Origin of the sequence: Pseudomonas sp. fls2-241-R2A-110, assembly GCF_030209165.1 — a bacterium.
Classification (GTDB): Bacteria; Pseudomonadota; Gammaproteobacteria; order Pseudomonadales; family Pseudomonadaceae; genus Aquipseudomonas.
In genome coordinates this window covers 114,295-170,907 of record NZ_JARVSN010000017.1, presented here as the reverse complement: position 1 = coordinate 170,907, position 56,613 = coordinate 114,295, and the positions used below count along the sequence as shown (strand labels likewise).

Annotated in this window: 53 protein-coding genes (1 of these 53 only partly in view); 24 read left to right on the top strand and 29 right to left on the bottom strand. The window is 60.3% G+C overall.

Translation table 11 applies throughout. The features are described from left to right. From QRN31_RS13440 to QRN31_RS13425, 4 genes are all read right to left on the bottom strand, one after another. On the bottom strand, window positions 1-639 hold the 5' portion of the coding sequence (locus tag QRN31_RS13440) for an ABC transporter permease (protein WP_208671336.1). It extends 165 nt beyond the left edge of the window; 639 of the gene's 804 nt are visible here — the first part of the coding sequence; it begins with the start codon at window positions 637-639; its stop codon lies beyond the left edge, outside the window. Between the two features lie 9 nt (window positions 640-648). Continuing rightward, window positions 649-1,635: an ABC transporter substrate-binding protein gene (locus QRN31_RS13435; protein WP_222588580.1), complete on the bottom strand. Its 987-nt coding sequence runs from the start codon at window positions 1,633-1,635 to the stop codon at window positions 649-651. Window positions 1,636-2,030: 395 nt separating this feature from the next. After that, window positions 2,031-3,401: an aspartate aminotransferase family protein gene (locus QRN31_RS13430; protein ID WP_285432492.1), complete on the bottom strand. Its 1,371-nt coding sequence runs from the start codon at window positions 3,399-3,401 to the stop codon at window positions 2,031-2,033. Window positions 3,402-3,437: 36 nt separating this feature from the next. Further along, on the bottom strand, window positions 3,438-4,928 hold the full coding sequence (locus tag QRN31_RS13425; protein ID WP_285432578.1) for an aldehyde dehydrogenase: 1,491 nt from the start codon (window positions 4,926-4,928) through the stop codon (window positions 3,438-3,440). A 226-nt stretch (window positions 4,929-5,154) separates the two neighbouring features. Here QRN31_RS13425 and QRN31_RS13420 point away from each other — a divergent pair, with 226 nt between their 5' ends. Continuing rightward, the gene (locus QRN31_RS13420) at window positions 5,155-6,069 is read left to right on the top strand and encodes a LysR substrate-binding domain-containing protein (protein WP_285432491.1); all 915 of its coding nucleotides are present in this window, start codon (window positions 5,155-5,157) and stop codon (window positions 6,067-6,069) included. 145 nt (window positions 6,070-6,214) lie between these two features. On the opposite strand, the gene hrpB is transcribed toward QRN31_RS13420, so the two are convergent. Next, window positions 6,215-8,734, bottom strand: coding sequence for an ATP-dependent helicase HrpB (gene hrpB / locus QRN31_RS13415; protein WP_285432490.1), 2,520 nt, complete (start codon window positions 8,732-8,734; stop codon window positions 6,215-6,217). A gap of 363 nt (window positions 8,735-9,097) precedes the next feature. Between hrpB and pmcY the strand changes: the two genes are divergently transcribed. Beyond that, window positions 9,098-9,517, top strand: coding sequence for a periplasmic Zn2+ metallochaperone PmcY (gene pmcY / locus QRN31_RS13410; RefSeq protein WP_259156072.1), 420 nt, complete (start codon window positions 9,098-9,100; stop codon window positions 9,515-9,517). A 29-nt stretch (window positions 9,518-9,546) separates the two neighbouring features. Continuing rightward, on the top strand, window positions 9,547-10,443 hold the full coding sequence (locus QRN31_RS13405; RefSeq protein ID WP_285432489.1) for a cation diffusion facilitator family transporter: 897 nt from the start codon (window positions 9,547-9,549) through the stop codon (window positions 10,441-10,443). Here QRN31_RS13405 and QRN31_RS13400 read toward each other — a convergent pair. Further along, window positions 10,437-11,492, bottom strand: a complete 1,056-nt coding sequence (locus tag QRN31_RS13400; protein WP_285432488.1) for a DUF6515 family protein — start codon at window positions 11,490-11,492, stop codon at window positions 10,437-10,439. The genes QRN31_RS13405 and QRN31_RS13400 overlap by 7 nt on opposite strands. 436 nt (window positions 11,493-11,928) lie before the next feature. Here QRN31_RS13400 and QRN31_RS13395 point away from each other — a divergent pair, with 436 nt between their 5' ends. Further along, on the top strand, window positions 11,929-12,408 hold the full coding sequence (locus QRN31_RS13395; RefSeq protein WP_007937367.1) for an Lrp/AsnC family transcriptional regulator: 480 nt from the start codon (window positions 11,929-11,931) through the stop codon (window positions 12,406-12,408). A 198-nt stretch (window positions 12,409-12,606) separates the two neighbouring features. Then, a complete protein-coding gene (locus QRN31_RS13390) occupies window positions 12,607-12,816 on the top strand; it encodes a DUF2788 domain-containing protein (RefSeq protein WP_007937369.1) in 210 nt (69 codons plus the stop codon). Here the strand turns inward: QRN31_RS13390 and QRN31_RS13385 are convergent. The 4 genes from QRN31_RS13385 to QRN31_RS13370 all read right to left on the bottom strand — a co-directional run bounded on the left by QRN31_RS13385 (window position 12,811) and on the right by QRN31_RS13370 (window position 19,297). Next, on the bottom strand, window positions 12,811-13,446 hold the full coding sequence (locus QRN31_RS13385; protein ID WP_285432487.1) for a pseudouridine synthase: 636 nt from the start codon (window positions 13,444-13,446) through the stop codon (window positions 12,811-12,813). The two genes, QRN31_RS13390 and QRN31_RS13385, sit on opposite strands and share 6 nt — an antisense overlap. 72 nt (window positions 13,447-13,518) lie before the next feature. Next, the gene (amn, locus tag QRN31_RS13380) at window positions 13,519-15,018 is read right to left on the bottom strand and encodes an AMP nucleosidase (RefSeq protein ID WP_222588585.1); all 1,500 of its coding nucleotides are present in this window, start codon (window positions 15,016-15,018) and stop codon (window positions 13,519-13,521) included. A 174-nt stretch (window positions 15,019-15,192) separates the two neighbouring features. Further along, window positions 15,193-16,839 (bottom strand): acyl-CoA dehydrogenase family protein, encoded by a 1,647-nt coding sequence (locus tag QRN31_RS13375; protein ID WP_285432486.1) that lies wholly within the window; start codon window positions 16,837-16,839, stop codon window positions 15,193-15,195. Window positions 16,840-16,912: 73 nt separating this feature from the next. Further along, complete coding sequence (locus QRN31_RS13370) at window positions 16,913-19,297, bottom strand: hybrid sensor histidine kinase/response regulator (protein WP_285432485.1); 2,385 nt, start codon at window positions 19,295-19,297, stop codon at window positions 16,913-16,915. Between the two features lie 314 nt (window positions 19,298-19,611). Between QRN31_RS13370 and QRN31_RS13365 the strand changes: the two genes are divergently transcribed. The 4 genes from QRN31_RS13365 (at window position 19,612) to QRN31_RS13350 (ending at window position 23,146) form a co-directional block, all read left to right on the top strand. Continuing rightward, window positions 19,612-20,409, top strand: coding sequence for a hydroxymethylpyrimidine/phosphomethylpyrimidine kinase (locus QRN31_RS13365; RefSeq protein ID WP_208671319.1), 798 nt, complete (start codon window positions 19,612-19,614; stop codon window positions 20,407-20,409). A 32-nt stretch (window positions 20,410-20,441) separates the two neighbouring features. Further along, window positions 20,442-21,065 (top strand): thiamine phosphate synthase, encoded by a 624-nt coding sequence (gene thiE / locus QRN31_RS13360; protein WP_285432482.1) that lies wholly within the window; start codon window positions 20,442-20,444, stop codon window positions 21,063-21,065. A gap of 17 nt (window positions 21,066-21,082) precedes the next feature. Further along, window positions 21,083-22,366, top strand: coding sequence for a glutamate-1-semialdehyde 2,1-aminomutase (gene hemL, locus QRN31_RS13355; RefSeq protein ID WP_090179512.1), 1,284 nt, complete (start codon window positions 21,083-21,085; stop codon window positions 22,364-22,366). A gap of 225 nt (window positions 22,367-22,591) precedes the next feature. Continuing rightward, the gene (locus tag QRN31_RS13350; RefSeq protein ID WP_222588591.1) at window positions 22,592-23,146 is read left to right on the top strand and encodes a tetratricopeptide repeat protein; all 555 of its coding nucleotides are present in this window, start codon (window positions 22,592-22,594) and stop codon (window positions 23,144-23,146) included. 128 nt (window positions 23,147-23,274) lie between these two features. On the opposite strand, the gene QRN31_RS13345 is transcribed toward QRN31_RS13350, so the two are convergent. Continuing rightward, window positions 23,275-23,604: a DUF1820 family protein gene (locus QRN31_RS13345; RefSeq protein ID WP_007894425.1), complete on the bottom strand. Its 330-nt coding sequence runs from the start codon at window positions 23,602-23,604 to the stop codon at window positions 23,275-23,277. Window positions 23,605-23,739: 135 nt separating this feature from the next. Here QRN31_RS13345 and miaB point away from each other — a divergent pair, with 135 nt between their 5' ends. The 5 genes from miaB to lnt all read left to right on the top strand — a co-directional run bounded on the left by miaB (window position 23,740) and on the right by lnt (window position 29,154). Beyond that, window positions 23,740-25,068: a tRNA (N6-isopentenyl adenosine(37)-C2)-methylthiotransferase MiaB gene (miaB, locus tag QRN31_RS13340; RefSeq protein ID WP_222588592.1), complete on the top strand. Its 1,329-nt coding sequence runs from the start codon at window positions 23,740-23,742 to the stop codon at window positions 25,066-25,068. A 205-nt stretch (window positions 25,069-25,273) separates the two neighbouring features. Further along, window positions 25,274-26,290: a PhoH family protein gene (locus tag QRN31_RS13335; RefSeq protein ID WP_090179503.1), complete on the top strand. Its 1,017-nt coding sequence runs from the start codon at window positions 25,274-25,276 to the stop codon at window positions 26,288-26,290. Next, a complete protein-coding gene (ybeY, locus tag QRN31_RS13330; protein ID WP_285432478.1) occupies window positions 26,283-26,777 on the top strand; it encodes an rRNA maturation RNase YbeY in 495 nt (164 codons plus the stop codon). The genes QRN31_RS13335 and ybeY overlap by 8 nt, the downstream gene beginning before the upstream one ends. Before the next feature lie 5 nt (window positions 26,778-26,782). Beyond that, window positions 26,783-27,622, top strand: coding sequence for a CorC family transporter (locus QRN31_RS13325; RefSeq protein ID WP_045062079.1), 840 nt, complete (start codon window positions 26,783-26,785; stop codon window positions 27,620-27,622). An 8-nt stretch (window positions 27,623-27,630) separates the two neighbouring features. Beyond that, complete coding sequence (gene lnt / locus QRN31_RS13320) at window positions 27,631-29,154, top strand: apolipoprotein N-acyltransferase (RefSeq protein WP_285432476.1); 1,524 nt, start codon at window positions 27,631-27,633, stop codon at window positions 29,152-29,154. Between the two features lie 39 nt (window positions 29,155-29,193). Here the strand turns inward: lnt and QRN31_RS13315 are convergent, their stop codons facing one another. Continuing rightward, a complete protein-coding gene (locus QRN31_RS13315; RefSeq protein WP_285432475.1) occupies window positions 29,194-29,955 on the bottom strand; it encodes a YdcF family protein in 762 nt (253 codons plus the stop codon). Between the two features lie 105 nt (window positions 29,956-30,060). Continuing rightward, entirely contained in the window at window positions 30,061-30,381 is a 321-nt protein-coding gene (locus QRN31_RS13310; protein ID WP_285432474.1) for a hypothetical protein, read from the bottom strand. Between the two features lie 279 nt (window positions 30,382-30,660). Between QRN31_RS13310 and leuS the strand changes: the two genes are divergently transcribed. From leuS to QRN31_RS13285, 5 genes are all read left to right on the top strand, one after another. Beyond that, a complete protein-coding gene (leuS, locus tag QRN31_RS13305) occupies window positions 30,661-33,267 on the top strand; it encodes a leucine--tRNA ligase (RefSeq protein ID WP_285432473.1) in 2,607 nt (868 codons plus the stop codon). Between the two features lie 88 nt (window positions 33,268-33,355). After that, window positions 33,356-33,961 carry an LPS-assembly lipoprotein LptE gene (locus tag QRN31_RS13300; RefSeq protein ID WP_285432472.1) on the top strand — a complete coding sequence of 202 codons (606 nt, stop codon included), beginning with the start codon at window positions 33,356-33,358 and terminating at the stop codon, window positions 33,959-33,961. 39 nt (window positions 33,962-34,000) lie between these two features. Continuing rightward, window positions 34,001-35,038 (top strand): DNA polymerase III subunit delta, encoded by a 1,038-nt coding sequence (gene holA, locus QRN31_RS13295; protein WP_285432471.1) that lies wholly within the window; start codon window positions 34,001-34,003, stop codon window positions 35,036-35,038. Between the two features lie 126 nt (window positions 35,039-35,164). Then, window positions 35,165-35,329: an alternative ribosome rescue factor ArfA gene (arfA, locus tag QRN31_RS13290; RefSeq protein ID WP_090179482.1), complete on the top strand. Its 165-nt coding sequence runs from the start codon at window positions 35,165-35,167 to the stop codon at window positions 35,327-35,329. Between the two features lie 62 nt (window positions 35,330-35,391). Continuing rightward, window positions 35,392-36,714, top strand: a complete 1,323-nt coding sequence (locus tag QRN31_RS13285; RefSeq protein WP_285432470.1) for a lytic murein transglycosylase — start codon at window positions 35,392-35,394, stop codon at window positions 36,712-36,714. A 129-nt stretch (window positions 36,715-36,843) separates the two neighbouring features. Here QRN31_RS13285 and QRN31_RS13280 read toward each other — a convergent pair whose 3' ends face one another. The 13 genes from QRN31_RS13280 to QRN31_RS13220 form a co-directional block, all read right to left on the bottom strand. Continuing rightward, window positions 36,844-37,794 (bottom strand): S66 peptidase family protein, encoded by a 951-nt coding sequence (locus tag QRN31_RS13280; RefSeq protein WP_285432469.1) that lies wholly within the window; start codon window positions 37,792-37,794, stop codon window positions 36,844-36,846. A gap of 144 nt (window positions 37,795-37,938) precedes the next feature. Further along, window positions 37,939-38,961 carry a lipoyl synthase gene (lipA, locus tag QRN31_RS13275; RefSeq protein ID WP_090179476.1) on the bottom strand — a complete coding sequence of 341 codons (1,023 nt, stop codon included), beginning with the start codon at window positions 38,959-38,961 and terminating at the stop codon, window positions 37,939-37,941. Window position 38,962: 1 nt separating this feature from the next. After that, on the bottom strand, window positions 38,963-39,610 hold the full coding sequence (lipB, locus tag QRN31_RS13270) for a lipoyl(octanoyl) transferase LipB (RefSeq protein WP_285432468.1): 648 nt from the start codon (window positions 39,608-39,610) through the stop codon (window positions 38,963-38,965). Beyond that, window positions 39,610-39,885, bottom strand: a complete 276-nt coding sequence (locus tag QRN31_RS13265; RefSeq protein WP_285432467.1) for a DUF493 domain-containing protein — start codon at window positions 39,883-39,885, stop codon at window positions 39,610-39,612. Before QRN31_RS13265 ends, lipB begins: the two co-directional genes overlap by 1 nt. A gap of 84 nt (window positions 39,886-39,969) precedes the next feature. Continuing rightward, window positions 39,970-41,127 (bottom strand): D-alanyl-D-alanine carboxypeptidase family protein, encoded by a 1,158-nt coding sequence (locus QRN31_RS13260; RefSeq protein WP_090179469.1) that lies wholly within the window; start codon window positions 41,125-41,127, stop codon window positions 39,970-39,972. A gap of 182 nt (window positions 41,128-41,309) precedes the next feature. Continuing rightward, window positions 41,310-42,320: a septal ring lytic transglycosylase RlpA family protein gene (locus QRN31_RS13255; RefSeq protein ID WP_222588605.1), complete on the bottom strand. Its 1,011-nt coding sequence runs from the start codon at window positions 42,318-42,320 to the stop codon at window positions 41,310-41,312. Next, complete coding sequence (mltB, locus tag QRN31_RS13250; protein ID WP_285432465.1) at window positions 42,320-43,330, bottom strand: lytic murein transglycosylase B; 1,011 nt, start codon at window positions 43,328-43,330, stop codon at window positions 42,320-42,322. The genes QRN31_RS13255 and mltB overlap by 1 nt, the downstream gene beginning before the upstream one ends. Window positions 43,331-43,347: 17 nt before the next feature. Next, window positions 43,348-44,451, bottom strand: coding sequence for a rod shape-determining protein RodA (gene rodA, locus QRN31_RS13245; RefSeq protein WP_222590297.1), 1,104 nt, complete (start codon window positions 44,449-44,451; stop codon window positions 43,348-43,350). Window positions 44,452-44,482: 31 nt separating this feature from the next. After that, window positions 44,483-46,378 (bottom strand): penicillin-binding protein 2, encoded by a 1,896-nt coding sequence (mrdA, locus tag QRN31_RS13240; protein WP_208671306.1) that lies wholly within the window; start codon window positions 46,376-46,378, stop codon window positions 44,483-44,485. A 10-nt stretch (window positions 46,379-46,388) separates the two neighbouring features. Continuing rightward, the gene (rlmH, locus tag QRN31_RS13235) at window positions 46,389-46,856 is read right to left on the bottom strand and encodes a 23S rRNA (pseudouridine(1915)-N(3))-methyltransferase RlmH (RefSeq protein ID WP_007937439.1); all 468 of its coding nucleotides are present in this window, start codon (window positions 46,854-46,856) and stop codon (window positions 46,389-46,391) included. 9 nt (window positions 46,857-46,865) lie between these two features. Beyond that, the gene (gene rsfS, locus QRN31_RS13230; RefSeq protein ID WP_090179458.1) at window positions 46,866-47,360 is read right to left on the bottom strand and encodes a ribosome silencing factor; all 495 of its coding nucleotides are present in this window, start codon (window positions 47,358-47,360) and stop codon (window positions 46,866-46,868) included. 72 nt (window positions 47,361-47,432) lie between these two features. Then, window positions 47,433-48,122 carry a nicotinate-nucleotide adenylyltransferase gene (nadD, locus tag QRN31_RS13225; protein ID WP_285432461.1) on the bottom strand — a complete coding sequence of 230 codons (690 nt, stop codon included), beginning with the start codon at window positions 48,120-48,122 and terminating at the stop codon, window positions 47,433-47,435. Between the two features lies 1 nt (window position 48,123). After that, a complete protein-coding gene (locus tag QRN31_RS13220; protein ID WP_285432459.1) occupies window positions 48,124-49,395 on the bottom strand; it encodes a glutamate-5-semialdehyde dehydrogenase in 1,272 nt (423 codons plus the stop codon). A gap of 189 nt (window positions 49,396-49,584) precedes the next feature. Here QRN31_RS13220 and QRN31_RS13215 point away from each other — a divergent pair, with 189 nt between their 5' ends. Further along, a complete protein-coding gene (locus QRN31_RS13215) occupies window positions 49,585-50,283 on the top strand; it encodes a DNA-3-methyladenine glycosylase (protein WP_285432458.1) in 699 nt (232 codons plus the stop codon). Between the two features lie 187 nt (window positions 50,284-50,470). Then, a complete protein-coding gene (locus QRN31_RS13210; protein WP_285432457.1) occupies window positions 50,471-51,787 on the top strand; it encodes a bifunctional DedA family/phosphatase PAP2 family protein in 1,317 nt (438 codons plus the stop codon). Here QRN31_RS13210 and QRN31_RS13205 read toward each other — a convergent pair whose 3' ends face one another. The 3 genes from QRN31_RS13205 to QRN31_RS13195 are packed head-to-tail and all read right to left on the bottom strand — an operon-like array spanning window position 51,788 to window position 53,464. Then, window positions 51,788-52,378, bottom strand: coding sequence for an LON peptidase substrate-binding domain-containing protein (locus QRN31_RS13205; RefSeq protein WP_054616727.1), 591 nt, complete (start codon window positions 52,376-52,378; stop codon window positions 51,788-51,790). It lies immediately after the preceding gene. 10 nt (window positions 52,379-52,388) lie between these two features. Further along, window positions 52,389-53,105 carry an LrgB family protein gene (locus QRN31_RS13200; protein WP_285432455.1) on the bottom strand — a complete coding sequence of 239 codons (717 nt, stop codon included), beginning with the start codon at window positions 53,103-53,105 and terminating at the stop codon, window positions 52,389-52,391. Beyond that, window positions 53,102-53,464: a CidA/LrgA family protein gene (locus tag QRN31_RS13195; protein ID WP_285432454.1), complete on the bottom strand. Its 363-nt coding sequence runs from the start codon at window positions 53,462-53,464 to the stop codon at window positions 53,102-53,104. Before QRN31_RS13195 ends, QRN31_RS13200 begins: the two co-directional genes overlap by 4 nt. Before the next feature lie 195 nt (window positions 53,465-53,659). On the opposite strand from QRN31_RS13195, the gene QRN31_RS13190 reads away from it, so the two are divergent. From QRN31_RS13190 to QRN31_RS13180, 3 genes are all read left to right on the top strand, one after another. Continuing rightward, window positions 53,660-54,115: a MaoC family dehydratase gene (locus tag QRN31_RS13190; RefSeq protein WP_208671299.1), complete on the top strand. Its 456-nt coding sequence runs from the start codon at window positions 53,660-53,662 to the stop codon at window positions 54,113-54,115. Window positions 54,116-54,219: 104 nt separating this feature from the next. Continuing rightward, complete coding sequence (locus QRN31_RS13185) at window positions 54,220-55,938, top strand: C13 family peptidase (RefSeq protein WP_285432452.1); 1,719 nt, start codon at window positions 54,220-54,222, stop codon at window positions 55,936-55,938. A 27-nt stretch (window positions 55,939-55,965) separates the two neighbouring features. Then, window positions 55,966-56,607 carry an oxidoreductase gene (locus QRN31_RS13180; RefSeq protein ID WP_208671297.1) on the top strand — a complete coding sequence of 214 codons (642 nt, stop codon included), beginning with the start codon at window positions 55,966-55,968 and terminating at the stop codon, window positions 56,605-56,607. Window positions 56,608-56,613 lie beyond the last annotated feature (6 nt).

The window sequence follows — 56,613 nt, the reverse complement described above, 5'->3', positions numbered from 1 at the left end:
CTCGGCGACCACCAGGTACGTCCAGGCCCAGCCCATGGTCACGCGCAAGGTGTCGAGCACACCCGGCAACGATGCCGGGGCGATCACATGCAGCACCGCGTCGCGACGATTCGAACCCAGGGTGTATGAGGCGTTGATCAAGTCCTTGGAGATGCCCTTGGACACGTCCGCGATCATCACCAGTTGCTGGAAGAACACGCCGAAAATAATCACCGAGACCCGCTGCTCCAGACCGATGCCGATCCACAGGATGAACAGCGGCACGAACGAGGTCACCGGCAGGTAGCGGATGAAATTGACCATCGGTTCGAGGAACGCCTGGACGATCCGAAAGCTGCCCATCAACAGTCCCAGCGGCACCGCCACCAGGGACGAGACGATGAAACCGACCATCACCACTTCGACGCTGGCCCACACGTGCTGGCCGAGCGTTCCGTCTCGGCTCAGGCGCACGGCCGCCTCCACCACCGCACCCGGTGTCGGCAGGAACATGCCCGGCACCACGCCGCCGTAAGACAACCCGGCCCACAGACCGATCAACAACACCCAGGCCAGACCGCTCGCGCTCCAGATCACCTGCACCGGCAAGCCGGTCTTGGGCGTGATGCAGCGGCTCAGCCATGAATTGCGCTTGAACATGCGAACCTCCTACAGCGGGCTGACGAAGCGGTTGTCGATCAGGTCGTCATTGCTGACGTTGTAGGGTTTGCCCTGCAATTCGCTGGCGGTCTCGTTGGCCAGTTTGATCAGCGGTTCGCTGTCGCCCGGTTTGCCTGGCGAGCCCAGGAGTTTCTCGCTCATGGCCTGATCGTAGAAGCGCACGCCATGCGCGGCGGCTTCCAGCTCCTTCGGATCGGCAAGGTAACCGCCAACGCCCTTGGCCATGATTTTGTAGGCTTCCTGCGGATGTTCCTGGGTGTATTTCACGGCTTTGTAGAGGCCGGCAACCAGCGCCTTGACGTCTTCCGGCTGCTTTTCAATAACCGTGCAGTTGAGTGCAACCACGTCGACAATCACACCCGGCGTGCTGCTGCTGTCGATCAGCACCTTGCCTTGCTGTTTGCTGCGCACCATCGACAGGTGCGGCTCCCACGTCACGGCGGCGGGTACGCGACCGGCGATGAACGCGGTGGCGGCATCGTCCGCCGTCATGTTCTGCACGGTGATGTCACTCATGCTCATGCCGTGTTTTTTCAGCAGGTAGGACAACCAGAACTGCGAGGTCGACCCTTCGTTCACCGCGACGGCTTTGCCTTTGAGCTCCTGCAGACTCTTGACGTCCTTGCCCACCAGCACACCGTCGCCACCATGACTGTCATCCAGTGCGGCTACCGCCTTGAAGCAGAATTGCGGACGGTATTTGAGCACCTCGTCGATGGTCGACGCCGAGCCCGACAACTCGCCCGAGGCTTGGGCGGCCATGTACATCGACGCCTCTTCGACGACAGGCAATTCGACGGTCAATCCGTTTTCCTTGAAGTAGCCCAGGTCCTGAGCCAGGTAGAGCGTGCCGTAGCCGACCCACGTGGTATGGCCGATGGACAAGGTGCCGGCCTGGGCGCTGGTGGCGACCGTCGCGGCGATGGCGGTGACCGCCAGTGGATGAGCGAAACGGGTAAACAAGGACTTGATCATGGAGCACTCCCAAAGCTGTTGATTTAGTTTTGTCATGGGCAGTACGGCCAGGAGCCTTGGGTGAGCTGTCACGGGTGGTCTCTGGTGGACCTTCGGGTGGGCAGCGTTCGGCTGACTGGCGAAGTCGATGTTGGACCAAGGCCGGGAATAGGAAAATCAGGAAATATGTCGTTGGGAATGATGAAAAAACTGGGTAGTGCGCACTGCAAATGAGCACGGTTTGCGGGGGTGCACGGGGTGGGTGCAAAACAGACAGAAAGGAAGTTATTTGCGCAAATGATCGTTCCCACGCTCTGCGTGGGAATGCCTCCAGTGACGCTCTGCGTCACATCACAGGGACGCGGAGCGTCCCGGGCTGCATTCCCACGCGGGAGCGTGGGAACGATCAGTGGATATTAGAGACGGCCGTATTCCTGCGCCGTACGATCTACCGCTTTCAGGGTTTTGCCGACCAGTTCATCAACCTCTTCACGACTGGCAATCAGCGCTGGCGCCATGATCATCCGCCCCAGGGTCGAGCGAATGATCACGCCCTCCTCAAAGCCGATCGTGCGGCAGCGCCAGGCAATATCATTCTCGTTGGCAAAGCGCTTGCGACTGCTCTTGTCCTCGGCCAACTGCAACGCCGCGACCATGCCGACACCCTGGATATCGCCCACCAACGGGTGATTGCCGAACACCTCGCGCAAGCACTGTTGCAGGTACGGTCCGATGTCATCCTTGACCCGCGTCACCACGCCTTCATCGCGCAACGCCGTGAGGTTGGCAATCGCCACCGCCGCCGCCACCGGGTGACCGGAGTAGGTCAACCCGTGGGCAAACACCCCGCCCTGCTCCACCAGCACCTGGGCCATTTTCTTCGACAGAATCAGCCCGCCCATGGGGATGTAGCCGGAGGTCAAACCCTTGGCAATCGACAGCGTGTCCGGCTCAAAACCGAAGTGCTCGTGGGCGAACCATTCGCCGGTGCGACCGAAGCCGCCGATCACTTCGTCGGCGCACAACAGCACGTCGTACTTGCGGCAGATCCGCTGGATTTCCGGCCAGTAACTCTCGGGCGGAAAGATCATCCCGCCCGCGCCCTGGAACGGTTCGGCGATAAACCCGGCGACTTTGTCCGCGCCCAGTTCGAGAATCTTCGCTTCCAGTTGCTGCGCCGCCCGCAGACCGAATTCGGCAGGGGTCAGGTTGCCCTCGTGAGCGAAGAAGTACGGCTCGTCGATGTGTTCGATGTCGGGCAGCATGCCGCCCATTTCGTGCATGAACTTCATGCCCCCAAGCGCCGTCGCCGCCAGCGTCGAGCCGTGGTAACCGTTCCAGCGACCGATCATGACTTTCTTCTCGGGCTTGCCGAGAATCGTCCAGTAACGGCGTACCGTGCGGATCAGTACCTCGTTGGCTTCGGAGCCGGAGTTGGTGTAGATCGCGTGGCTGTAGTGCCCCGGCAACAGGCTGAACAGCAGCTCCGAGAGCTCGATGACCTGCGGGTGGGTGGTGTGGAAAAACATGTTGTAGTACGGCAATTGTTCAAGCTGTTTGGTCGCAGCGGCAGCCAGGTCCTTGCGTCCATAACCGAGGTTGGTGCACCACAGCCCGGACATGCCGTCGAGGTAACGCCGCCCATCGTTGTCCCACAGGTGCAGGCGCTCACCCCGGACCATCACCCGTGGCCCTTCGTCGTTGAGCGCTTTTTGATCGACGAATGCGTGGATGTGGTGCGCAGCGTCGGCGGCCTGGTAGTCGCGGGTTTCACGTGGTGTGGTCATCGCCAGTTCTCCGTTTCTTGTTGTTAGCGGCTGTTGTTAGCGCAATTGAAACCAGGTGGTCTTCAACTGGGTGTATTTATCGAATGAGTGCAGCGACAGGTCACGGCCGAAACCGGACTGCTTGCCGCCACCGAACGGCACGGTCACGTCCAGCGCATCGACGCTGTTGACCGACACGGTGCCCGCGCGCAATTGCCGCGCAACGCGGTGGGCGCGATTGAGGTCGTCGGTCCACAGCGAGGCAGCCAGACCGTAAACGCTGTCATTGGCCAGTTGCAAGGCGTGTGCCTCGTCCTCGAACGCCGTGACGGCCAGCACCGGGCCGAACACTTCATCGCGAAACAGCGGCATGTCCGGGGTTACGTGGGTGAAAATCGTTGGCTGAATGAAGTTGTCGGAGCCATTGAATATCGACTGCCGACCGCCACACACCCTGGTCGCGCCTTGGCGCTCTGCCTGCTCGATGAACGTCATGATGCGCGCGGTCTGGCGGCTATCGACAATCGCCCCGGCGCTGCTCGACGGGTCCAGCGGATCACCCGGCTGCCAGCGTTGGGCCTGTGCCTTGAGGCGCTCGACAAACTCATCATGAATCGAACGCTGCACCAGCAACCGCGAGTTGGCCGAGCAGACTTCACCCTGATTGAAGAAAATCCCGAACGCGGCTTTCTCGGCGGCAAGGTCCAGGTCCTGGCAATCGGCGAACACCAGATTGGCGCTCTTGCCGCCGCACTCCAGCCACACCTGTTTGAGGTTCGACTGCGCGGAATACTGCATGAAATATTTGCCGACTTCGGTGGACCCGGTGAACACCAGGCAATCGATGTCCGGGTGCAAACCAAGCGCTTTGCCGGTTTGCTCGCCCAGGCCCGGCAACACGTTCAGCACACCCGCTGGCAGGCCGGCTTCCAGCGCCAGCTCAGCCAGACGCAGGGCGGAAAACGGTGATTGCTCGGCGGGTTTGAGGATCACCGAATTGCCCGCCGCCAGCGCTGGCGCGAGTTTCCACGCCGCCATGTCCAGGGGGAAATTCCATGGCACCACGGCAGCGACCACGCCCAGCGCTTCACGCGTGATGGTCGCCAGTACGTTCTGCGCGCTCGGGGCGATCTGGTCGTAGAGTTTGTCGAGGCTTTCGGCGTACCAGCGAAACACCCCGGCCGCACCCGGCACGTCGATGTTGTAGGCATCCATCACCGGTTTGCCCATGTTCAGCGAATCGAGCAGCGCCAGTTCCTCACGGTGAGCCATGATCAGATCAGCCAGACGCAGCAGCACTTGCTTGCGCTCAGCCGGCGAGCGCGCCGACCAGGTGCCAGCCTCGAACACCTGCCGCGCATTGCGCACCGCCACATCCACGTCTTCTTCACCGCACGCGGTGACGTTGGCCAGGCACTGGCCGGTGGCGGGATTGATTACCGCGAAAGTCTGCCCCGACAGCGCCGAACGGGATTTACCGTCGATCACAGCCAGGTCGGGAAACCGCAGTGCAGCGGCCTTGTTTTGCCAGTATGCAAGCTCGAACACGTTCAGATGCTCCATGGGCTTTTCTTGTGAATTGGATGGTCGCTCAGGCCCCTGTCCAGGAAAAATAGTAAAAATGTCTTCGCAGACCATGAAAAAACTGGGCAGCCAATCTCCCCCGTCGCGCGGGATGTGGTTATTGTTCAGGCACAACAACACCGTCGAACGAACGGATGCGGGCGGCTCGCAATTTGCTTGGATGTCGAGATCATCCACCCCGAGGTTTGCCGTGGCTGCCTACAACCTGCGTCAACTGAAATACTTCATCACCACCGTCGAATGCGGCAGCGTCGCCGAGGCGTCGCGCAAGCTGTACATCGCGCAACCGGCCATCTCCACGGCAATCAAAGGCCTGGAAGACAGCTTTGGCGTGCAACTGCTGATCCGCCATCATGCGCAAGGCGTGTCCCTGACACCCAGTGGCGCACGCTTCTACCGCAAGGCCCAGGAACTGCTGCGCATGGCCAAGGAGTTCGAACAGAACGCCCTGGCCGACAACGATGTGGTGTCCGGGCAAATCGATATCGGCTGTTTCGAAACGGTTGCGCCGCTGTACCTGCCGCAATTGATTGCCGGGTTCTCGGCGTTATATCCGGGCGTGAAAATCCGCATCCGTGACGGCGAGCAGCAAGAGTTGGTGCAAGGCCTGACCTCGGGCACCTTCGATATGGCGATCCTCTATGAGCATGACCTCGACGCCACCATCCAGACCGAACCTTTGATGCCGGCGCAGCGACCGTACGCGTTGCTGCCGGCGGACCATCGCTTCGCCCAACTTAAGCAAGTATCGCTGCGAGACCTGTGCCTGGAACCGATGATTCTGCTGGACGTGCAACCGAGCCGGACCTACTTCGTCAGCCTGTTCGAAGAATTGGGCTTGTCGCCGAACATTGCCTTCAGCTCGCCGTCGATTGAAATGGTCCGGGGCATGGTCGGGCAAGGTTTCGGCTTTTCGATCCTGGTCACCCGTCCGCATTCGGAATGCACCTATGACGGCCAGAAAGTGGTGTGCGTGGACATCGTCGAAGACGTCACCGGCTCGGGGCTGGTGGCGGCGTGGCTCAAGCGCGGGCAACTGACCAAGCCGGCGCAGTTGTTTGCCGACTATTGTCGGGAGCAGCTCACCGCGAAGGCTGCCTCTTGAATCGATCGTTCCCACGCTCCGCGTGGGAATGCATCCTGTGACGCTCCGCGTCACTTCGGTGCCAGGCCCGACACCAGTGATGCTGCCGGAACGCGGAGCGTCCCTTGAGGCATTCCCACGCGGAGCGTGGGAACGATCAGTATCCTCAGCTTTTGCGGGGTTTGATCCGTGCCGTTGCCTCGGCCACCAGCGGATCATCCGGCCAATAATGTTTTGGGTAGCGCCCCTTCAAGTCCTTCTTCACCTCGGCGTACGTGCTGCGCCAGAAGTTCGCCAGATCCTGGGTCACCTGCACCGGCCGTCGCGCCGGAGACAACAGATGCAGTTTCACCACCTGCCGACCCCCGGCAATGCGCGGGGTTTCGGCCAGGCCGAACAACTCCTGCAAGCGCACCGCCAGAATCGGTGGTTGCTCGCTGTAGTCCAGACGAATCGAGGAGCCTGACGGCACGCTCAGATGATGCGGCGCCAGCTCATCGAGCCGTTGCGGCAATGGCCAGGGCAGCAGGTTGTGGACGATGCTCGACAGGTCCAGGTTAGCGAAGTGACTCAACCGCGAGACTTTCCCCAGATACGGCATCAACCAATGCTCGAGGTTTTTGAGTAACGCGGCGTCGCTGACATCCGGCCACTCACTGTCGCTCTTGCTGCCAAGGTCCAACTGCCGTAACAAGGCCACTCTCGCCTGCCACTGGCGCAGTTCCGGGGTCCACGGCAGCAGCTCCAGGCCCTTGCGCCGCACCAGGTTCACCAGCGCTTGGCTGCGAGCATTTTCATCAAGACCGGTCAGCGGTTCACGGCTGAGGATCAGTTCGCCGACCTTGCGCTGACGCTCGGCGCGCAACACGCCTTCGCGCTCATCCCAATCCAGTTGATCGACCACGCGCACTTGCTCGGCCAGCACGGAATCGAACAGCGCCGGATCAAAATCCGCCGCCAAATAAATCCGTTCCTCTCGCTGGCCCTGACGACTGCCGAGGTCGGCGATCACCAGCCAGGGTTGTTTCATCAAACTGTCGGCTTCAGCGAACAACGCCGCGCGGCCGTTGGCCAAGCGATATTCCGCGCCACCGGCACGCCGTTGTTGAGCCACGCGGTCGGGATACGCCAACGCCAGCAGCGCGCCGAGCCAGCGCGGATGATCCGGGTCGCCGACCGGCTCCAATGCTTTGCCGCGCAGATAACCGCGATATTGCCGCGCCAGTTGCCGGGCACGCTGAACGCCGCCCTGGGCTCCGCGCGCGGCCCGCTCTTCACCGGACAACAGCGTCAATCGGCTGTGCAGATCGGCGCCCGCACCGCGCAAGATGTCCCGCTCGCCGAGCAAGGCCGCGACATCGCACGCCATGTCTGCCAGGCCGAGCGCCTGCCCGCGCAACAGCAAATGGGCGATGCGCGGATGCGCCGGCAGTTCGGCCATGGCCTGACCGTGACGGGTCAGCGCTTCGCCGTCCAACGCACCCAGGCGCTCAAGCAGATCCTGAGCCTGTGCATAAGCGGCGGCGGGCGGCACGTCAAGCCACACCAGTTGAGTCGGTGTCACGCCCCACCGCCCCAGTTGCAACGCCAGTCCGGCAAGGTCTGCCGAGAGAATCTCGGCACTGGCATACGCCGCCAGTTGCTCGTGCTGATCTTGCGACCACAAGCGATAACACACGCCCGGCTCCAGACGCCCGGCCCGACCCGCGCGCTGTGTGGCGCTGGCTTTGGAAATTCGCTGGGTGTCGAGGCGGGTCATGCCGCTCCCTGGATCGAATCGCGGTACCCGCGCAAGCCCCGCGTCGATCACCACGCGCACGCCGTCGATGGTCAGACTGGTCTCGGCGATGTTGGTTGCCAGCACCACTTTGCGTTTGCCGGCAGGCGCCGGATCGATCGCGGCACGCTGTGCGGCGAGGTCCAGCTCACCGTGCAACGGGCAGAGCAGAACCTGTGGGTTGTCGCCCAGCGCATCGGCCAATTGTTGATGAACACGACGGATTTCCGCCTGCCCCGGCAGGAACACCAACACGCTGCCGGTTTCATCGTTCAACGCTTCGAGGATGGTCTGCACCAGCCGCGGCTCGATGAATTCACCAGGCTGAAACGGCCGCCCCCAGCGCATCGCCACCGGGTACATGCGACCTTCACTGCGCAGGATCGGTGCGTCGTCGAGCAACCCGGCCAGGCGTTCGCCCTCGAGCGTTGCCGACATCAAGAGGATTTTCAGCGGCTGATCGTCGCGAAACAGCTCCCGGCCATTCAGGCTCAGGGCCAACGCCAGGTCAGCATCGAGACTGCGTTCATGAAATTCATCGAAGATCAGCAGGCCTACGCCTTCCAGCGCCGGGTCGTCCTGCAAGCGCCGGGTGAGAATGCCTTCGGTGACCACTTCGATACGGGTCCTGGGCCCGACTTTGCTGTCCAGCCGAATCCGGTAGCCAACGGTTTCACCGACCTTCTCGCCCAGCTCACTGGCCAGCCGCTCCGCCGCCGCACGCGCGGCCAAACGGCGCGGTTCAAGCATCAGAATGGTCTGCCCGGCCAGCCAGCTCTCGTTGAGCAAGGCCAGCGGAACACGGGTGGTTTTACCGGCACCGGGCGGTGCTTCGAGCACGGCTTCATGGCGTGTCGCCAAGGCTTCACGCAGGGCGGGTAAAACTTCATCAATCGGCAAAGAAATCATGCTGGCTCCACAGGGCGTGCCCACAGTAAATTGCGAGTCGCGTTGAAGTTGTGGGCATGCCAGGCAAGGCGTGGGACGCAGGTAAGGGTCGTTTCCTTACCAAGTCCCACAACGCAGCATGGCATGTCCACAGCGTCAGCCCGGAGGGCCGAACCCCAGTAAAATTTATTAGCCGTTGCGCGTGGTCGATCTGGAAAAAACAACTTCAATACTCAACTAATCCTGGAAGGGGTGAGACGCGGCCGCAATTTACTGTGGGCACGCCCTGCCGCCGCGAGTATAACGGCGAACTGCTAGTTGCTCGTTGCTGTCCTAATTCATATCGACGACGCTTCGTTTTCCAAATGACTCAGGAGATTTCATATGCGTGTTCCCTTTCGCTTGATTGGCGGTGTATTGGTCGCGACCTTGCTGACCCAAGTGACCGCTTGCGGATCGATTTTCTACCCCGACCGTCGTGGGCAGATCGACGGCAAGATCGACCCGGCCATCGCGGCGCTCGATGCCGTGGGCCTGCTGTTCTACATCATCCCGGGCCTGATCGCTTTTGCAGTGGACTTTGCCACTGGCGCGATTTATTTCGAGCCAGGCCACACTGCTCAGGTGGCGCCGGAAAAACTCAAGGAAGCCATCGGCGCCGACGGCAAGGTCGATAACCACAAGTTGCAGACTATTCTGGAAACTGAACTGGGCCGCAGCTTCCCGCTGGATGACCCACGCCTGATCCAGCACAAGGGCAGCGCCCAGCAACTGGCTATGTTCGGCCTGCAACCTGCTGCGTAATTCGAGCATCTAAAGGAACCGCCGCACTTATGATTTCCAGCTCCGAACACGCCCGCCTGTTGCGGCTGGCGACTCGTGCCTCAGTGGCGGTCGCCTGTACGCTGATCGTCGCCAAAGCCATCGCATGGTGGATGAGCGGTTCGGTGAGCATGCTTGCCGGGTTGACCGACTCGACACTCGACGGCGTCACCTCGTTGCTCAACCTGCTGGCGGTGCATTACGCCTTGCGCCCCGCCGACGATGACCACCGTTACGGGCACGGCAAGGCTGAGTCTCTGGCCGGCATGGCTCAGGCGCTGTTCATTGGCGGCAGTGCGGTATTGATTGCCTTGCAGGCAATTGATCGGTTGAAACACCCGGAACCAGTGGGCGCGCCGTGGATCAGCATCGGGGTGATCTTGTTCTCCCTGGCGCTGACCCTGGCGTTGCTGATACTTCAACATCGGGTCGTCAAGGCCACCGGTTCCAATGCCGTGCGCGCCGACTCCCTGCATTACCGCTCGGACATGATGCTCAATGGCAGCATTCTGGTTGCGCTGATTCTGGCGGGGTTTGGCTGGCATCAGGTCGACCCGTGGTTCGGGCTGGCAATCGCTGCGTACATTTTCTGGAGCGCCATCCAGATCGCCAAGGAAAGCTTCATGGTGCTGATGGATGAAGAACTGCCGCCCGATGTCAGCCAGCACATGCTTGAGCTCGCCTGCAGCGTACCGGGGGTATTGGGCGCGCACGACTTGCGCACGCGGATTTCCGGTAACCAGTGGTTTGTGCAGTTGCATCTGGAATTGCCGGGAGACCTGACGCTCTCAGTCGCCCACGGCATCAGCGATCAGGCGGCCGACGCGATTCATGCCGCTTACCCGCGAGCCGAAGTGCTGGTGCACGCCGACCCGCAGGAAGTGGTGATGGCCGCCAGGGCTCAGTAGGAAACCTGGTAGCCGCGACTGCTCAGGCAATTGCCCTGGGCCTGGCGGTAGGCTTGCACCACCGACGGGTCTGGCTGGTAAGTGGCCGTGCGCGGATTGAAACCACTCTGCTGCACCGCGTATTGATAGCACTCATAACCGTCCTGCTGGACCTGCTCCGGCGACTGGCCGTTGGCCGGGTACGCCACCACGTCATAGCCATTGCTGGCCGGTTGCGGTTGCGGTGGCTGCTGCACCGGAGGCTCGACCACGACGTAATCCTGAGTGCTTTCCTGATAGGCGTAATACGAACCGGCTGCCAGGAATAACAACGCACCGCCGATCCACACTTCACGGGCGTAATCGGGCAAGTAGCCGACTCGAATTCCGCGAGGCGGTTGGACCACAACGTAACGTGGGCCTTGCGGGCGATACCAGTAGCCGCCGGAATAGAAGTAATCGCGGCCGCCATAAGGCACGCGGTATTCACGGTCCGGGAAGCGATCGATCACTTGGCCGGGACGATACTGCGGGCCTGCACCCCATCCATTACCGTGTCCGTCCGGACGACCGGCCCAGCGATGATCATCGGGACGCGGACCGTTGTTCTGCCAATGCGGGTTGTTATCGTAGCGCCGCGGAACATCCTCATAGTAACCACGCTGTGGCTGCTGGGTCTGGCGCACGGTGTCAGGTCGCCCCTGGATCGGCAGGTCATTGGCCGGCAATTGAGGCGGTGGTGGCGCCGATCGAACAGGGTTGTTGTAGTTGGGCTGTTGACGGTTCTGCCATTGGCCGTTGTTTTGGTTCTGCCCGTTGTGCTCGAACTGGCGACTGTTGTCGCCACGAATGATGTCGTTGTTCTGCGGACGCGGCTGGTTTTGCTGCGGCTGATTTTGCGGATGCGGCTGATTTTCGCCGCCGTGGCCCCTATTGTTGCCCTCGTGGCCATCCGATCCACGTTGCCCGCCTTCGGGGCCACGGTTCTGCTGATCATCGGCCAGCGATTGCGCAGTGACACTGATACACAGCAAACCAACACCGGCCAAACGCCAGATGCGCGACTTCATGCTTTTCCTCACTGCGGGTTAGGGCCTGTATGTAAGACTGAAAAAGCACAGACCGGTTCTGCAACAGGTTATCAGTCGCGCAACTTATTTATTGAGCGCCGTCGTCAAATTCCGGGCAAAAGAAAAGGGAGACCCGTCGGCCTCCCTTTAGAGAACTTCGTCCGTGCTCGACGCTTGTGGCGCCGGCTCACCTCACGCCGTCTTCTGGACAGTGTGTAGCTCGGGGGCCGACACATCCCCTGTGGGGGTGGCGACCGCGACTGGCCTGATTGGGCGAGCCGCTGTGGACTGTTTGTCCGAGCAGTGATTCTGGTGATAAGAATAGGCCGGAGGCGCCGACAGAGGATTGCGAAGATTGCTCAAATAAACATCACTTGCGCAATTTTTAACCCTGGATAGATAATCTGCCGCAATAGTTATGACAAAGGCCTGATTGATGAGCAAACTCGACCGATACGACTTGAGCATTTTGGCGGAATTGCAGCGTGACGCGCGCATCTCCAACCAGGAGCTGGCCGAACGCATCGGCCTGTCGCCTTCGCCGTGCTCGCGCCGGGTCAAGCAGCTGGAAGACGACGGCTACATCTCCCGCCAGGTCGCCTTGCTGGACCGCAAAATGCTCGGCTTGAGCCTGACGGCTTATGTGCTGATCGGCATGGACCGCCATACGCCTGAGCGTTTCGAGAACTTCGAAGCGGCGATTCGTACATTACCGCAGGTGCTGGAATGCAGCCTGGTGACCGGGATGGATGCGGATTATCAGCTCAAGGTGGTGGTGCCGGACATGGATCACTATCAGAAACTGCTGCTGGGGCACCTGACCCGGATTGAAGGGGTGACGAGTGTGCGGTCGAGTTTTGTGTTGAACCAGGTGCTCAATAGTACGGAGTTACCGCTGACCCATCTGCGTAGCTGATGACGCCATCGCGAGCAGGCTCGCTCCCACAAGGGATCTCCTGAACATCGAAGATCTTCTGTGGGAGCGGGCTTGCCCGCGATGGGGCCGGCCCAAGCGACGAATAGCTGCGACACGCTGCCGCAGGTCAATACTTCGCCAATCCCCCATGCCGTATACTTCAGCGCCTTTTAGCCACGCCCGCGCTGGAGATGTCCGATGGATCCTGCAGTATTCGAAGAGTGGATGATGACTGGACTGGTCAGCATCCTGATCATTTTCATGGGTTTCATCGTCTGGGATCTGGCGAAGAAATCCAAAGCCGGACGCTTCGGTTCTTTCATCCTGTTCTTCGTTCTGGGCTTGGGTGTGGCTGCATTCGTGATCAAAAGTGTGGTCATCGGCCTGATCGAATCCGGCACGTTATAAACGCGCCGGCACTTCCTTCCACTGGCCCTGATCGAGCCCTTCGATCGTCCAGTCGCCGATTCTGACCCGTACCAGACGCAACGTCGGCAAGCCGACCGCCGCCGTCATGCGCCGAACCTGACGGTTGCGTCCCTCGCGAATTACCAGTTCCAGCCAGCTCGTCGGCACGCTTTTACGAAACCGTACCGGCGGGTTGCGTGGCCACAACTCGGGTTCATCCAGTTGTCGCGCTTCGGCCGGCAAGGTCATGCCGTCGTTCAACTCGACACCCTCGCGCAGGCGCTGCAACTGCTCGGCGTTCGGTTCGCCTTCCACTTGCACCCAATACGTCTTGGCCAGTTTGTGTTTCGGATCAGCGATCCGCGCCTGGAGTTGACCGTCGTTGGTCAGCAGCAGCAAACCTTCGCTGTCGCGGTCCAGCCGTCCTGCCGGGTAAATCCCCGGTATGTCGATGTAGTCCTTGAGTGTCGCGCGCCCTTCACCGTCGCTGAACTGCGTCAGCACATCGAACGGTTTGTTGAACAGAATCAGTTTCGGCTCGGTCGGCGGCGCCTTGGCGACACGGCGTGGGGCTGAGGAAGCTGGCTTCGCACCTGGACGGCGGGAAGCGGGAGGTTGAGGACGGGACATGGCGAGGAGAACATCTAACGGTCAGGGCTGCTAATGCTAGTGCCCTGACCGCCAAATGACCACGACAAACCGTTAACGGAACGGCGGTTCGTCGAAGCTGCGCAGTTTGCGCGAGTGCAGCGAGTTGAGCTCAGTGCGCAACAGGTCCACGGCCTCGATGCCGATCTTCAAGTGCTGGCTGACCGCGCGCTCATAAAAGGCGTTGGCCGAACCCGGCAGCTTGATTTCGCTGTGCAGGGGTTTGTCCGATACGCAGAGCAACGTGCCGTACGGCACCCGCAAGCGATAACCCTGGGCCGCGATGGTGCCGCTTTCCATGTCCACCGCCACGGCGCGGGAGAGGTTGATCAACGGACGCTCCTGCGCCCAGCGCAGTTCCCAGTTACGGTCGTCGTAGGTCAGTACGGTGCCGGTGCGCAGGCGTTTTTTCAGCTCGTCGCCCTTCTCGCCGGTGATGTTGGCCGCGGCTTGCTGCAACGCCATCTGCACTTCGGCAAGTGCTGGGATCGGAATATTGGGTGGCACCACCCGGTCGAGAATGCCGTCGCGACGCATATAAGCGTGAGCCAGCACGTAGTCGCCAATGGTCTGCGACTGACGCAAACCGCCGCAGTGGCCGATCATCAACCAGCAATGCGGACGCAGCACTGCCAAGTGGTCAGTGATGTTCTTGGCATTGGACGGGCCGACGCCGATGTTGACCAACGTCACGCCATGACCGTCGCTGGCAATCAGGTGATAGGCCGGCATTTGGTAACGGTGCCAAACCACGCCCGCGGCAATCGCCGAAGCTTCGCCGTGGTCCATGGTCTTTTCGATGATCACGTTGCCCGGCAAGACCATGCGCACAAAACGCGGGTCGCTGCGCAACTGCTCCAGCCCATGCACGATGAACTGGTCGACATAGCGATGGTAGTTGGTCAGCAGAATCCACGGCTGCACATGGCGCCAGTCGCTGCCGGTGTAATGCACCAGCCGGCGCAGGGAAAAGTCCACCCGCGCAGCGTCGAACAGCGCCAATGGCAGCGGATCGGTGTTTTCCCAATCGTACAAGCCGTCGGCAATGCCGTCGGTGGCGGCCGACAAATCCGTACTCGGGAACACCCGCGCCAATACGGCGGCGGTAACGCCGGAGCCGGCCAGTTCATCACCCTGCTCGACCACGTACGGATACGGAATGTTTTGCTGGCTGACGCCGACTTCCACAGTCACGGTGAAGTCGTGCATCAACGGCACGAGTTGTTCCAGCAAGTATTTTCGGAAAGCCGCCGGATGGGTGACGGTCACGCTGTAGGTCCCAGGCAACTGAACCTTGGCATAGGCGCGGGTGGTCTGTGGGACCTCACCCTGGCAGTGATAGGTCAGACGCAGCTCGGGATAACGAAACATCGCACGCTGCTCGGCGTCGGGCTCGACACGATCCTTGAGGTAACGCTTGAGCGCCTGGTTCAGCGCGGTGGTTGCACGATTGTGCAAGAGCGCAAGCCGGTCCACGGCTTGCTCGGCGGTTTGAACGACAATAAAAGCTTCGGTCACGATCAGCATCCTGTGTTCTGACTTGCAGTGCTTCATCTTGCCTGCATCATCGCTTCACGGGAACAGTGGCTGCTACACAAATCCCAAGTCCACTGTAAATCCAATGTGGGAGCGGGCTTGCTCGCGAAAGCGGTTCAACATTCAACAGTGATGTTGGCTGACAGTCCGCCTTCGCGAGCAAGCCCGCTCCCACAAGGGGTTACATGTCGTTCACACAAGCGGGGTCGAGCGGGCGACAATCGCTTCCACTTCCAGCCCTCGCGGCAACGCGCCATATACCCGCCCGGCCGAAACCAGTCGACTGGCAATAAATGCATCACTGACCGCCGAATTGCCGGCCTCCAGCAACAATTTGGCCTGGAGCCCCAATGCAATGTCTTCGGTGAGTTGCCGCGCGCGGTATTGAATGTCGCTGGTGTCCTTGAACGCTGCCTGCAATTGGTTGATGTGTGCGGCCAGGCGTTTATCGCCATGACCATCGCCCAGTTCGCCGAACAACACGTCCAGCACGCCCGGCTCTTTCGACAACGCCCGCAACACGTCAAGGCATTGCACGTTGCCGGAACCTTCCCACGTCGAGTTGACCGGTGCCTCACGGTAAAGGCGCGGCAGGATACTTTCTTCGACATACCCGGCACCGCCCATGCATTCAGCGGCTTCATTGATCATTGCCGGCGCACGCTTGCAGATCCAGTACTTGCCCACCGCCGTCACCAGGCGGGCGAATTTGGCTTCATGGCTGTCATCCAGATGATCCAGCGCCTTGCCCATGCGCAGGCTCAACGCCAAAGCCGCTTCGCTTTCCAGTGCCAGATCGGCCAGGACGTTCTGCATCAGCGGTTGTTCGCTCAGCAACTTGCCGCCGACCATACGGTACGCGCAGTGATGACTGGCCTGCGTCAGCGCCTGGCGCATCAGTGAACTGGAACCGACCATGCAATCAAAGCGGGTCATTGCAACCATCTCGATGATGGTCGGAACGCCACGCCCCTCTTCGCCGACCATCCACGCCAGCGCGCCCCGGAATTCGACTTCACTGGACGCATTGGAGCAATTGCCCAGTTTGTTTTTCAGGCGCTGGATATAGAACTGATTGCGCGTATCGTCCGGGCGGTGGCGCGGCAGCAGGAAGCAGGTCAGCCCCTTGTCCGTCTGTGCCAGGGTCAGGAAGGCATCGCACATCGGCGCGGAACAGAACCACTTGTGCCCCACCAGTTCATAAGCCTGGCCAGGACCGCTCGCGCCCACCGGATAGGCCTTGGTGGTGTTGGCCCGAACGTCGGTGCCACCTTGTTTTTCGGTCATCGCCATGCCGATGGTGACGCCGGCCTTGTGGGCCATGCCGACATTGCGCGGGTCGTATTCGGTAGACAGGATTTTCGGCAGCCACTGCTCGGCCAGGTCCGGCTGCAATCGCATCGCCGGCACGCTGGCGAAGGTCATGGTCAAGGGGCAACCGCTACCCGCTTCGGCCTGGCTGTGCAGATACGACATCGACGCGCGCGCGACATGCGCGCCAGACTGGGGATGCGTCCAGGGCAACGAGGTCAACCCGTGCTCGACCGCCGTGCGCATCAGCTGGTGATACGCGGGATGAAACTCCACCAGATCGATGCGATGGCCATAACGGTCATGGCTGACGAACACCGGTTTGTTTTGATTGGCCAGGAACCCGGCTTCCATCAGTGGCCCGCCGGCCAATGCGCCATAAGCATCAATCCGCGACTCGGCCCACCCGGCACCGAAACGCCGCGACCACTCTTGCAACGGCAGGTCGATGCGATAGAGGTTGGTGCCGTCCAGTGACGGTGGCTGGTTGGTGACTTCGTGGGTTTCGGCGAACTGATGCAGGTTCATGACGGGGCTCCTTTGATCAGCCAAGGGATTCAGTTAAGCACCGCCCCCTGACCGATCAAAGTGTCATATCTGCCTAAATGTCGGCGCTTTCGCCTTGTTTAGGACAGAGCACGCGCCGATAGAGCGCCGCTTGCAAATCCTCGAATTTAACCGGCTTGCTCAGATAGTCGATCAAAGCGCCGGTCGGACAGCGCTCCCGCTCACCGCTCATGGCAACCACGAACACCGGCAACTCGGCACACCCCGGCAAGGCGCGGATCTGGCAGCTAAGGGAGATGCCGTCCAGCGTGGGCATCTGGCAATCGAGCAACACCGCATCGAAATGTTCACGCTGCAATTCATCGAGCGCCGCCTCGCCGCTGTCGGTAGCACGCACCCGAAACCCGAGTTTGAGCAGCATGCCGCGCATCACCAATTGATTGATGCTGTTGTCATCCACCAATAGCACCGAGCAGTCCTGGGGCAGGCGCAAACGCGGAAACTCCCGGGTCATCAAGGGCACAGGAGGCCGCTCCACCACTGGCAACTCGAACTCGACGTCCAGCTGGAAGCGGCTGCCGCTGCCGGGTTCGGATCGGTGGGTCAGGCGCCCGCCGAGCAGTTCGACCAGTTGCCGACAGATCGCCAGGCCCACGCCCAGTCCACCGTATTCACGGGTCATGGAACCGTCTAGCTGGAAGAAGTGTTGGTACAGCGTCGCCTCCCCCAGATCAGTGAAACCGATGCCGGTGTCGATCACCGCAAACGACAACGACTGTCGACCGTTGCCCACCGGCTTGCCCGTCACCCGTAGCGCCAGCCCTCCGACCCGAGTGAACTTGATCGCATTATCGAGCAGGCATTCCAGGCATTGCGACAGCTTGGCGCTGTCGCCATTCAAGCGATCCGGCAGGCCCGGTGTCACGTCGACCTTGAAGTCCAGCGACTTGCTCAGGGCATTGCCTTCGAACTGCATCCGCAAGGCCTCGACCACACCGCGCAAACTAAATGTTGCCGAATTGGCCTTGAGTTTGCCCGCCTGCAACTCAGTCAGGGTAAGGATGCCGTTGACCATGCGCATCATGTCTCGCGCCGAGCCGGCGGCGGTTTGCTGGTATTGCTCCAGCTCCGGGTCCATCTCCACGGTCTGCATCAGTTCCAGCGAACCGATCACACCGTTCATGGGCGTGCGCAGTTCATGGGTCAGGGTCGCGAGGAACTCGTCCTTGAGCTTGTTGCTGTGAGCCAGTTGCTGGTTCAACACTTCGAGCTTTTGACCGGCATCGAACAGCGTCTGCGCCTGCTGTTCGCGCATGGCGTTGATTCGATCGGCCAGCGCCAGGGACAACAATGCGACTTCGATGGCTGAACCGATCTGGCTGGAGTACATGGTCAGGAACACGTTGGGCAGGTAACCCAACACCATCATCGTGTTGACGATGCCGCCGAGCAGGAAGGCCGACCAGGCAATGATGAAATACCGCGCCACGCGCAGCCCCCGCAACCAGGCGCACAGCCCGGCGACGAATATCACCACGGTGAAAACCAAAGCCAGTGCCGTCGCCAGACGCAAGGCCAAGGCGTAGCTGGTCATCAATGACAAGCCGACCACCACCGCACTGAACGCCACCAGTGCCAGCAGCAAACGGTCTAGCCAGCGACTGTGACTGGCCGTCTGCAAGAAGCTGCGGGCGAACTGGCTGCCGAACAACCCTGCGCACCCAATGAAAAACGGCGTCGCGGCATTGGCCCACCAGGGATTGTCCGGCCAGAAATACTGCACTGCCGCGCCATTCACCGACAGCTGATACAGGCCGAACGAGGCGATGTAGAAAATGTAATAGAGGTAACTGGTGTCACGCACGCTGAGGTAAATGAACAGGTTGTAGACCAGCATTCCAAGCAGCACGCCGTAGATCAGGCCCAACACATAAAGGCGCACCGGTTGGTCTTCGAGGTAAGCCGTACTTGACCATAAAGTCACGGGCGCCTGGACCGACCCTTCACTTTGCAGGCGCAGGTAAACGGTTTGCGCCTGGTCAGGGGCGAAGTTCAGATCGAACAGGTAGTTGTTCTGGCGGATCTCGCGAGTGGCGAAGGGCAATGCATCGCCGGTTTGCCGGACCAATTGATAGTCCCCGCCAGCATCGGGCAGATAAAGATCAAGGTGATCGAGGGGCGGATAAGCCAGTTCCAGCAGCCAGGTGCGTTGTGCCGCGGGGTTGGTCGGTCGGTAATGCAGGTCGATTTTCAGCCAGAACGCTGAGCGCGAATAACCGGCGTTAAGGGTGTCTTTATCGTGGACCTTGAAGTTTCCGGCAGCGGCTTGCGCACGAACATCGGCGATGGTCGCTTGACCACCCGCGTCTTCATACACCTGCAGGGCTCGGCCTAAGGGAAGGCTTTGGGTGAATTCATCAAATTCAACGGCACTTGCCATGAGGGGCAAGCACAACAGCAACATCAACAAATAGCGCATTTAAGCCCCAGTGTGGCCTGTCCGGTTATCTCAGGAAGCCCCTCATTCCTTTTGAGTAGACGTAAAACCGGTATTACCTGTCATTGGTTTGGATCCACTCTAGCATAGCCGTTGATGGCCATTGAACACCATTGAAATTTTTCCTACAAAGGCTCTAGGACGGGCGTTCCAGCGCTGCGCATTGAGCTAGAGCCGTTAGCCCCGTCGGAAGGTGAAAATGAACCGACGATTGGCACATTCCGGCGGCATCCAGGCGAGGGCCGCCACAGGGAGCGTCATGACTCGCTGGTCGACTGGTGGTAAGCTCGCGCACCATGAATATCTACAGCTCTCGCCCCGTTGTCCTCTGTCTCTCCGGCCACGACCCAAGTGGTGGCGCCGGCTTGCAGGCAGATATCGAAGCCCTGCTCGCTCAGGGTTGTCATGCGGCTCCGGCCGTCACCGCCCTGACCGTGCAAGACACGGTCAATGTCACTGACTTCCGCGTCCTCGATCGCGAGTGGGTGTTGGCCCAAGCCAATGCCGTGCTCAACGATTCCGAAGTCGCCGCCGTCAAACTGGGCATGCTCGGTTCCCTGGAAATGGTCGACACCGTCGTCGAACTGCTCTCGGCGCACCCGCATTTGCCGGTGGTCTGCGACCCGGTGCTGCGCGCCGGTGGCGGCGGACGACTGGGCAAGGACGAAGTCGGCTATGCCATGCGCGAACGCCTTTTGCCGCTGTCCATCATCGCCACCCCCAACCTTCCTGAAGCCCGCATCCTCGCCGAACTGCCCGAAGGCACCGCGGACGAATGCGCTGAAAAACTCCTGCCGTTCGTCAAACACTTGCTGATCACTGGCGGTCATGGCGACGAACACGAAATCCATAATCGCTTGTACAGCCGCGACGGTCACCGCCAGACGTTTACCTGCCAACGCCTGCCCGGCAGTTATCACGGTTCCGGTTGCACTTTGGCCAGCGCGCTGGCCGGTCGCCTGGCCTTGGGTGAACACCTTGCCAGCGCCGTGCAGACCGCGCTTGACTACACTTGGCGTACCCTGCGCGATGCGGAGCAGTTGGGCAAAGGCCAGTTCGTGCCGCGCCGCCTGCCGCTGGATTTCTGTTCGTAACTTTTGATGCGTAAAGCGCAGAGGCTTGTCCGATGAAACTACGTGGCCTGTACGCCATTACCGATAGCCAGTTGCTGGCCGGTAAATTTCTTTCGTACGTGGAGGCGGCGCTCGAAGGCGGCGTCACCTTGCTGCAATACCGCGACAAGAGCAGCGACGAGGCCAGGCGTCTACGCGAAGCCCAAGCCCTGCGCGATCTGTGCGAGCGCTACAAAACCAAGCTGATCATCAACGACGACGCCGAGCTGGCTGCGCGCCTGAACGTCGGCGTGCACCTGGGCCAGACCGACGGCCCGCTGACCCCAGCCCGAGCGCTGCTCGGTCGTCAGGCGATCATCGGTTCAACCTGCCACGCACAACTCGAACTCGCCGAACAAGCTGCCAAGGAAGGCGCCAGTTACGTCGCCTTCGGTCGCTTCTTCAACTCTAATACCAAACCCGGCGCACCGACCTGCAGCCTTGAGTTACTCGACCAGGCGCGCAGCAAACTGCACCTGCCGATCTGCGCGATTGGCGGCATCACCCTGGAAAACGCCGCGCCACTGGTGGCCCACGGGGTCGATCTGCTGGCAGTCGTCCACGGCCTGTTTGGCGCCGAGAGCACGGCTGAAGTCACCCGCCGCGCCCGCGCTTTTAACGAATTGTTCAAATCCTGATTTTTGAGAGCCCGATCATGTCTCGTTCCGAAACCCTGTTTGCCAATGCCCAGAAACACATTCCCGGGGGCGTTAACTCGCCTGTTCGCGCATTCAAAAGCGTTGGCGGCACGCCGCTGTTCTTCAAACACGCTGAAGGTGCCTACGTCACCGACGAAGACGACAAGCGCTACGTTGACTACGTCGGCTCCTGGGGTCCGATGATTCTCGGCCACAGCCACCCGGACGTGCTGGACGCGGTGCGTAAACAGCTGGAACACGGTCTGTCCTACGGCGCCCCGACCGCGATGGAAACCGAGATGGCCGACCTGGTCTGCTCGATCGTGCCGTCGATGGAAATGGTGCGCATGGTCAGTTCCGGCACCGAAGCGACCATGAGTGCCATCCGCCTTGCGCGTGGATTCACCGGTCGCGACAACATCATCAAGTTCGAAGGCTGCTACCACGGCCACTCCGACAGCCTGCTGGTCAAGGCCGGTTCCGGCGCGTTGACCCAAGGCGTACCAAGCTCGGCCGGTGTGCCGGCGGACTTCGCCAAGCACACCCTGACCCTGCCATTCAATGACATCGACGCCGTGGAGACCATGCTCGCCGAAGTCGGTCAGGACGTGGCCTGCATCATCGTCGAGCCGGTGGCCGGCAACATGAACTGCGTACCGCCGGCGCCAGGTTTTCTCGAAGGCCTGCGCACCCTGTGCGACAAACATGGCGTGGTGCTGATTTTCGACGAAGTGATGACTGGTTTCCGCGTCGCGCTCGGCGGTGCCCAAGCCCACTTCGGCGTGACACCGGACCTAAGCACGTTCGGCAAGATCATCGGTGGCGGCATGCCGGTGGGCTGCTTCGGCGGCAAGCGCGAAATCATGTCGTGCATCGCACCATTGGGTCCGGTCTATCAGGCCGGCACCTTGTCGGGTAACCCGCTGGCGATGGCCGCCGGCCTGACCACCTTGCGTTTGATCAGCCGTCCTGGTTTCCACGACGAGCTGAGCGACTACACCAGCCGTCTGCTCGATGGTCTGCAACAGCGTGCCGATGCCGCTGGCATTCCATTCGTGACCACCCAGGCCGGCGGCATGTTCGGCCTGTACTTCAGCGGTGCCGATGACATCGTGACCTTCGATGACGTGATGGCCAGCGACGCAGCCTTGTTCGGCCGCTTCTTCCACTTGATGCTCGAAGGCGGCGTGTACCTGGCGCCGAGCGCATTCGAAGCAGGCTTCACCTCGATCGCTCACGGAGAAACCGAGTTGAAACTGACACTGGATGCCGCCGAACGAGCTTTCGCCGCATTGAAATAACCTGGTGTCGCTGACGTCGGCCAATGCCGGCGTCAGCTTTCGCCTGCATTTACACCCTTATTCCGACGCTCGTGCCAAGAATTCCCCGCAAATTGGGCGATATATTCCCCGCGCAGCAGAAAAACGAGTAAAGACTTTGTAAGGTTGGCCCTGCTTATTTCATAATGCGCGCTTATTGGATCCCCTCGATGGGTCCGCGCGCCCTTCAGAGGTAAGTCGATTCCCATGAACCGCACCGGCCGCGCCCTTGCACTGGGCTGCCTGTTGCTCCTTCAGCCCCTGCTCGCGCTCGCACAAGCAGGCGGCAACTCGTTGTTAATCCCAGCGATGGGTCGTTGCACCCTCAATACTCAGCCGCAAGACCTGACGCAAGCGCTGGCCGCCTGTCAGAAAGCGTCGGATGAAGGGGATGCACAAGCGCAATACGAGTTGGGTGCGTTCTACTACGACGGCAAAAACACGCCGCGCGACCTCAAAAAAGCCCTGGACTACTTCGAGAAGGCCTCATTGCAGGGCCACGCCCAGGCGCAGTTCAAACTCGGCACCATGTTTTTCCACGGCGAAGGCGTACCGGCCAATAACGTTCAGGCGTATATCGTGCTGAAAATGGCTGCGGTCAATGGTGCTGAAGATGCGCTCGATACGGCGGACGAAGTGGCCGAGAAAATGCCTCGAGAAGAACTTGAAGTGGCAACCCAGGTGCTTGGGCAAATCTTTCGTAAGTACCTGATGGAATTGCAGAGCGCCGATGGGCGTACGCCGTTTTCTCCACTGCCTTGAATTCTGTTTCTATCTTTCTGGCCCCATCGCGGGCAAGCCCGCTCCCACATGTGATCGCATTCTAATTAAAGAACACATTCCCTGTGGGAGCGGGCTTGCCCGCGATGGGAGCTACTCGGTCTTGAGGCCTACTTCTCAGGCATCGGCATCGGGAACGGCATCACATTGCCGACCGCGCCGCGGGCTTCGCTGATTTTTGGCGTGCCCAGACGCTCGACTTCATCGATGCGCACGATCGAATGCATTGGCACAAAACTGCGCACAACCCCTTCAAATTGAGCCTTGAGCTTCTCTTCGCTCGGGTCGACGACCACTTGTGTGCGCTCGCCAAAGACGAACTCTTCCACTTCCAGGAAGCCCCACAGATCACTTTGATAGATCTGCTTGGCATACATTTCGTACACCTGGCCCTGATTGAGGAAAATCACCTTGTAGATTGGAGCTTCACGTTTGGTCATGGCGGGCGAGCAACACATCGGGGGATAAAAATGAGGGCGCGAACTATAGCATAGCCGCCGGACGCACAGCGGTAGGAACCTTGGGACATGTTCCCTATAATGCGCGGTTCTTTGAATCACGTGATGACTGTATCCATGGCCAAGAAGCTTTACATCGAAACCCACGGTTGCCAGATGAACGAGTACGACAGCTCGCGCATGGTCGATCTGCTGGGTGAACATCAGGCCCTGGAAGTGACCGCTCGCGCTGAAGACGCCGACGTGATCCTGCTCAACACCTGCTCCATTCGGGAACGCGCCCAGGACCGGGTGTATTCCCAGCTCGGCCGCTGGCGCGAACTGAAACTGGCCAACCCGGACATGGTGATCGCCGTCGGCGGTTGCGTAGCCAGCCAGGAAGGCGCGGCCATCCGTGATCGCGCACCGTACGTCGATGTGGTTTTCGGCCCGCAAACCTTGCATCGCCTGCCGGAAATGATCGACGCCGCACGCGCCACCAAGCTGCCGCAAGTCGACGTCTCGTTCCCGGAAATCGAAAAATTCGACCACCTGCCAGAGCCGCGCATCGATGGTCCGAGCGCGTATGTGTCGGTCATGGAAGGTTGCAGCAAATACTGCACATTCTGCGTGGTGCCTTATACACGCGGTGAAGAGGTCAGCCGTCCGTTCGACGACGTGATTGCCGAGATCATGCATCTGGCGGAAAACGGCGTGCGGGAAGTCACCCTGCTGGGTCAGAACGTCAACGGCTACCGTGGCACCACGCATGACGGACGCCTGGCGGATCTCGCCGAGCTGATCCGCGTTGTGGCCGCCGTCGATGGCATCGACCGGATTCGTTACACCACCTCGCACCCGCTGGAGTTTTCCGACAGCCTGATCCAGGCCCACGCCGATGTGCCGGAGTTGGTCAAACACCTGCACTTGCCGGTGCAATCGGGGTCGGACCGGATCCTCGCGGCGATGAAGCGCAACCACACCGCCCTGGAATACAAATCCAAATTGCGCAAGCTGCGGGCCGCGGTGCCAGGCATCTGCATCAGCTCGGACTTCATCGTTGGCTTCCCGGGGGAGACCGAAAAAGATTTCGAGCAGACCATGAAGCTGATCGAAGACGTCGGCTTCGACTTCTCGTACTCGTTTGTTTACAGCCAGCGCCCGGGTACTCCGGCCGCAGACCTGGCCGACGAAACACCAGAAGCGCTGAAAAAAGAACGCCTGAACGCCCTGCAACATCGCCTGAATCAGCAAGGTTTCGAGATCAGCCGACAAATGGTCGGGTCGATCCAGCGGATCCTGGTCACCGATTATTCGAAAAAGGACCCCGGCGAGCTGCAGGGTCGGACCGAGAATAACCGGATCGTCAACTTCCGCTGCGACAATCCCACGCTGATCGGCCAGTTCGCCGACGTGCACATCGACGCCGCGCAGCCGCACTCGCTGCGGGGCTCGCTGATTCAGTGACACCGCATTTCCCTGTGGGAGCGAGCTTGCTCGCGATAGCGGCAGATCAGACAACTCACATGCTGAATGTCAGACCGCCATCGCGAGCAAGCTCGCTCCCACAGGGACGGTGATCAACCTTGGATTATTTAAGAGCTTTCGCACCCAGCCCTCTGGCGTTATCCTTGATTTCATCTTAATTGCCCCAGGGCGGCTAAATACGACCTTGAACGCACCCATAGAACCACATCGTTTTATCCTCGAGCCCTTTGAGGCTCGCCGCTTCGCCAATCTGTGCGGGCAATTCGACGAGCATTTGCGCTTGATCGAACAGCGCCTGACCATCGAGATCCGCAACCGCGGAAACCAGTTCGAACTGATCGGCGAGCCAAAACACACCACCTCCGCGGAAAACCTCCTGCGCCGTCTGTACCGGGAAACCAAGGGTACCGAGCTGTCGCCGGACATGGTTCACCTGTTCCTGCAGGAATCGGCCGTCGAAGAGCTGGACAACGTCTCCCCCGCCGAACCCTCCGTCGCCCTGCGCACCAAAAAAGGCATGATTCGCCCTCGCGGCTTGAATCAGCTGCGCTACGTGAAGGAAATCCTCGGCAACGACATCAACTTCGGCATCGGCCCGGCCGGTACCGGCAAGACCTATCTGGCCGTTGCCTGCGCGGTAGACGCGCTCGAACGCGAACAGATCCGGCGCATCCTGCTGGTGCGCCCGGCGGTTGAGGCGGGCGAAAAGCTCGGCTTCCTGCCTGGCGACCTCTCACAGAAGATCGATCCGTACCTTCGCCCGCTGTATGACGCCCTCTACGAAATGCTTGGCTTCGAATACGTCGCCAAGCTGATCGAGCGTCAAGTCATCGAAGTTGCGCCATTGGCGTACATGCGCGGTCGTACGCTGAACAACAGTTTCATCATCCTCGACGAAAGCCAGAACACCACCGTCGAACAGATGAAGATGTTCCTGACCCGAATCGGCTTCGGCTCCACCGCGGTCATCACCGGTGACATCACCCAGGTCGACTTGCCGAAAGGCACCAAATCCGGGCTGCACCACGTGATCGAGGTGCTCAAGGACGTGCCGGGTATCAGCTTCACCCATTTCATGCCCAAAGACGTCGTGCGCCATCCGTTGGTGCAGAGGATCGTCGAAGCTTACGAGCGCTTCGAGAATCGCGTGGCTGATGAACCGGCGAAATTCTCGCCCAAGGACACTCGCCACGATGCTTGAGCTTGATCTGCAACTGGCTACCCAAACGCCGGCCCCAAGCGAAGCCGAGTTCCGCCAATGGTGCGAACTGGCTCTGCGCCAGCGCACGGCCGACTCCGAGATGACCATTCGCCTGGTCGACGAAGCCGAAGGCCGCGAGCTGAACAAGACCTGGCGGCAGAAGGACTACGCCACCAACGTCTTGTCATTTCCTGCCGATGTGCCGGATGAGTTTCTCGATATCCCGTTGCTGGGCGACCTGGTCGTCTGCGTGGCAGTCGTCGAACGTGAAGCCGCCGAACAAGGCAAGGAACTAAAAGCCCATTGGGCCCATCTGGTCATTCACGGCTGCTTGCATCTGTTGGGTTACGACCATATAGATGACGACGAAGCCGAGGAAATGGAAGCACTGGAACGAACGTTGCTTGCAGAGTTGGGCTATCCCGACCCGTACGCGGACGACGAAACCGACACATCCCCCATCGTTACAACAAAGGATTCAGAGTAATCGCTATGAGCGAAGATCGATCGAGCAACGGGCAGAAGTCTTGGCTGGGTAAACTCACCCAGGCTTTTGCCCACGAGCCGAAGAACCGCCAGGAGCTGCTGGAGCTGCTGCGCGATGCACACCAAAACAAACTGCTGGACAGCGAAGCGCTGGCCATCGTCGAAGGCGCCATCCAGGTCGCTGACCTGCAAGTACGGGACATCATGGTCCCGCGCTCGCAGATGATCAGCATCAAGGCGACCCAGACACCTAGGGAGTTTTTGCCTGCCGTGGTCGACTCGGCCCACTCCCGTTACCCGGTCATCGGCGAAAGCCACGATGACGTGATGGGTGTGTTGCTGGCCAAGGATTTGCTGCCGTTGATCCTCAAGGAGAACGGCGACAGCTTCAACATCAAGGACCTGCTGCGCCCGGCCACCTTCGTGCCGGAGTCCAAGCGCCTGAATGTGCTGCTGCGTGAATTTCGCGCCAACCACAACCACATGGCCATCGTCATCGACGAGTACGGCGGCGTGGCCGGCCTGGTGACAATCGAAGACGTACTGGAACAGATCGTCGGCGACATCGAAGACGAGCATGACGTCGAAGAAGACAGCTACATCAAGCCATTGCCCAGCGGTGATTTCCTGATCAAGGCGCTGACGCCGATCGAGAACTTCAACGAGTTCTTCGACAGCGAGTTCTCCGACGATGAGTTCGACACGGTTGGCGGCCTGGTGATGAGCGCTTTCGGGCACTTGCCAAAACGTAACGAAATCACTGAAATCGGCCCTTATCGCTTTCGCATCCTGAACGCCGACAGCCGTCGGATTCACTTGCTGCGCCTGACTCCTATTGCACGCTAAGGACTGACATGCTCCGCGTAACCCGCCCCGGCTGGCCCGGTAATCTGCTGGCCGTGGCGGCCGGTGCACTCACCACCCTGGCGTTGGCGCCGTACGATATCTGGCCGCTGGCTTTGCTGGCGGTCGGCTTCTTCTATGCCGGCTTGCGAGAACTGAGCCCCCGTCAGGCCCTGGGCCGTGGCTGGTGTTTCGGTTTCGGCTTGTTTGGTGCCGGCACCAGCTGGATCTACTACAGCATTCACAACTTCGGTGGCGCCTCGATGCTGCTGGCCGGAATGCTGATGCTCGCCTTCACCGCAGCGATTGCCTGGTTCTTCGCCCTGCCCGCCTGGATCTGGGCGCGCTGGCTGCGTCGCAACGAAGCGCCACTGGCCGATGCCTTGGCATTCGCCGCATTGTGGGTCGCCCAGGAAGCCTTTCGTGGCTGGTTCCTCACCGGTTTTCCGTGGCTCTACTCCGGCTACAGCCAGCTCGACGGCCCGCTGGCCGGGCTCGCGCCCATCGGCGGAATGTGGCTGATTTCCTTTACCCTGGCCCTGACAGCTGCATTGATCTACAACGCCATGCGCCTGGTTCGTGCTGGTCGCAAAGGTTTCATCGCTGCGGGCGTGTTGCTGCTGTTTGGCCCTTGGGTCGCCGGCATGGCATTGAAAGAACACGCCTGGACCAGTCCGGCGGGGCCGGCGCTGAGCGTTGCCGCCATTCAGGGCAATATCGAACAAAGCATGAAGTGGGACCCGGCACAGCTCAACGCGCAGTTGGCGCTGTACCGCGACATGAGCTTCAGCTCCAAACGGGTCGACCTGCTGATCTGGCCGGAAACGGCTGTTCCTGTGCTCAAGGAGTCCGCCGAGGGCTACCTGAACATGATGGGGAATTTCGCTGCGGACCGTAAGACTGCGCTGATTACCGGTGTACCGATTCGCCAGGAAGTGCGTCACGAGAAGCGCTTCTTCAACGGCATCACCGTTGTTGGCGAAGGCGATGGCACTTACCTCAAGCAGAAACTGGTGCCGTTTGGCGAGTACGTTCCGTTGCAGGACGTACTGCGCGGGCTGATCGCCTTCTTCGACCTGCCGATGTCCGATTTTGCCCGTGGTCCGTCTGACCAACCGATGCTGCAGGCCAAGGGTTACCAGATTGCGCCGTTCATCTGCTACGAAGTGGTCTACCCGGAGTTCGCCGCCAGCCTCGCCGCTCGCAGTGACTTGCTGCTGACCATCAGCAACGACACCTGGTTCGGCACCTCCATCGGTCCGCTGCAACACTTGCAGATGGCGCAGATGCGCGCGCTGGAAGCGGGCCGCTGGATGATCCGCGCCACCAACAATGGCGTTACCGGCCTGATCAACCCGTTCGGTCAGATCACCGCCCGCATCCCGCAGTTCGAACGCGGCATCCTGTACGGCGAAGTAGTGCCAATGCACAACCTGACGCCTTACCTGCAATGGCGCTCGTGGCCGCTGATCATCCTTTGCGTGCTGTTGTTTGGCTGGGCACTGGTGGCGAGCCGGATGGCCAAGACCGTCTGAAACTGCTGAGCTTGATCGTTCCCACGCTCGTGGGAACGATCAGCGATAGAAAAGCGAATACCCGAGCTGTCCTACCGCCTCATTCAACAACTGCCCGCTCTGCCAGATCGATTTGAATTCCGGCATCCAGCCGCCCAGCGGCCGGGCATTGTCCACGCCTAAAAACCCCACCGGCGCAGGCACGACTTCAAATCCGGCCTGCCGAAAACTCCAGACCGATCGCGGCATGTGCCAGGCCTGCGTGACCACCACCACCCGCTTGATCCCCTCCGGCAACAGCACCTGAGCGCTGAACTGCGCGTTCTCCCACGTCGTGCGGCTGCGCCCTTCCTGCCAACGCACGGTCACGCCGAAATCATCGAGCAATGAGTCCGCCATCAGTTTTGCTTCGGTGGGCGGCGTGCCGTAATGCAACCCGCCGCTGGTAAGAACCGGTAACCCGGACGCCTTCGCCAAACGTGCGGCATAACGTTCACGCTCCAGACCGATCCCCGTCGGCTGATCGGCGCCCCAGGCGATATCGCCGCGCTCACGCCCGGACCCCAGCAGCACAATTGCATCGGCGCGCTGGCCCAGGGTTGACCATTCGTCACGCGCCAACGGCGGCTGACTCTCCAAGGCCTTCGCTCCCCACTGCACGACCACCGGCAGACTCATCAGCCAGAAACCGCCCGCCCCCAAGACAAAACACACCGCCGCAAGGCGCGGCCTTGAGCGGCGCAGCCACCACGCAAGAACCAGCAACAGCAACAGAATGCCGGGCGGTAATAGAAGTTGTTTGACGAAATAGCGAAAAGGCATCGAGCATCTCCATAAGATGCTCGAAGCCTAAGTGGGTTGACGCAATGCGACAACAAATGCGGAAGGATTATGCTTCAACAAACCATGTTTTATGACTTGGAGCCGTTATTTGAATTGCAGCGACCGGACCTTTTCCGCGCCACTGCCAGTTGCTTTGTCCTTAAGCCAGACGATTTTGGCCGAACGCGGTGCATCAAGTTGCTTCACTGCTGCTGACAGGCATCCGTGCGTCTCACGTTCACTGCGATCCAGATAGGCTTTGACCAATGCAAACTCTGCGGGACTCAATCCACGCAGTTCCAGCTCAAGGGGACGCTCATCGCGTAGCCGACCAGCGGTTTTTGCAGCGTCCAGCGCCATGCCAAGACGATCAATCAGTCTTTCGTACAGCTCCGGCTTCGTGACTTTTTGCTGTGACTCAACCATCCCTCACCTCATTGAAGATAAGACTCACTCCCCATTTAGAGCTTAGCTTCCATGAACAAACCGGCTGAGTGCCGCGACCAACGGCCCTCGCAGGGCAAATCGGGCAACGCCTGCGTGCAATCAGGGTTTCCCTCGGTAGAGCGCGGTCATGTATGCTACGGCGCTTCCTGTAACTCCACTTCCAGCTCGCTTGGGCACCGAAACGCCGATTTGGCGTCGTCACCGTCCAGCGTTGCATTGAAGAGGATTAGGCCACCCCTATTCAGTTCAAAAGTAGCCATGCACGAACAATATCAGCCCCGTGAAATCGAAGCCGCCGCCCAGTCGTTCTGGGACGAGCAAAAGTCCTTTGAAGTCAGTGAACAGCCAGGCAAGGAGACTTTCTACTGCCTGTCGATGTTCCCTTACCCCAGCGGCAAGCTACACATGGGGCACGTGCGCAACTACACCATCGGCGACGTGATCTCCCGCTACCAGCGCATGCAAGGCAAAAACGTTCTGCAACCGATGGGTTGGGACGCCTTCGGCATGCCGGCGGAAAACGCCGCAATGAAGAACAACGTAGCGCCGGCCAAGTGGACCTACGAAAACATCGCCTACATGAAAACCCAGCTGCGCAGCCTGGGCCTGGCGGTGGACTGGTCACGCGAGGTGACCACCTGCAAACCTGATTACTACCGCTGGGAACAATGGCTGTTCACTCGCCTGTTCGAAAAAGGCGTGATCTACAAAAAAAGCGGCACCGTGAACTGGGACCCGGTCGACCAGACCGTCCTGGCCAACGAACAGGTGATCGACGGTCGCGGCTGGCGTTCCGGCGCGCTGATCGAAAAACGCGAAATCCCGATGTACTACTTCAAGATCACCGCCTACGCGGATGAGTTGCTGGAGAGCCTCGACGAACTGACTGGCTGGCCTGAACAGGTCAAGACCATGCAGCGCAACTGGATCGGTAAATCCCGCGGCATGGAAGTGCAGTTTCCGTACGACGTCGATTCCATCGGCGAAACCGGCGCGCTGAAAGTCTTCACCACCCGTCCGGACACCCTGATGGGCGCGACCTACGTTGCCGTGGCCGCCGAACACCATTTGGCCGCCCTGGCCGCGCAAAACAACCCTGAGCTGCAAGCGTTCATCGCTGAATGCAAGGGCGGCAGCGTCGCTGAAGCCGACGTCGCCACCCAAGAGAAAAAAGGCCTGCCGACCTCGCTGTTCGTCGAGCACCCACTGACCGGTGAGAAGCTCCCGGTGTGGGTCGCCAACTACGTGCTGATGCACTACGGCGACGGCGCAGTCATGGCTGTACCGGCTCATGACGAACGTGATTTCGAATTCGCCACCAAGTACAACCTGCCGATCAAGTCCGTGGTGCGCACCAGCGCAGGTGATACCAACCCGGCTCCATGGCAGGACGCCTACGGCGAACACGGCACGCTGATCAACTCCGGCGAGTTCGACGGCCTAGACTTCGCCGGCGCGTTCGACGCCATTGAAGTGGCACTGATCAAGAAAAGCCTCGGTGCCTCGCGCACCCAGTTCCGCCTGCGCGACTGGGGCATCAGCCGTCAGCGCTACTGGGGCTGCCCGATCCCGATCATCCACTGCACCACCTGCGGTGATGTGCCGGTCCCGGAAGATCAACTGCCCGTCGTGCTGCCGGAAGACGTGGTGCCGGATGGCGCCGGTTCGCCACTGGCGCGTATGCCTGAGTTCTACGAATGCGCTTGCCCGAAATGCGGCGCACCGGCCAAGCGTGAAACCGACACCATGGACACCTTCGTCGAGTCCTCGTGGTACTACGCCCGTTACGCCTCGCCACACTATGAAGGCGGCCTGGTGGAAAAATCGGCGGCCGACCATTGGTTGCCGGTGGATCAGTACATCGGCGGTATCGAACACGCCATTCTTCACCTGCTCTACGCGCGCTTCTTCCACAAGCTGATGCGTGACGAAGGCCTGGTGAGTTCCAACGAGCCGTTCAAGAACCTGCTGACCCAAGGCATGGTGATCGCCGAGACTTATTATCGTCGCGAAGCCAATGGTGCCTACACCTGGTTCAACCCGGCGGACGTCGAACTCGAACGCGACAGCAAGGCCAAGGTTATCAGCGCCAAGCTGATCGCAGACGGCCTGCCGGTGGAAATCGGCGGTACCGAGAAGATGGCCAAGTCGAAGAACAACGGCGTCGATCCACAATCGATGATTGACCAGTTCGGCGCAGACACCTGCCGCCTGTTCATGATGTTCGCCTCGCCGCCCGACATGAGCGCGGAATGGTCCGATTCCGGCGTAGAAGGTTCGCACCGTTTCCTCAAGCGCGTCTGGCGCCTGGCGCAAGCACACGTTACGCAGGGCCTGCCGGGCAAACTGGACGTCGCCGGCCTGAACGACGAGCAGAAAGCCGTTCGCCGTTCGATCCACCTGGCAATCAAGCAAGCCAGCCACGACGTCGGCCAGAACCACAAATTCAACACCGCAATCGCCCAGGTGATGACGCTGATGAACGTGCTGGAAAAAGCCGCGCAGGTCACCGAACAGGATCGCGCACTGGTTCACGAAGGTCTGGAAGCCGTGACCCTGCTGCTGGCTCCGATCACCCCGCACATCAGCCACGAGCTGTGGCATCAACTGGGTCACGCCGGCCCTGTTATCGATGCTGGCTGGCCGGCGGTGGACGAAACCGCGCTGGTGCAAGACAGCCTGACGCTGGTTATCCAGGTCAACGGCAAGTTGCGTGGCCAGATTGAAATGCCGGCCACCGCATCGCGCGAAGAAGTCGAAGCCGCTGCCCGTGTCAACGAGAACGTGTTGCGCTTCGTCGACGGCCTGACTATTCGTAAAGTGATCGTAGTGCCCGGGAAACTGGTCAATATCGTCGCCAGCTAAATTGGATCAGGCGCCCGGTATGCCGGGCGCCGCGTAAAACCTTTCGGGCCGCATGATCGGCCTACCTGGTTTCAAGGGGAGCAACAAGATGATCAAACGCAATTTGCTGGTGATGGGCCTCGCAGTCCTGTTGAGCGCCTGCGGTTTCCAGCTGCGCGGCACTGGCACCACCGAACTGGCGATCAAGGAACTCGACCTGAGCGCACGCAACGCTTACGGCGAAACCGTAACGCAACTGCGTCAAGTCCTGCAAAGCAGCGGCGTCAAGGTCTACACAGGTGCACCGTACAAACTGGTGCTGACCGATGAGCAGGAAAGCCAGCGCATCCTCAGCTACGCCGGTGCCGGTCGTACTGGCGAGTATCAAGTGAATACCGTGCTGAACTACGACATCCGTGGTGCACACGACCTGCCGTTGATGAGCGACAAACTTGAAGTGCAGAAGATCTTTATCCACGACGGCAACAACCTGGTGGGTTCCGATCAGGAAGCCGGCGCTGCCCGCGCAGAAACTCGTCGCGAACTGGTTCAACGCATGGTGCTGCGCCTGTCACAGCTGACTCCAACCCAACTGGAGCGGATGCAACAGACTGCGGACGCCAGGGCCAAGGCCGAAGCTCAGGCACTGGAAGCCGCACAGAAGGCTGAAGCGGAAACCCCGCGTCAGTCGCCCGTCGAAATTCCGCAGCAATAAGACTTACGGGGCGCTCAGGCGCCCCGTTCGCCCTCTCTTATGAAACTTGCCCCCGCCCAACTCGCTAAACACCTGCAAGGTCCCCTTGCACCCATCTATATCATCAGTGGCGATGACCCGCTGTTGTGTCAGGAAGCCGCCGACGCCATCCGCGCCGCCGCTCGCCAGCAAGGCTTCGATGAACGCCAGGTCTTCTCCGCCGACGCCAGTTTCGACTGGGGTACGCTGCTGCAGGCCGGTGCAAGCATGTCGCTGTTTGCCGAAAAGCGTCTGTTGGAACTGCGCTTGCCATCCGGCAAACCCGGTGACAAAGGTGCCGCCGCGTTTATCGAGTACTGCGCACGCCCGGCCGAAGACACGGTGCTGCTGATTAGTCTGCCCAAGCTGGATGGCAGCGCGCAAAAAACCAAGTGGGGCAAAGCGCTGGTCGAAGGTCAGCAGACGCAGTTCGTGCAGATCTGGCCGGTGGATGCCAACCAGTTGCCGAGCTGGATCCGTCAACGGCTGTCCCAGGCAGGGCTTTCGGCCAGCCAGGACGCGGTCGAATTGATCGCCGCGCGGGTCGAAGGCAACTTGCTGGCCGCCGCCCAGGAAATCGAAAAGCTCAAATTGATGGCCGAAGGTGGGCAGATCACCGTCGAAACCGTGCAAGCCGCGGTGGCCGACAGTGCCCGTTTCGATGTCTTCGGCCTGACCGACGCGATTCTCAATGGCGAAGCCGCCCATGCGCTGCGCATGCTCGAAGGGTTGCGCGGTGAAGGCGTGGAGCCGCCGGTGATTCTCTGGGCGCTGGCCCGCGAGCTTCGCCTGTTGGCCAACCTGTCGTTGCAATACAGCCAGGGCGTGCCGCTGGACAAGGCCTTCAGCCAGGCGCGACCGCCGATCTGGGACAAACGCAAACCGTTGATGAGCAAAGCCCTGCAACGCTACTCGGCGCAACGCTGGGCGCAACTATTGCTGGAAGCGCAGCGCATCGACGCGCAGATCAAAGGCCAGGCTGCCGGGTCGCCGTGGATGAGTTTGAGTCGGTTATCGTTGTTGATGGCCGGGCAAAGATTGTCGCTGCCTGCTGAGTAGGATCAAAAAATCGTAGATCTTTTGATCCTGCTTCCTACAAATCAAATCTGATTTTCCCCTCTAGACAGTCCCGCAACTTCAGCAGATTATTTCCCCCGCAAATCCACTCAATCGAGAGAACTCATCATGAGTAAAAAGCCATCTAAAAGTGGCCCCAACAAGGCCAAATCCATCATCGCCCAGCCACTGTTCCGCAGCCGTCAGGAACGAGCCGGCAAGGGCAAAGGCAGCTACCGCCGCGAAGCCTTCCAGTCTAATAGCTGGGAGGCTTCTTACTTTCTGGCGGCCTGAAAGGCAAGCGACCGCTCAACATGTTAAGGTCTTCACCTGATTCGTATTCCCTGGAACTGTGCATGCCCCTTCGTCTTTCCCGTCGCTGGCCTCTACGCCAACTGATCGCTGCCTCCAGCCTCATTCTACTTGTCGCCTGCGCGGAAAAACCGACCGCCGCGGACGCTCAACCGCTTCAGACCCTTCCCGTCGCGACAGCCCCTGCGGTCATTCCGCCCGTGGTGCCGGCCGATGAAAACCTCGACATCCAGCCCACCCAGACCTTCGCTGAATGGCAGGCGGGTTTTCGCAAAGAGGCCCTGGCCGCCGGGATTCGCGCCGACATATTCGACCGCGCCTTCGCCAATGTCAGCTTCGACGAGAGCGTGATCCGCGCCGACCGCAGCCAACCGGAATTCGCACGCCCCGTATGGGAATACCTTGATGGCGCCCTTTCGCCGCTTCGGGTACGCAAAGGCCAGACGCTGGTCAACCAATACGCCGACATTCTGCAAAGCATCGAACAGCGCTATGGCGTCGACCGCCAGGCGCTGGTGTCTGTATGGGGCATGGAGAGCAATTTCGGACAGTTCCAGGGCACCAAGTCGGTGATCAATTCCCTGGCAACCCTGGCCTATGAAGGCCGGCGCCCAGGCTTTGCTCAGGCGCAATTGATCGCCGCCTTGCAGATCCTGCAACAGGGCGACATCACGCCGGAGAAAATGCTCGGTTCCTGGGCCGGTGCCATGGGCCAGACCCAGTTCATCCCGACCACCTACAACACCCACGCAGTGGATTTCGATGGCGACGGTCGCCGCGACATCTGGGGCAGCCCCGCCGATGCATTGGCCTCGACCGCGCACTACCTGCAAAGCTCCGGCTGGCAGAAAGGCCAGCCGTGGGGTTTTGAAGTGCAGCTGCCAGGCAGCTTCAACTATGTGCTGGCCGATGGCATCCTGCGCAAGAGCGTTGCCGAATGGCTGCAACTGGGCGTCTCGCTACCCAATGGTGCCCAGGTTCCAGCGGGCTCGGAACACCTGTCAGCCGCCCTGCTGTTGCCGGCCGGCTATCGTGGCCCGGCGTTCCTGGTGCTCGACAACTTCCGCGCAATCCTCAAGTACAACAATTCCTCCTCCTATGCGTTGGCCGTGAGCCTGTTATCCGAGCGCTTCACTGGTGGAGGTTTGATCAGCGGCACTTGGCCAAAAGATGATTTGCCGCTGAGCCGTACCGAACGGATCGAACTGCAAAGCTTGTTGAGCGCGCAGAACTACGATGCAGGCACGCCGGATGGCATCATTGGTGCCAACACCCGCAAAGCGATCCGCAGCGCACAGCAGTCATTTGGCTGGCCAGCAGATGGATATCCGACGCACAAATTGCTGGAAGGACTGCGTAACCGATAGTCGGCCGAATGGCTGATGCCGCCTTCGCGAACAAGCCCGCTCCCACATTCGACCGCATTCCTATGGAAGGACTAGGTCAACTGTGGGAGCGGGCTTGCTCGCGAAGACTGACTGTCAGGCGACAAATGCCTACAGCTTGACCACCACATCCTGCTCCAGCACCAATTCCTTCTTCCCCGCGTCCAATCGAACCAGTGCCCCCATCGGCAACGTCAGGTTCGGATCGCAATGCCCGCTGCGCCACCCGGACAGCACCGGAATCCGCAACGGTTCGAAGGTCTGCTTGAGCAAACGCTCCAGCGCCGCCGTATCAACCCCCGCCACATCCCCCACCAGAACGCCGCGCAACTTGCCCAAGGTGCCCGCCAGGCGCAGATGGGTCAGCAGACGGTCGATGCGATACAGCGGCTCGTTGACGTCCTCAATGAACAGAATGACGCCCTCGGCCTCTATCTCGAATGGCGTGCCCATAGTCGCGGCAAGCATCGACAGATTGCCCCCCAGCAAACGCCCGTGAGCAATGCCCGGCTCGATTGTGGTCAGCGGGTAAGCCGACGGATGCGACAGCACACTGCCAGCCTTCACCTGCCCTCTGAGCATGTTGAAAAACGAAGACTCGGTCGGTTTTTGCTTTTCTCCCAACAAGTCAGCATTGAGCAGCGGCCCGTGAAAGGTGACGAAACCGGCGTAACGGCTGATCGCGACATGCAGCGCAGTGATGTCGCTGTAGCCGATGAATGGTTTCGCGTTGTTTTGCAGCAACTCGAAATCGATACGATCGAGCAAGCGCGGCGTACCGTACCCACCGCGCAGGCAAATGATGGCGTCGACCTCGGTGTCAGCGAACGCCGCGTGCAAATCATTGAGCCGTACGTCGTCGCTTCCGGCCAGGTAGCCATCCTGCTCGTACACACCGGGAAACACCCGCAGTGCGTAACCGCGAGCGCGCATCCAGGCGATGGCTTTATCGGTGTCCAGTCCCGCGGGACCGGCAGGCGCAATCACACCGATCAGCCCTTGCGAGGGCAACGCCGGGACGGGTTTGTGAGGGTAAAGCGTGTGAGTCGGTCGAACAGTCATCCATGAATCTCCCTGCGCAAAAAGCTTCAGCACACAGTAGTCAGGAACGGGGACAAACAGAAGAGGTCAAGTTGCCGTGAACATGGCAAAAAAACGCCCGCAAGGTCAGAAACCTTGCAGGCGCTTTTGCTTACTCGCCGTGGATCAGGACGACATCAGCTCGGCCTTGACCAGCTTCGCCTGTTCGTCGGCGTGGTACGAAGAACGTACCAGCGGACCGGAAGCGACGTTCTTGAAGCCCATTTTGTAACCTTCCTCGGCGAACCAGGCGAAGGTATCCGGGTGCACGAAACGCTGGACCGGCAAGTGGCTGCGGGACGGTTGCAGGTACTGGCCCAGAGTCAGCATGTCGATGTCGTGCTCGCGCATGCGCTTCATGACTTCGATGACTTCTTCGTCGGTTTCGCCCAGGCCCAGCATCAGGCCGGATTTGGTCGGAATGTGCGGCATCATCTGCTTGAAGCGTTGCAGCAGGGTCAGCGACCACTGGTAGTCCGAACCCGGACGCGCTGCCTTGTACAGGCGCGGCACGGTTTCCAGGTTGTGGTTGAACACATCCGGCGGCTCGGCAGCGGTGATTTCCAGCGCGACGTCCATACGGCCACGGTAGTCCGGGACCAGGGTCTCGAGCTGCACATTCGGCGACAGCTTGCGGATCTCGCGAATGCAGTCGGCAAAGTGCTGGGCACCGCCGTCGCGCAGGTCGTCGCGGTCAACCGAGGTAATCACCACGTATTTGAGCTTGAGGTCGGCGATGGCGATGGCCAGGCTTTCGGGCTCGTTGACGTCCAATGGCTTCGGACGACCGTGGCCAACGTCGCAGAACGGGCAGCGACGGGTGCAGATGTCGCCCATGATCATGAAGGTCGCGGTGCCACCGGAGAAGCACTCACCCAGGTTCGGGCAGGAAGCCTCTTCGCACACGCTGTGCAGCTTGTGTTTGCGCAGCAGCGCCTTGATGCGGTCGACTTCCGGGGAAATCGGAATCCGCACGCGAATCCAGTCAGGTTTCTTCGGCAGTTCGGTGGTCGGAATGATCTTCACCGGGATACGTGCAACCTTCTCGGCGCCGCGCAGCTTGACGCCGGCTTCAACCTTGGCACGCGGGGCCGGACGCTCGGTGACATCAAGCGTCGGGATCATGGTTTGCACTGCATCAGTAGTCATATCAGTCGATTCCGCCCGTTAGGGTCGTCTGCTCAGCATAGTCGAGGTGTTTGACGAGCTGCGCGCGCAGCCGGGCACTTACCTCGGCAAATTCAATCGATCCTGCGTGATCGCTTAGCTGGGTCATTGCCAGCCCGGCGTAACCGCAGGGATTAATCCGTCGAAACGGTTCCAGGTCCATATCCACGTTCAGGGCCAGGCCATGAAAGGAACAACCGTGGCGGATCCGCAGGCCCAGGGAAGCGATTTTCGCTCCCTCGACGTAGACACCCGGCGCGTCTGGCTTGGCGTTGGCGGTCACGCCATAGCTGGCCAGCAACTCGATCAGGCAGTGCTCCATGCGGGTGACCAGGTCACGCACGCCGAAACCCAGCTTGCGAACGTCGAGCAACAGGTAGGCCACCAATTGGCCGGGACCGTGATAAGTCACCTGACCACCGCGATCAACCTGCACCACCGGGATATCCCCTGGCAGCAACAAGTGCTCGGCTTTGCCAGCCTGGCCTTGGGTGAACACCGCAGGGTGTTCAACCAGCCAGATCTCGTCCGCGGCATTGCTGCCGCGTTCGTTGGTGAAGCGCTGCATGGCATGCCAGACCGGCTCGTAAGCCATCTGACCCAGCTCGCGAAAGCCCAGCGTGCCGGGCATCACAACACCATGTGCACGAAGCCGGTCGCCCGCAGTTCGCTGTTGATGTTGTACAGCTGGTCCTGATCGGTGGCGACGATGTGCAACTGAATCGTGGTGTACTTGCCGTTGGTGCTTTGGCGCTCATCAACGCGTTCATCGTTGACCGTCGCGTGTTTCTTGACGATCTCGATGATCTTGTCTTTGTTGCCTACACCCGTATCGCTGATCACCTTAACCGGGTAATCAACATTGGGAAATTCGATCTTAGGCGCCTTTACTTCGGTATCGGTCATGGCGTAACGGCCTCGTAAGCGTAAGCCGTGGCGACAGGCAAAGCCCCAGGCCGGATCGGCGAGGGGCTTTGCAGGTGCACACTATCAGTTGAACAAGCCGTAGAAGAATAGACGGATGCTATCCCACATGCGACGGAAGATACCACCCTCCTCGACAGCGTCCAGGGCGATCAGGTCGGCGCTGTGCACCACCTTGTCGTCCAGTTTCACTTCGACTTTACCGATCACGTCGCCCTTGGCGATTGGCGCAACCAGTTGCGGGTTCATGGTCATGCTGGCGGCGAGCTTTTTCAGCTGGCCTTTTGGCAGGGTCATGGTCAGGTCTTCAGCCAGGCCGGCCTTGACTTGATTGGTGCTGCCCTTCCAGACAGGTGCCTGAGCCAGCTCGGCGCCTTTCTGATAGAAGGTCTGGGTTTCGAAGAAACGGAAACCGTAGGTCAGCAACTTCTGGGTTTCGGAGGCGCGAGCCACTTCGCTGTTGGTGCCGAACACCACGGCAATCAGGCGCATGCCGTCACGTACAGCCGAAGACACCATGCAATAGCCCGCTTCGTCGGTGTGACCGGTTTTCAGACCGTCGACCGTCTTGTCGCGCCACAGCAGCAGGTTGCGGTTAGGTTGCTTGATGCCGTTCCAGAAGAACTCTTTCTGCGAGTAGATCGCATAGTGAGCCGGGTCTTCGTGGATGATCGCGCGAGCCAGCACAGCCATGTCGTGAGCCGACGAGTAGTGCTCAGGGTTCGGCAGACCGGTCGGGTTCATGAAGTGGGTGTTGGTCATGCCCAGGTCGGCCACGGTTTTGTTCATCAGGTCAGCGAAGGCGTCTTCGCTGCCGGCGATGTGCTCGGAAAGCGCAACGCTGGCGTCGTTACCCGACTGAATGATGATGCCGTGCAGCAGGTCGCTGACAGTAACCTGCGAGCCGACCTTGATGAACATCCGGGAACCGCCGGTACGCCAGGCGTTTTCGCTGACAGTCACCGGATCGTTTTCGCCGATCTGGCCACGACGGATTTCCAGCGTCGCGATGTACGCGGTCATCAGCTTGGTCAGGCTGGCCGGAGGCAGACGCTGATCACCATTGTTCTCGACCAGCACGTTGCCGCTGCTGGCATCCATGAGCACATAGGCTTTAGCAGCCAATTGTGGTGGTGATGGCATCATCTCGACCGCGAAAGCGGCGGGCGAGAGGAGTAGCGGGACTAGCAGGAACAGGCGTTTGGCAAAGGTGGTGATGTTCATCCGTCTCTCGAAATCGCTAATGGAAACTGCCCAAAGGCAAAACTAATCAGATGACCTTCTAACGGGCCATCGCGTGTTCAGTTGCTCAACTCAGTAACCCTTGCCGGGCTTTTGTTCTTCACGAGCCAACAACCCGGTTCGCCCCCCAAACCGCAAGCGAACCATCAATCAAGTACTACGTCTTACTCGGCGGTGACCAGGCTCGGCGAACCGAGATTGGCCAGACGCACACTATTCTGCACCTGCTGGATTTCACCCGGCGAACCGATCGGCCCCAGACGCACCCGATGCAACGTCTGTTGATTGCGCACGATCGAGCTGATGAACACCGGAGCGCTCACCATCCCGCTTAGCTTCGATCTCAGGAGTTCTGCAGCGTCCGGGTTGGCGAACGCGCCCACCTGCAGATACTGGCCAGAGGCTGGTACAGAAGCGTTTTTTTTTGCATCAAGCTGAACGGGCACAACAGCCGCAGCGTGTTGCTGCGGCGGTGGCGTCCATTGCTCGACGGTACCGGCCGATGCGGTAATCGTCGGCGCGGCATTTTGCGCTACTTGGGGCTCGTTGAGCATCAAAGGCGCCGGACGGCCCTTCTGTGCCCACCACTGTTGCGGATCGATGCCCTCAACCTTGACCCGCGCCGTACCTATTTCGGCATAACCAAGCTTCTTGGCGGCAGCGTAGGACAAGTCGATGATCCGGTCGGAGTAGAACGGCCCACGGTCATTGACCCGCAGGATCACGCTCTTGTTGTTGTCCAGGTTGGTCACCCGAACGTAACTCGGCAGTGGCAAAGTCTTGTGCGCGGCGCTCATGCCGTACAGGTCATACACCTCGCCGTTGGCGGTGTTCTGGCCGTGAAACTTGGTGCCGTACCACGACGCCGTGCCCGAGGCGACATAGGTCTTGGAGTCTTGAAGCGGGAAGTAGGTCTTGCCCAGCACCGTATACGGGTTGGCCTTGTAAGGACCGGAGTGCAGGGTCGGTGTGGCATCCGGGATGCGCGACACGTCGACGTCCCACCACGGCGCGCCATCCTTGTGAGCCCGGTTGATGTCCAGGCCCGGCATGGCGCGGACGGCGGTCGAAGACTTTTGCGTCGGCGCGCGACTGGTCGAACAACTGGCGAGCAGCACCGCCAATGCAGCGAATGCCATCAGCTTCAGGGGTTTATTCATAGGCAATGCCCGCATTACTTGACGCCCCGTGCTTGGACAAGCTGTTCAGACAGTTGATGTACAGCCATGGCGTACATCACGCTGCGGTTATAACGCGTGATTGCGTAAAAATTCTTCAGGCCCATCCAGTATTCGGCGCCATTATCGCCTTCCAGACGGAAAGCCGTAACCGGCATATCATCACGCAGCGCATCATGACTCGACCAGCCCAAGGCTCGCAACTCCCCGACCGTTTTAGTCGGCTCGATGCCCGTCGTCAAACCTTCGTCGACCTGCTCGCCACGAACATCGGCGCGACTGACCACCGGTTCGCCGGCGACCCACCCGTGAAGCTTGAAGTAACTGGCGACGCTGCCGATGGCATCGTCCGGATTGGTCCAGATATTAATGTGCCCATCACCGTCGAAGTCCACTGCATAAGCGCGGAAGCTGCTCGGCATGAACTGCGGCAAGCCCATTGCCCCGGCGTAGGAGCCTTTGAGGGTCAATGGATCGACCTGTTCTTCCCGGGCCAGCAACAGGAACTCACGCAATTCCTTGCGGAAGAATTCGGCACGAGGAGGATAGTCGAAACCCAGGGTCGACAAGGCATCGATCACCCGGAAATTTCCGGTATTGCGACCGAAAAAGGTCTCAACGCCAATAATCGAAACGATGACCTGGGCCGGCACACCGTATTCCTTCTCGGCACGCGCCAATACGGCCTCATGTTGACGCCAGAAGTCCACGCCACGGGCGATGCGCGCGTCGGTGATGAACATCGGGCGGTATTCGTTCCACTGCTTGACGCGTTCGGCGGGTTTCGAGATCGCATCAAGAATCGACTGCTTGCGCTCGGCTTCGCGGAACACGCCCATCAGCTGTTCACCGGCAAAACCGTAGTCGCGGGTCATTTCACCGACGAATTCGGCCACCTGGGGTGAGCCTTCGTAATCGCCGGCCAGCGCGTCCTGCGCCGTGCCAAGGATGCTTACCAGGCCGACCCACGGCGCGTATCGAGTCGCCCAGCCATGCACTACTTGCATTGAAATCTTCACCTTATTCAAACCTGTGCGATCCACTTACGATGGGTATGGATCGACATCAAAACCCCAAACGCTGACAGTAGCGTCACCAGCGAAGTTCCCCCGTAGCTAATGAACGGCAACGGAACCCCCACAACCGGTAACAGGCCACTGACCATACCGATGTTGACGAAAACGTAAACAAAAAACGTCATGGTCAAGCTGCCCGCGAGCAATTTGCCGAACAATGTCTGGGCCTGGGCGGTAATGACCAGCCCACGACCGATCAACAAGAGATAAATCAGCAGCAGTGCGCAAATGCCCACCAGGCCGAACTCTTCGCCCAACACCGCAATAATGAAGTCGGTGTGGCTTTCAGGCAGGAAGTCCAGGTGCGACTGGGTGCCGAGCAGCCAGCCCTTGCCGAATACACCGCCGGAGCCGATGGCGGCCTTGGACTGAATGATGTTCCAGCCAGTGCCCAGCGGATCACTTTCCGGGTCGAGGAACGTCAGGATTCGCTGCTTCTGGTAGTCGTGCATGATGAAAAACCACATCGCCACGGCTACCGGCACCGCAGCGGCAATCACGCTGAGGATCCAGCGCCAGCGCAAACCACCCATGAACAGGACGAAAGCGCCGCCGGCCAGGATCAGCAGCGAGGTGCCGAGGTCGGGCTGACGCACGATGAGAATAAAGGGCAGGCCGATCAGAAACAGACTGACGGCAACATGCTTGAGCTGCGGCGGCAGCGTGCGCTTGGACAGGTACCAGGCGATGGTTGCCGGCATCAGGATCTTCATGAATTCCGAAGGCTGAAAGCGGATCACCCCCGGGATGTTGATCCAGCGCGTGGCGCCCATGGCGTTGTGGCCCATGACATCCACCACCACCAGCAACAGCACGCCGAGTACATAGCCGATCGGCACCCAGCGAGCCATGAAACGCGGTTCGAACTGAGCGATAACGATCATCGACACCAGCCCGATGCCGAACGAGGTGGCTTGCTTGGCCAGCAAATCCCAGCTCTTGCCACTGGCCGAATACAGCACGAACAGGCTGCCGGCCGCGAGGGTCAGCAGCAGAATCAACAACGGGCCATCGATGTGCAGACGCTGCAACAGCGTGGCACGGCGACGCATCACATCCTCACTGGAGAGCATGCGATCAAAATTATTCATCACTGGCTGTAGCCTCCGCACTGATAGGGCTGGCGTATTCGGCTTTCAGTCGGCCGTCCTGGTCCAGGAGCCAGGCGTCCATGACTTGACGCACCACAGGTGCCGCGACGCCGGAACCGGACTCGCCGTTCTCGACCATCACTGACACCACGATTTGCGGGTTGTCGGCTGGCGCGAAACCGACGAACAAGGCGTGGTCGCGATGGCGCTCCTGAACCTTGGAACGGTCGTACTTCTCGCCCTGCTTGATCGCGACCACCTGGGCCGTACCACTTTTACCGGCGATGCGGTATTGCGCGCCGATCGATGCCTTGCGCGCGGTCCCCCGGGCGCCATGCATCACTTGCTGCATGCCGTGGTTGACCTTGGTCCAGTCGGACGGGTCACGCAAAATGATGTCCGGCATCGGATTTTCATCCTTGGGCTTCACGCCTTCGACGGTCTTGGCCAGGTGCGGACGGTTCCAGACACCTTTGTTGGCGACCAGCGCCGTCGCCTGGGCCAGTTGCAGCGGCGTTGACTGCATGTAGCCCTGACCAATCCCCAGAATCAGCGTTTCGCCCGGGAACCAGGCTTGACGGCGGGTCGCGCGTTTCCACTCGCGAGACGGCATCAACCCCGGCGATTCTTCGAACATGTCCAAAGACACCTTCTGGCCGATACCGAACTTACCCAGGTACGCCGACAATCGATCGATCCCCAGCTTGTGGGCCAGGTCATAGAAGTAGGTGTCGTTGGAACGCATGATGGCCGTGTCCAGGTCGACGTAGCCGTCACCGGTACGGTTCCAGTTGCGGTATTTGTGATCGTAGTTGGGCAGCATGTAGTAACCGGGATCGAAAACCCGGGTCGATGCCGTCACCACACCCGAATCCAGACCGGCGATGGCCACCGCTGGCTTGATGGTCGAACCCGGCGGGTACAGACCACGCAACACGCGGTTGAACAGCGGGCGGTCGATGGAATCGCGCAGCTCGGAATAGGCTTTGAAGCTGATGCCGGTAACAAACAGGTTCGGATCGAAGCTCGGCTGGCTGACCATCGCCAACACTTCGCCGGTTTTCGGGTCCAGCGCAACGACAGCGCCACGGCGCCCGCCGAGCGCGGCTTCGGCGGCTTCCTGCAATTTGATGTCCAGGCTCAGGACAATGTCCTTGCCGGGAATCGGATCGGTACGCTTGAGCACGCGCAATACGCGGCCCCGAGCGTTGGTTTCGACTTCTTCGTACCCCACCTGACCGTGCAGCTCGGGCTCGTAGAAGCGCTCGATGCCGGTTTTACCAATTTGATGGGTGCCGCTGTAACTCACCGGATCGAGCGACTTCAGCTCTTTCTCGTTGATCCGGCCCATGTACCCCACCGAGTGCGCAAAGTGCGCGCCCTGCGGATAGTGCCGAACCAGTTGCGCAACCACTTCCACGCCAGGCAGACGGAACTGATTGACCGCAATCCGGGCGATCTGCTCTTCGGTCAGCTCGAACAGGATCGGCACCGGCTCGAACGGCCGACGCCCCTGACGCATGCGCTTCTCGAAGATCACCCGGTCCTCGGGCGTCAGTTCCAGCACTTCGACAATCACATCGAGCACTTGCTGCCAGTCGCCGGAACGCTCGCGGGTCATGCTCAGGCTGAAGCTGGGCCGGTTGTCGGCCACCACTACACCATTGCGGTCGAAAATCAGCCCGCGCGTCGGCGGAATCGGCTGCACGTGGACACGGTTGTTTTCCGACAGAGTCGAGTGGTATTCGTACTGAATCACCTGGAGGAAATACAGTCGCGCGATCAGCACACAGATCAGCGTCACCACCGCAATTGCCCCGAACACGACGCGGCCACGCACCAGACGGGCGTCTTTTTCGTGGTCCTTGATGCGGATCGGCTGGGACATGAGGGCAGAACTACTTGTGGTAAGGGTGGCCGGACAGCACTGTCCAGGCACGATACAGCTGTTCGCCGATCAGAATCCGCACCAGCGGGTGCGGCAACGTCAACGGCGATAACGACCAGCGCTGATCAGCTCGCGCACAGACTTCCGGCGCCAGCCCTTCGGGGCCGCCGACCATGAAGTTGACCGTGCGCGAATCCAGCCGCCAGCGATCGAGTTCGACCGCCAGTTGCTCGGTGCTCCAGGGCTTGCCGTGGACTTCGAGGGTCACAACGCGCTCGTTCGGCCCGACCTTGGCCAGCATGGCTTCGCCTTCCTGACGGATAAAGCGCGCCACGTCGGCGTTCTTGCCACGGGTATTGAGCGGTATTTCCACCAGTTCCAGCGCCAGCTCGGACGGAAGGCGCTTGGCATACTCATGCCAGCCTTCTTCCACCCATTTGGGCATGCGGGAACCGACGGCGATCAGTCGCAGTCGCACAGCGGTCCCTTATTGCTGGTCTTTGTTGAGCTTGATGAAGTGCTCATGGGTGTTTTCCGGGCTGTGGTGAGCAGCGTTCAGAGCGCGGCTCTGTTCAGCACCGGACCACAGGCGCTCCAGGTCGTAAAACTGACGGGCCGAAGCGGTCATCATGTGCACGATGACATCGTCCATATCCAGCAGGACCCAGTCGCTGTCGCCCTTGCCTTCTTCACCCAGCGGCTTGACGCCTTGGGCTTTGACGGCTTCGCGAACCTTGTCCAGCATCGCGCCGATCTGGCGGTTGGAGGTACCGGTAGCGATGATCATGAAGTCAGTGATGCTCTGCTTTTCACGAACGTCGATGACCTGGATGTCCTGGGCCTTGACGTCTTCCAGGGCAGCCACGGCAACCTTGACCAGTTCTTCACCGCGCAGCTCCGGCCCGGTTGGAGCCTCTACTGGCAGCGGAGCGCTCTTGAATGTGCCTTTGCGCTTTACTTTAGTTACGTCTTTGTCAGTCATATAAAACTCGTTTTGCTCGTATGTTCGGGCGCTTCACTGCACGTCATTGCGTGCCTGGAAGCATGCCTCTTTTCAGTTCGACGCACGGTAGAGACCGTGCGCATCGATGTAGGCCAGGACCGCGTCGGGCACCAGGAAACGTACCGACTTACCGCTGGCCAGCAGTTGACGGATCTGGGTGGCGGATACCGCGAGCGGTGTCTGCCAGACGAATGCAATCTGTCCGCTCGGCCCTTTGAGGGCCAGCGGGTCGCTCACCGAGCGTGCCGCCAACAGATTGCGCAAGGCATCCGGCGGTTCGCTGTCGGCATCCGGGCGTTGCAGCACCAGGATGTGGCAATGCTGGAGCAACTCTTCCCAGCGATGCCAAGTGGGCAGGCCGCAAAATGCGTCCCAGCCCAAAAGTAGAAAAACCTGGTCAGAGGCGGCCATTTCGGCACGCATCAGTTCCAGGGTATCGATAGTGTAGGACGGTTTGTCGCGCTGTAACTCCCGCGCGTCCACCACCAACGGCGCCACACCGGCCACCGCGCACTCGACCATTGCCAGCCGGTCCTGCGCCGACACCTGTGGCGTACCGCGGTGAGGCGGCCTGGCACTCGGCGTCAGGCGTAATTCATCCAGCGCCAGCGATTCGGCGACTTCCAGCGCACCGCGCAAATGGCCGATGTGCACCGGGTCGAAAGTCCCGCCCAGTACGCCAATGCGGCGAGGTTGTGGCTCGCCGGCGGTCACTTGGGCTGTCGGGTCAAGGTCGGCCAACTCAGACCGACGCCTGACCGCGTAACTGACCATCACCGACCACGATGTACTTCTCGCAGGTCAGCCCCTCGAGGCCCACCGGGCCGCGGGCGTGCAGCTTATCAGTAGAAATGCCAATCTCGGCACCCAATCCGTATTCAAAGCCATCGGCGAAACAGGTCGGCGTATTGATCATCACCGACGAGGAATCGACTTGCGCCACAAAACGCCGGGTGTCTGCGAGGTTTTCGCTGACGATAGAGTCGGTGTGATGGGAGCCGTACTTGTTAATGTGTTCGATGGCCTGGTCCAGTCCGTCGACCACGCGGATCGACAGAATCGGCGCCAGGTATTCGGTGGTCCAGTCTTCTTCAGCGGCCACCGCTGCGTCGATGATCGCTCGCGTGCGTTCGCAACCGCGCAGCTCGACGCCTTTTTCGCGGAACTGTGCAGCCATCGATGGCAGAAAATCCTTGGCAACGGCCTGATCCACCAGCAGCGTTTCCATCGCGCCGCAGATGCCATAACGGTAAGTCTTGGCGTTGAAGGCAATGCGCTGGGCTTTGGGCAGATCGGCGTGGGCACTGACAAACACGTGGCAGATGCCGTCCAGGTGCTTGATCACCGGCACGCGGGCATCGCGACTGACCCGCTCGATCAGGCCTCGGCCACCACGGGGCACGATCACGTCGACGTATTCGGGCATGGTGATCAGCGCGCCAACGGCGGCGCGATCAGTGGTTTCGACCACTTGCACCACGGCGGCCGGAAGCTCGGCCTCGGCCAGGCCACGCTGGATGCAGGCGGCGATGGCACGGTTGGAATGAATGGCCTCGGAACCGCCGCGCAGAATGGTTGCGTTACCGGACTTCAGGCACAGGCTGGCAGCGTCGATCGTCACATTCGGCCGGGATTCGTAGATGATCCCGATCACGCCCAACGGCACGCGCATCTTGCCAACCTGAATGCCCGACGGACGGAAGCTCATGTCGCGGATCGCACCGACCGGGTCCGGCAATGCCGCCACCTGACGCAAGCCGACGATCATGCCGTCGATGCGCTCCGGGGTCAGCGCCAGGCGCTCAAGCAATGCCGGCTCAAGACCACTGGCACGACCAGCGGCCAAATCCAGCTCATTGGCAGCCGTCAGCTCGGCGCGTGCAGCATCCAGCGCATTGGCAGCTGCCTGCAGCGCGCGGTTCTTTTGCGCAGTGCTGGCACAGCCAATGACGCGAGAGGCCTCGCGGGCAGCGCGACCCAGGCGGGTCATGTAGTCAAGAACGGACTCAGTCATGGTCTGGAGTGGTCTTTGCTAAGGTCTTGGTAAAGAGTAAAGCGGCAGATTATAGCTGTCGCGTCCCTCGACTAACAGCGGTGACGGGCGGATGGTCGAAATGGAGGGCAATTTGCCGACGTTCAGCCGTGATTAAGCCGCAAATTGTTATCATCGCCGCTCAATCAGCCCTGAATAATGCCGTTCATTATGTCAAACCTGACTGTTAGCACGTCCGTCGCGCCCCTTCCCACAGGGCTCCCGGACGCCTTTTTCGACAGAGACGCCCAAACGCTGGCCCGGGATTTACTGGGCAAAATCATCCGCCACCGGGTCGGCGACCTGTGGCTCAGTGCTCGCATCATCGAGACCGAAGCCTATTACTGCGAAGAAAAAGGCAGCCACGCGTCCCTTGGCTACACAGAAAAGCGTAAGGCTTTGTTTCTGGATGGCGGCCACATCTATATGTATTACGCCCGTGGTGGCGACTCCCTGAACTTCAGCGCCAAAGGTCCCGGCAACGCGGTATTGATCAAATCCGCCTATCCATGGGTCGATGAATTGAGCGGGCCGGCGAGTCTGGCGCAGATGCTGCTGAACAATCCTGATGCACAAGGAAGGCCTCGCCCCTCGCAAAAGCTGTGCGCCGGACAGACATTGCTTTGCAAATCGCTAGGCCTGAAGGTGCCGGTCTGGGACGCCAAACGCTTCGATCATGAAGTGCTGCTGGTGGAAAATGTCGGCCCGGCACCGGTTCACATCATCCAGACCACGCGCCTGGGCATCCCCCAAGGACGTGATGAGCATTTGATGTATCGCTTCATCGATGCGGCTTACGCGCCGTATTGCACGCGCAACCCGCTGCGACGGGGGCAGGTTGAAGGTCGCGATTATTTTTTTCTGACTTAACGGGCCCGGACCCTAGGTAAACCGGAATCCCTGTGGGAGCGGGCCTGCCCGCGATGGGGTCGCATGGGTCGATATTGATATCGACCGTCCTGACTCCATCGCGGCAAGCCCGCTCCCACAGGGATTCGTGACATTTTGAAGATTCGTCCTTTTCGGGGCCAACTGAACATTCAATGGAGTTGTTTTTATGGGCCCATGGCTCGATAGCGTGACCGGTTGGTTGGCGGCTAACCCGCAATGGCTGGCTGCGGCAGTGTTCATAGTGGCCTTTGTGGAGTGCCTGGCGATTGCCGGGTTGATCGTGCCTGGCACGGTCTTGCTGTTTGCCGTAGCGGTACTAGCCGGCAGCGGAGCACTGTCATTGAGCGAAACGCTATTGCTCGGGTTCGTCGCCGGGGTGCTGGGCGATGTCGTCTCGTACTTCATCGGTCGACATTTCCACCAGAACATCCGGCGCCTGCCAGGGTTGCGTCATCACCCGGAATGGATCGCCGGCGCCGAGTCGTATTTCCAGCGCTACGGTATTGCCAGTCTGCTGGTCGGCCGCTTTATCGGCCCGCTACGGCCGATGCTGCCAATGGTCGCCGGGATGTTCGACATGCCCTTCCCGCGCTTCGCCGCCGTCAGTCTGCTGGCCGCCGCGGGCTGGAGCGTTGCCTACCTGCTGCCCGGCTGGGCCACGGGCGCGGCCATCCGCCTGCCATTGCCGGACGGATTCTGGCCCGAGGCCGGGATCGTCGCGGGCAGCATCGCCGTCATGGTGGGCTTGAGCATTACCAGCAGCATGCGTCGCCATCGCAAGGCAACGCTGCTGATTAGCGGCATGAGCTTTCTGATTCTGCTGGGACTGTTCATCGGCTACCCGCACCTTACTGCGCTCGATCAAGGCGTGATGACCCTGGTGCAGGAACACCGAAGCCCGATGCTCGATGAAGTGGCCGTCACCTTCACGCTGATCGGCGAGTTCCGCAACATGCTGGTGTTCAGCGTCCTGCTGACCGGTTTGCTGCTGCTCACCCGGCAATGGCGCCAGGCAATCTTCGCTGGCGGCACCCTGCTCTTCACCGCCCTGGGCAATACGTTCACCAAACAGTTTTTCGCCCGCATCCGCCCGGAAGTGCTAAGCGATCCGCTCACCAGCTACAGCATGCCCAGCGGTCACGCCTCGGGGTCATTCGCCTTGTTCCTGACCCTCGCCGTGCTGGCCGGTCGCGGCCAACCGCCGCGCATGCGCCTGACGTGGCTGCTGCTCGGCTGCTTGCCGGCGCTGGCGATTTCCCTTTCCCGGGTGTATCTGGGGGCGCATTGGCCAACGGATGTGCTGGCCGGCGCAATGCTGGCGGCGTGCGTATGCGCGGCGAGCCTGTGGCTGAGCCAGCGCCAGACGCCGCTCAACCCGATGCCATCCAAAGTCTGGTGGCTTGTATTGCCTCCAATGGTGGCACTGTTCGGGTTCTTTGCGTTGCGGCATTTGCCGACTGCGATGTTGCGGTATGCCTACTGATCAGGCGAACAACTCACCCTGCAACTCATCGAGCAGCGCCTGGATTGCATCCAGTCGCTGCTGCGGGTCATCGAGTTGCAGCAGGTCGATCTTGTCCACTTCGGCGAACGGCAGCAGATACGCCAGTTGATTGGCCAACGACTGTTGTCCGGTCGCTTCAGTCCCCATGTTCAGCGCCTCGACCATTGGGTGTTCGGCGAGCGCCTTGAGCAGCGCCACCAGGTCGGCATCTTCGTCCTGCAACGGTTGCTCAGGCTCATCTTCCAGCCACTCGACGTCAGCGATGGTCAAATGATCGCGCTGCACCTCAGAGCGCAACACGTGAAAACGCCGTCCGCCCTGCACCCGGATGCCCAGCAGGCCATTGTCCTGTTGCTTGAAATCGGTGATCAGCGCCTCACACCCCACCAACGCGTAACCCGCCGGCGCTATGCCGACTTCTTCGCCGTCGAGGATGCACACCACACCGAAGCCACTGCCCTGTTTCATGCAGCGACTGATCATGTCCAGGTAGCGCGCCTCGAATATCTGCAAGTCGAGGATGCAACCAGGAAACAACACCGTGTTCAGCGGAAAAAGCGGCAAGCTCATAGACAATTCCTTACACCACCATCGACACCGCCAACGGCAGGAACACCGCCGTGGCCACGCCCATCAGACTCATCGCCAGCGCCGCGAAGGCGCCGCATTCTTCACTTTCCTGCAAAGCCACCGACGTGCCGACGGCGTGGGCGGTCATGCCCAGTGCCATGCCGCGCGCCTCAGGGCTGAGCACACCGAGCCGGGTCAACAGGCTCGGGCCGAAGATCGCACCGATCACGCCGGTGATCAACACGAACACCGCCGCCAACGCCGCGACGCCACCAATCTGCTCGGCCACCAGCATCGCAATGGGCGAGGTCACTGACTTGGGCGCCATGGTCATGAGGATCATGTGTTCGGCGCCAAACCACCAGCCCAGCAACACGCCCATGCCCGTGGCGACCACGCCGCCTATCACCAGCGTAGTAAATATCGGCCAGAACAACTGCCGAATCCGCCGCAGATTAAGGTAAAGCGGCACCGCGAGCGCCACCGTCGCCGGCCCGAGCAGAATGCTGAGGATCTCGGTGCTCTTGCGGTACTCAACGAAGGTGATGCCAGACACCGTCAGCACGCCAATCACCAACAGCATGGACACCAGCACCGGCTGCAGAAAAATCCAGCGGGTTTTCTCGAATGCCGCCAGCACCACCTGATAAGCGCCCAATGTAATACCAATGCCGAACAACGGATGATGAATCACCGAGTCCAGGGCACCGTGCCAGTCGAGGATCATGAATTATCTCCACGATGGGCATGACGCTTGACCATGCGCTGCATCAGCACCCCGGCAAACGCCATGGACAGCACCAGCGACAACACCAGTGCGCCGACGATGGCCCAGAAGTCCGCGGCGATGTCCTTGGCGTACACCATGACGCCCACGGCGGGTGGCACCAGCAGCAACGGCAAATAGCGCAGCAGACTGCTGGCTGCCAGGTTCAAAGGCTCACCGACTTGCCCGCGTGAAATCAGGTACACCAGCAACAGCAGCAGGCCGATAATCGGCCCGGGCAGCACCGGTAAAAACAAATGATTGAGGGCTGTCCCCATCAATTGGAACAACACCAGCCAGGTCAGGCCACGTAACAACATCCCGCATCTCCACACGCTTTCCCCACAAAAAGGGGCCGGGCATTATAAGCACGTCAACGCTATGGATCGGCATTCGCCAAAAGCATGGTCAGTTGACCGGAGCAAATTGCCATGTTGATCTAAAGTGGTTCGCAGGGAGGTCAAATCCCCCCACCCGAAAAACTAAAAAACCGATGAAACACAAGGAGAGTCTCAATGCCCTATGTTCCCGTTGCAGAGCTCAAAGATTATGTCGGCAAGGAACTTGGACGTTCCGAATGGCTCACCATCGATCAGGAGCGCATCAACCTGTTCGCAGAAGCCACAGGCGATTATCAGTTCATCCACGTCGACCCGGTCAAAGCCGCGCAAACGCCATTTGGCAGCACGATCGCCCACGGATTCCTGTCGCTGTCGCTGATTCCGAAACTGATGGAAGACATCCTGGTCCTGCCTGAAGGGGTCAAGATGGTGGTCAACTATGGCCTGGACAGCGTACGTTTCATCCAGCCGGTGAAGGTCAACTCCAGGGTTCGGCTCAAAGTCGACATGAACGAGGTCACCGAGAAAAAACCCGGCCAATGGCTGCTCAAAGCCACCGCCACGCTTGAGATCGAAGGGTCGGACAAACCGGCGTATATTGCCGAGCCGCTGTCCCTCTGTTTCGTCTGATACATGCCTGATTGCGAAACAGCTAACGCTGTTTCGCGCCGCGTCTCTATATATACGACACATAGCTGCGGCATACTCGGTCGCCTAATTGCCCGGATCCCGCTATGCGCTCACTCGCCCTCCTTGCTTTGACCCTGTTGCTTACCGCTTGCGGAGATGGCGAATCGCTGTTGCCCCCTGATGCCCGCTTGCCGGACGGTGGGCGCTATCGCGGCGATCTGGTCAATGGCTTGCTGCAAGGCCAGGGCCGCGTCGACTACCCGAACGGCAGCTGGTATGCAGGCGAATTCGACAAAGGCCAATGGCATGGCCAAGGCGAATGGCATGGCAGCAACGGCGAGGTTTATCGCGGGCAATTCAACCAGGGGCTATTCGACGGCCAAGGCACGCTGACCACCAACGGCAGCAGTTACTCCGGGGGATTCAAACTCGGGCGCCGCGACGGTGAAGGCACGCTCAAAGAAAACGGCATGACCTATCGCGGTGAATTCAAGGCCGATCAGTATTCAGGGCTCGGTCGTCTCGAACTCGAAGACGGCAGCTCCTACCAGGGCCAATTCGCCAACGGCAAACCCAACGGTGAAGGCCAGCGTGGCGATGCCAGCGGCAATCAGTTCACCGGACACTTCGTCAACGGGCAACTGGAAGGCAACGGCACCTTCAATAGCGCTGACGGTGACATCTACGTCGGCGGTTTCAAGAACAATCAACTGAACGGCAAGGGCCGCTACGAAAATGCCGACGGCGATGTCTGGCTGGGTCAGTTCAAGGAAGGCTCGCTGAACGGCAAGGGCGAGCTGATCGGCGCCGATGCCAGTCATTACGTCGGCCAGTTCAGCGACTGGCGCTTCAGCGGCGAGGGCCGTTTGAACCTCCCCGACGGCAGCTTCTACATCGGCCAGTTCGATACAGATGCCTATTCGGGTCGCGGCACGCTGGTGCTGACAGATGGCACGGTACAAAGCGGTACGTGGGCCAATGGTCAACGTGTGCGCGATGCCGATGGCAAATTGTTGCCCGACAGCCTGGAGCTCGGCTTGCTGGCCCAGGGCCGCTTGCTCGACGATGCACTGACCAAAGTGCCGGCTTCCACGCCAGCCGTCGAGCTGTACACCTTGACCGTGGGCGGTGACGGCAAGCAGAGCGTTTTCCTGCGCGAGTCCGATTACGTCAGCAACATGCTAAACAGCCGCTTCGGCGCTTTCGGCCAGATCCGCCTGGTCAACCATCGCGATCACCTTGTAGACCGGCCGATGGCCACCCGGGAAAACCTGCGGCGCGCGGCACTGACCCTCGCCGAACGCAGCGGTCCGGAAGATTTGATCTTCATCTACCTGACCAGCCACGGCACCAGCGAACATGAGCTGGTACTCGACCAGCCGCGTATGGAGCTGGCCGATTTGCCGGCCGACGAACTGGCCGCGGTGCTTGCCCCCCTGAAGAATCGCGACAAGATCATCGTCATCTCGGCCTGCTACTCCGGCGGCTTCCTCCCTGCCCTCAAGGACGAACGTACGCTGATCATGACCGCCTCGCGGGCCGACCGCGTGTCCTTCGGCTGCTCGGAAGAAGCCAACTTCACCTACTTCGGCGACGCGCTGTTCGCCCAGGCGTTGAACCAGACCGACGACCTCGAGCAAGCCTTCAAACTGGCCAAGGCCACGGTGGCCGAGCGCGAACTGGCTGACAACTTCGAAGCCTCTGAACCGCAGATCTGGGCACCGAAAACCGTCCTCTCCCACTGGCAGCTCTTGCGCAAGCAGCAGGCACGAAAAGCTTTGCAAAGTGTCTCTATAAGCAGCAGGGATGCAAACAGCAACTAAGCTGAACAGTATCAAGGGGGAAACACTATGTACTTGACGCCTCAGCATGTATTGCTTGCCGGTGCTACCGGGCTGACCGGTGAACATTTGCTTGATCGCTTGCTCAATGAGCCAACGATATCAAGGGTACTGGCCCCCTCACGCAGGCCATTGGCCGAGCATCCTCATCTGGAAAACCCGGTCGGCGACCCGGCGGTGTTTTTGCCGCAACTCAACGGTCGCGTCGACATTGCCTACTGCTGCCTTGGCACCACGATCAAGCAGGCCGGCTCCGAACAAGCCTTCCGCGCGGTCGATCTGGACATGGTGGTAGCGTTCGCCAAGCGTGCGCGGGAAATGGGCGCACGGCACCTGATCGTGATCAGTGCCTTGGGGGCCGATCGCAGGTCGCCTGTTTTCTACAATCGGGTCAAAGGCGAGATGGAATACGCGTTGATCGCACAGAATTGGCCACAACTGACCATCTGTCGGCCTTCATTGCTGCTGGGCGATCGCCTGGAACCGCGCATGGCGGAGCAAATTGCCGGACCGTTGTCGCGACTTATCCCCGGCAAATATCGCGGCATCGAGGCCTGCCAATTGGCGCGGGCGATGTGGCGGCTGGCGCTGGAAGAGCAGGATGGCGTGCGGATCGTCGAGTCGGATGAGCTGCGTAAACTCGGCAAATAATGCCCC

Coding starts and splice junctions, on each gene's coding strand:
- QRN31_RS13180 (WP_208671297.1), top strand. CDS start 55,966: ATGTACTTGACGCCTCAGCATGTATTGCTTGCCGGTGCTACCGGGCTG.
- rodA (WP_222590297.1), bottom strand. CDS start 44,451: ATGCGTCGCCGTGCCACGCTGTTGCAGCGTCTGCACATCGATGGCCCG.
- QRN31_RS13390 (WP_007937369.1), top strand. CDS start 12,607: ATGGATCCTGCAGTATTCGAAGAGTGGATGATGACTGGACTGGTCAGC.
- QRN31_RS13345 (WP_007894425.1), bottom strand. CDS start 23,604: ATGACCAAACGTGAAGCTCCAATCTACAAGGTGATTTTCCTCAATCAG.
- lipB (WP_285432468.1), bottom strand. CDS start 39,610: ATGCCCGGCACGCTGGGCTTTCGCGAGCTGGGTCAGATGGCTTACGAG.
- holA (WP_285432471.1), top strand. CDS start 34,001: ATGAAACTTGCCCCCGCCCAACTCGCTAAACACCTGCAAGGTCCCCTT.
- QRN31_RS13310 (WP_285432474.1), bottom strand. CDS start 30,381: ATGGTTGAGTCACAGCAAAAAGTCACGAAGCCGGAGCTGTACGAAAGA.
- QRN31_RS13315 (WP_285432475.1), bottom strand. CDS start 29,955: ATGCCTTTTCGCTATTTCGTCAAACAACTTCTATTACCGCCCGGCATT.
- miaB (WP_222588592.1), top strand. CDS start 23,740: ATGGCCAAGAAGCTTTACATCGAAACCCACGGTTGCCAGATGAACGAG.
- lnt (WP_285432476.1), top strand. CDS start 27,631: ATGCTCCGCGTAACCCGCCCCGGCTGGCCCGGTAATCTGCTGGCCGTG.
- QRN31_RS13205 (WP_054616727.1), bottom strand. CDS start 52,378: ATGAGCTTGCCGCTTTTTCCGCTGAACACGGTGTTGTTTCCTGGTTGC.
- QRN31_RS13395 (WP_007937367.1), top strand. CDS start 11,929: ATGAGCAAACTCGACCGATACGACTTGAGCATTTTGGCGGAATTGCAG.
- QRN31_RS13255 (WP_222588605.1), bottom strand. CDS start 42,320: ATGCGGGCATTGCCTATGAATAAACCCCTGAAGCTGATGGCATTCGCT.
- ybeY (WP_285432478.1), top strand. CDS start 26,283: ATGCTTGAGCTTGATCTGCAACTGGCTACCCAAACGCCGGCCCCAAGC.
- pmcY (WP_259156072.1), top strand. CDS start 9,098: ATGCGTGTTCCCTTTCGCTTGATTGGCGGTGTATTGGTCGCGACCTTG.
- QRN31_RS13300 (WP_285432472.1), top strand. CDS start 33,356: ATGATCAAACGCAATTTGCTGGTGATGGGCCTCGCAGTCCTGTTGAGC.
- QRN31_RS13200 (WP_285432455.1), bottom strand. CDS start 53,105: ATGATCCTCGACTGGCACGGTGCCCTGGACTCGGTGATTCATCATCCG.
- leuS (WP_285432473.1), top strand. CDS start 30,661: ATGCACGAACAATATCAGCCCCGTGAAATCGAAGCCGCCGCCCAGTCG.
- QRN31_RS13350 (WP_222588591.1), top strand. CDS start 22,592: ATGAACCGCACCGGCCGCGCCCTTGCACTGGGCTGCCTGTTGCTCCTT.
- hemL (WP_090179512.1), top strand. CDS start 21,083: ATGTCTCGTTCCGAAACCCTGTTTGCCAATGCCCAGAAACACATTCCC.
- QRN31_RS13430 (WP_285432492.1), bottom strand. CDS start 3,401: ATGACCACACCACGTGAAACCCGCGACTACCAGGCCGCCGACGCTGCG.
- QRN31_RS13375 (WP_285432486.1), bottom strand. CDS start 16,839: ATGAACCTGCATCAGTTCGCCGAAACCCACGAAGTCACCAACCAGCCA.
- QRN31_RS13260 (WP_090179469.1), bottom strand. CDS start 41,127: ATGAACATCACCACCTTTGCCAAACGCCTGTTCCTGCTAGTCCCGCTA.
- QRN31_RS13325 (WP_045062079.1), top strand. CDS start 26,783: ATGAGCGAAGATCGATCGAGCAACGGGCAGAAGTCTTGGCTGGGTAAA.
- QRN31_RS13385 (WP_285432487.1), bottom strand. CDS start 13,446: ATGTCCCGTCCTCAACCTCCCGCTTCCCGCCGTCCAGGTGCGAAGCCA.
- hrpB (WP_285432490.1), bottom strand. CDS start 8,734: ATGATTTCTTTGCCGATTGATGAAGTTTTACCCGCCCTGCGTGAAGCC.
- QRN31_RS13365 (WP_208671319.1), top strand. CDS start 19,612: ATGAATATCTACAGCTCTCGCCCCGTTGTCCTCTGTCTCTCCGGCCAC.
- mltB (WP_285432465.1), bottom strand. CDS start 43,330: ATGCAAGTAGTGCATGGCTGGGCGACTCGATACGCGCCGTGGGTCGGC.
- QRN31_RS13280 (WP_285432469.1), bottom strand. CDS start 37,794: ATGACTGTTCGACCGACTCACACGCTTTACCCTCACAAACCCGTCCCG.
- QRN31_RS13220 (WP_285432459.1), bottom strand. CDS start 49,395: ATGACTGAGTCCGTTCTTGACTACATGACCCGCCTGGGTCGCGCTGCC.
- amn (WP_222588585.1), bottom strand. CDS start 15,018: ATGAAGCACTGCAAGTCAGAACACAGGATGCTGATCGTGACCGAAGCT.
- QRN31_RS13400 (WP_285432488.1), bottom strand. CDS start 11,492: ATGAAGTCGCGCATCTGGCGTTTGGCCGGTGTTGGTTTGCTGTGTATC.
- QRN31_RS13185 (WP_285432452.1), top strand. CDS start 54,220: ATGCGCTCACTCGCCCTCCTTGCTTTGACCCTGTTGCTTACCGCTTGC.
- QRN31_RS13210 (WP_285432457.1), top strand. CDS start 50,471: ATGGGCCCATGGCTCGATAGCGTGACCGGTTGGTTGGCGGCTAACCCG.
- QRN31_RS13370 (WP_285432485.1), bottom strand. CDS start 19,297: ATGCGCTATTTGTTGATGTTGCTGTTGTGCTTGCCCCTCATGGCAAGT.
- QRN31_RS13195 (WP_285432454.1), bottom strand. CDS start 53,464: ATGTTGTTACGTGGCCTGACCTGGCTGGTGTTGTTCCAATTGATGGGG.
- rsfS (WP_090179458.1), bottom strand. CDS start 47,360: ATGACTGACAAAGACGTAACTAAAGTAAAGCGCAAAGGCACATTCAAG.
- QRN31_RS13190 (WP_208671299.1), top strand. CDS start 53,660: ATGCCCTATGTTCCCGTTGCAGAGCTCAAAGATTATGTCGGCAAGGAA.
- QRN31_RS13435 (WP_222588580.1), bottom strand. CDS start 1,635: ATGATCAAGTCCTTGTTTACCCGTTTCGCTCATCCACTGGCGGTCACC.
- QRN31_RS13215 (WP_285432458.1), top strand. CDS start 49,585: ATGTCAAACCTGACTGTTAGCACGTCCGTCGCGCCCCTTCCCACAGGG.
- lipA (WP_090179476.1), bottom strand. CDS start 38,961: ATGACTACTGATGCAGTGCAAACCATGATCCCGACGCTTGATGTCACC.
- QRN31_RS13285 (WP_285432470.1), top strand. CDS start 35,392: ATGCCCCTTCGTCTTTCCCGTCGCTGGCCTCTACGCCAACTGATCGCT.
- thiE (WP_285432482.1), top strand. CDS start 20,442: ATGAAACTACGTGGCCTGTACGCCATTACCGATAGCCAGTTGCTGGCC.
- QRN31_RS13405 (WP_285432489.1), top strand. CDS start 9,547: ATGATTTCCAGCTCCGAACACGCCCGCCTGTTGCGGCTGGCGACTCGT.
- mrdA (WP_208671306.1), bottom strand. CDS start 46,378: ATGTCCCAGCCGATCCGCATCAAGGACCACGAAAAAGACGCCCGTCTG.
- QRN31_RS13265 (WP_285432467.1), bottom strand. CDS start 39,885: ATGACCGATACCGAAGTAAAGGCGCCTAAGATCGAATTTCCCAATGTT.
- arfA (WP_090179482.1), top strand. CDS start 35,165: ATGAGTAAAAAGCCATCTAAAAGTGGCCCCAACAAGGCCAAATCCATC.